The sequence below is a fragment of the Halarcobacter sp. genome, from assembly GCF_963676935.1.
Classification (GTDB): Bacteria; Campylobacterota; Campylobacteria; order Campylobacterales; family Arcobacteraceae; genus Halarcobacter.
In genome coordinates this window covers 1,556,440-1,614,110 of sequence record NZ_OY781470.1, presented here as the reverse complement: position 1 = coordinate 1,614,110, position 57,671 = coordinate 1,556,440, and the positions used below count along the sequence as shown (strand labels likewise).

Annotated in this window: 54 protein-coding genes and 1 tRNA gene (2 of these 55 only partly in view); 32 read left to right on the top strand and 23 right to left on the bottom strand. The window is 27.4% G+C overall.

The genetic code is table 11. The features are described 5' to 3' along the window. Positions 1-450 carry the 3' end of a low specificity L-threonine aldolase gene (locus ACKU4C_RS07870; protein WP_321311160.1) on the top strand. The gene continues 582 nt to the left of window position 1, outside the view, so the window shows 450 of its 1,032 coding nt (coding positions 583-1,032); its start codon lies off the left edge, out of view; the stop codon is at positions 448-450. A gap of 69 nt (positions 451-519) precedes the next feature. Here ACKU4C_RS07870 and ACKU4C_RS07865 read toward each other — a convergent pair whose 3' ends face one another. From ACKU4C_RS07865 to ACKU4C_RS07850, 4 genes are all read right to left on the bottom strand, one after another. Then, positions 520-1,083, bottom strand: coding sequence for a hypothetical protein (locus ACKU4C_RS07865; RefSeq protein ID WP_321311158.1), 564 nt, complete (start codon positions 1,081-1,083; stop codon positions 520-522). 92 nt (positions 1,084-1,175) lie between these two features. Then, a tRNA-Leu gene (locus ACKU4C_RS07860) sits at positions 1,176-1,262 on the bottom strand. Between the two features lie 111 nt (positions 1,263-1,373). Next, entirely contained in the window at positions 1,374-1,649 is a 276-nt protein-coding gene (locus ACKU4C_RS07855; RefSeq protein ID WP_320034201.1) for an HU family DNA-binding protein, read from the bottom strand. Between the two features lie 116 nt (positions 1,650-1,765). Further along, positions 1,766-2,347 (bottom strand): class II aldolase and adducin N-terminal domain-containing protein, encoded by a 582-nt coding sequence (locus ACKU4C_RS07850; RefSeq protein ID WP_321311155.1) that lies wholly within the window; start codon positions 2,345-2,347, stop codon positions 1,766-1,768. Between the two features lie 73 nt (positions 2,348-2,420). Here ACKU4C_RS07850 and rsmH point away from each other — a divergent pair, with 73 nt between their 5' ends. The 4 genes from rsmH to ACKU4C_RS07830 are packed head-to-tail and all read left to right on the top strand — an operon-like array spanning position 2,421 to position 7,402. Continuing rightward, a complete protein-coding gene (rsmH, locus tag ACKU4C_RS07845) occupies positions 2,421-3,323 on the top strand; it encodes a 16S rRNA (cytosine(1402)-N(4))-methyltransferase RsmH (RefSeq protein WP_321311153.1) in 903 nt (300 codons plus the stop codon). Then, positions 3,316-3,585 carry a hypothetical protein gene (locus ACKU4C_RS07840; protein ID WP_321311151.1) on the top strand — a complete coding sequence of 90 codons (270 nt, stop codon included), beginning with the start codon at positions 3,316-3,318 and terminating at the stop codon, positions 3,583-3,585. The genes rsmH and ACKU4C_RS07840 overlap by 8 nt, the downstream gene beginning before the upstream one ends. Then, positions 3,566-6,658, top strand: a complete 3,093-nt coding sequence (locus tag ACKU4C_RS07835) for an efflux RND transporter permease subunit (protein ID WP_321311150.1) — start codon at positions 3,566-3,568, stop codon at positions 6,656-6,658. The genes ACKU4C_RS07840 and ACKU4C_RS07835 overlap by 20 nt, the downstream gene beginning before the upstream one ends. Then, on the top strand, positions 6,659-7,402 hold the full coding sequence (locus ACKU4C_RS07830) for a hypothetical protein (protein ID WP_321311148.1): 744 nt from the start codon (positions 6,659-6,661) through the stop codon (positions 7,400-7,402). Here the strand turns inward: ACKU4C_RS07830 and ACKU4C_RS07825 are convergent. The 3 genes from ACKU4C_RS07825 to ACKU4C_RS07815 form a co-directional block, all read right to left on the bottom strand. Further along, entirely contained in the window at positions 7,377-8,798 is a 1,422-nt protein-coding gene (locus tag ACKU4C_RS07825) for an SDR family oxidoreductase (RefSeq protein ID WP_321311146.1), read from the bottom strand. The two genes, ACKU4C_RS07830 and ACKU4C_RS07825, sit on opposite strands and share 26 nt — an antisense overlap. A 70-nt stretch (positions 8,799-8,868) precedes the next feature. Beyond that, the gene (locus ACKU4C_RS07820) at positions 8,869-10,137 is read right to left on the bottom strand and encodes an SH3 domain-containing protein (protein WP_321311144.1); all 1,269 of its coding nucleotides are present in this window, start codon (positions 10,135-10,137) and stop codon (positions 8,869-8,871) included. Between the two features lie 23 nt (positions 10,138-10,160). Continuing rightward, the gene (locus ACKU4C_RS07815) at positions 10,161-11,132 is read right to left on the bottom strand and encodes a hypothetical protein (protein ID WP_321311142.1); all 972 of its coding nucleotides are present in this window, start codon (positions 11,130-11,132) and stop codon (positions 10,161-10,163) included. 115 nt (positions 11,133-11,247) lie between these two features. Between ACKU4C_RS07815 and rraA the strand changes: the two genes are divergently transcribed. The 5 genes from rraA (at position 11,248) to ACKU4C_RS07790 (ending at position 17,499) form a co-directional block, all read left to right on the top strand. Next, positions 11,248-11,727 (top strand): ribonuclease E activity regulator RraA, encoded by a 480-nt coding sequence (gene rraA / locus ACKU4C_RS07810; RefSeq protein WP_321311141.1) that lies wholly within the window; start codon positions 11,248-11,250, stop codon positions 11,725-11,727. A gap of 124 nt (positions 11,728-11,851) precedes the next feature. Continuing rightward, positions 11,852-12,919: an ADP-ribosylglycohydrolase family protein gene (locus ACKU4C_RS07805; RefSeq protein ID WP_321311139.1), complete on the top strand. Its 1,068-nt coding sequence runs from the start codon at positions 11,852-11,854 to the stop codon at positions 12,917-12,919. Between the two features lie 30 nt (positions 12,920-12,949). Beyond that, positions 12,950-15,049 carry a 5-histidylcysteine sulfoxide synthase gene (gene ovoA / locus ACKU4C_RS07800; RefSeq protein WP_321311137.1) on the top strand — a complete coding sequence of 700 codons (2,100 nt, stop codon included), beginning with the start codon at positions 12,950-12,952 and terminating at the stop codon, positions 15,047-15,049. A 32-nt stretch (positions 15,050-15,081) separates the two neighbouring features. Then, a complete protein-coding gene (locus ACKU4C_RS07795; RefSeq protein WP_321311135.1) occupies positions 15,082-16,320 on the top strand; it encodes a ComEC/Rec2 family competence protein in 1,239 nt (412 codons plus the stop codon). 117 nt (positions 16,321-16,437) lie between these two features. Further along, positions 16,438-17,499 carry a response regulator gene (locus ACKU4C_RS07790; protein ID WP_321311133.1) on the top strand — a complete coding sequence of 354 codons (1,062 nt, stop codon included), beginning with the start codon at positions 16,438-16,440 and terminating at the stop codon, positions 17,497-17,499. Here the strand turns inward: ACKU4C_RS07790 and ACKU4C_RS07785 are convergent. Further along, positions 17,496-18,644: a murein transglycosylase domain-containing protein gene (locus ACKU4C_RS07785; RefSeq protein WP_321311130.1), complete on the bottom strand. Its 1,149-nt coding sequence runs from the start codon at positions 18,642-18,644 to the stop codon at positions 17,496-17,498. The two genes, ACKU4C_RS07790 and ACKU4C_RS07785, sit on opposite strands and share 4 nt — an antisense overlap. A gap of 21 nt (positions 18,645-18,665) precedes the next feature. Continuing rightward, entirely contained in the window at positions 18,666-19,208 is a 543-nt protein-coding gene (locus ACKU4C_RS07780) for a hypothetical protein (RefSeq protein WP_321311128.1), read from the bottom strand. Between the two features lie 144 nt (positions 19,209-19,352). On the opposite strand from ACKU4C_RS07780, the gene ACKU4C_RS07775 reads away from it, so the two are divergent. Together ACKU4C_RS07775 and ACKU4C_RS07770 are read left to right on the top strand one after the other, a co-directional pair. Further along, the gene (locus ACKU4C_RS07775) at positions 19,353-19,679 is read left to right on the top strand and encodes a hypothetical protein (protein WP_321311126.1); all 327 of its coding nucleotides are present in this window, start codon (positions 19,353-19,355) and stop codon (positions 19,677-19,679) included. A 10-nt stretch (positions 19,680-19,689) separates the two neighbouring features. Then, a complete protein-coding gene (locus tag ACKU4C_RS07770; RefSeq protein WP_321315854.1) occupies positions 19,690-20,964 on the top strand; it encodes a DEAD/DEAH box helicase in 1,275 nt (424 codons plus the stop codon). Positions 20,965-20,979: 15 nt separating this feature from the next. On the opposite strand, the gene ACKU4C_RS07765 is transcribed toward ACKU4C_RS07770, so the two are convergent. From ACKU4C_RS07765 to tatB, 6 genes are all read right to left on the bottom strand, one after another. After that, positions 20,980-22,320 carry a sodium-dependent transporter gene (locus ACKU4C_RS07765; protein ID WP_321311124.1) on the bottom strand — a complete coding sequence of 447 codons (1,341 nt, stop codon included), beginning with the start codon at positions 22,318-22,320 and terminating at the stop codon, positions 20,980-20,982. Then, positions 22,321-23,655: a sodium-dependent transporter gene (locus ACKU4C_RS07760; protein ID WP_321311122.1), complete on the bottom strand. Its 1,335-nt coding sequence runs from the start codon at positions 23,653-23,655 to the stop codon at positions 22,321-22,323. A gap of 71 nt (positions 23,656-23,726) precedes the next feature. Next, entirely contained in the window at positions 23,727-24,464 is a 738-nt protein-coding gene (locus ACKU4C_RS07755) for a 3'-5' exonuclease (RefSeq protein ID WP_321311119.1), read from the bottom strand. A gap of 12 nt (positions 24,465-24,476) precedes the next feature. After that, entirely contained in the window at positions 24,477-25,514 is a 1,038-nt protein-coding gene (gene queA / locus ACKU4C_RS07750; RefSeq protein WP_407933733.1) for a tRNA preQ1(34) S-adenosylmethionine ribosyltransferase-isomerase QueA, read from the bottom strand. After that, the gene (gene tatC / locus ACKU4C_RS07745; RefSeq protein WP_321311116.1) at positions 25,504-26,238 is read right to left on the bottom strand and encodes a twin-arginine translocase subunit TatC; all 735 of its coding nucleotides are present in this window, start codon (positions 26,236-26,238) and stop codon (positions 25,504-25,506) included. The genes queA and tatC overlap by 11 nt, the downstream gene beginning before the upstream one ends. Further along, entirely contained in the window at positions 26,238-26,684 is a 447-nt protein-coding gene (tatB, locus tag ACKU4C_RS07740) for a Sec-independent protein translocase protein TatB (RefSeq protein ID WP_321311115.1), read from the bottom strand. Before tatB ends, tatC begins: the two co-directional genes overlap by 1 nt. 81 nt (positions 26,685-26,765) lie before the next feature. Here tatB and ACKU4C_RS07735 point away from each other — a divergent pair, with 81 nt between their 5' ends. From ACKU4C_RS07735 to ACKU4C_RS07710, 6 genes are all read left to right on the top strand, one after another. Beyond that, positions 26,766-27,521 carry a TerB family tellurite resistance protein gene (locus ACKU4C_RS07735; RefSeq protein WP_321311113.1) on the top strand — a complete coding sequence of 252 codons (756 nt, stop codon included), beginning with the start codon at positions 26,766-26,768 and terminating at the stop codon, positions 27,519-27,521. Next, positions 27,522-27,752, top strand: a complete 231-nt coding sequence (locus ACKU4C_RS07730; protein ID WP_321311111.1) for a (2Fe-2S)-binding protein — start codon at positions 27,522-27,524, stop codon at positions 27,750-27,752. Continuing rightward, the gene (locus ACKU4C_RS07725; protein ID WP_321311109.1) at positions 27,745-27,972 is read left to right on the top strand and encodes a (2Fe-2S)-binding protein; all 228 of its coding nucleotides are present in this window, start codon (positions 27,745-27,747) and stop codon (positions 27,970-27,972) included. The genes ACKU4C_RS07730 and ACKU4C_RS07725 overlap by 8 nt, the downstream gene beginning before the upstream one ends. Beyond that, complete coding sequence (locus ACKU4C_RS07720) at positions 27,973-28,182, top strand: hypothetical protein (RefSeq protein WP_321311107.1); 210 nt, start codon at positions 27,973-27,975, stop codon at positions 28,180-28,182. A gap of 144 nt (positions 28,183-28,326) precedes the next feature. After that, positions 28,327-29,463 (top strand): DegT/DnrJ/EryC1/StrS aminotransferase family protein, encoded by a 1,137-nt coding sequence (locus ACKU4C_RS07715; RefSeq protein WP_321311105.1) that lies wholly within the window; start codon positions 28,327-28,329, stop codon positions 29,461-29,463. 3 nt (positions 29,464-29,466) lie between these two features. Then, complete coding sequence (locus ACKU4C_RS07710) at positions 29,467-30,420, top strand: tetraacyldisaccharide 4'-kinase (protein WP_321311103.1); 954 nt, start codon at positions 29,467-29,469, stop codon at positions 30,418-30,420. Here ACKU4C_RS07710 and ACKU4C_RS07705 read toward each other — a convergent pair. The 3 genes from ACKU4C_RS07705 to ACKU4C_RS07695 form a co-directional block, all read right to left on the bottom strand. After that, the gene (locus ACKU4C_RS07705) at positions 30,410-31,063 is read right to left on the bottom strand and encodes a hypothetical protein (RefSeq protein WP_321311101.1); all 654 of its coding nucleotides are present in this window, start codon (positions 31,061-31,063) and stop codon (positions 30,410-30,412) included. The two genes, ACKU4C_RS07710 and ACKU4C_RS07705, sit on opposite strands and share 11 nt — an antisense overlap. Before the next feature lie 77 nt (positions 31,064-31,140). Next, positions 31,141-32,319, bottom strand: a complete 1,179-nt coding sequence (locus ACKU4C_RS07700; protein WP_321311099.1) for a glutathionylspermidine synthase family protein — start codon at positions 32,317-32,319, stop codon at positions 31,141-31,143. 3 nt (positions 32,320-32,322) lie between these two features. Continuing rightward, positions 32,323-32,943 (bottom strand): UPF0323 family lipoprotein, encoded by a 621-nt coding sequence (locus ACKU4C_RS07695; RefSeq protein WP_321311097.1) that lies wholly within the window; start codon positions 32,941-32,943, stop codon positions 32,323-32,325. A 217-nt stretch (positions 32,944-33,160) separates the two neighbouring features. Here ACKU4C_RS07695 and ACKU4C_RS07690 point away from each other — a divergent pair, with 217 nt between their 5' ends. The 8 genes from ACKU4C_RS07690 (at position 33,161) to ACKU4C_RS07655 (ending at position 47,713) form a co-directional block, all read left to right on the top strand. After that, on the top strand, positions 33,161-34,351 hold the full coding sequence (locus ACKU4C_RS07690) for an exonuclease SbcCD subunit D C-terminal domain-containing protein (protein ID WP_321311096.1): 1,191 nt from the start codon (positions 33,161-33,163) through the stop codon (positions 34,349-34,351). Then, a complete protein-coding gene (locus tag ACKU4C_RS07685) occupies positions 34,351-37,506 on the top strand; it encodes an SbcC/MukB-like Walker B domain-containing protein (RefSeq protein WP_321311094.1) in 3,156 nt (1,051 codons plus the stop codon). Before ACKU4C_RS07690 ends, ACKU4C_RS07685 begins: the two co-directional genes overlap by 1 nt. Before the next feature lie 15 nt (positions 37,507-37,521). Beyond that, on the top strand, positions 37,522-39,291 hold the full coding sequence (locus ACKU4C_RS07680) for an AAA family ATPase (RefSeq protein ID WP_321311091.1): 1,770 nt from the start codon (positions 37,522-37,524) through the stop codon (positions 39,289-39,291). 105 nt (positions 39,292-39,396) lie between these two features. Then, on the top strand, positions 39,397-42,759 hold the full coding sequence (locus ACKU4C_RS07675; RefSeq protein ID WP_321311090.1) for an AAA domain-containing protein: 3,363 nt from the start codon (positions 39,397-39,399) through the stop codon (positions 42,757-42,759). Continuing rightward, a complete protein-coding gene (locus ACKU4C_RS07670; protein WP_321311088.1) occupies positions 42,752-44,056 on the top strand; it encodes a hypothetical protein in 1,305 nt (434 codons plus the stop codon). Before ACKU4C_RS07675 ends, ACKU4C_RS07670 begins: the two co-directional genes overlap by 8 nt. Beyond that, positions 44,043-45,521, top strand: a complete 1,479-nt coding sequence (locus ACKU4C_RS07665) for a DUF2779 domain-containing protein (protein WP_321311087.1) — start codon at positions 44,043-44,045, stop codon at positions 45,519-45,521. The genes ACKU4C_RS07670 and ACKU4C_RS07665 overlap by 14 nt, the downstream gene beginning before the upstream one ends. Beyond that, positions 45,518-46,438 carry a nuclease-related domain-containing protein gene (locus ACKU4C_RS07660; RefSeq protein ID WP_321311084.1) on the top strand — a complete coding sequence of 307 codons (921 nt, stop codon included), beginning with the start codon at positions 45,518-45,520 and terminating at the stop codon, positions 46,436-46,438. Before ACKU4C_RS07665 ends, ACKU4C_RS07660 begins: the two co-directional genes overlap by 4 nt. A gap of 279 nt (positions 46,439-46,717) precedes the next feature. Beyond that, positions 46,718-47,713: an LLM class flavin-dependent oxidoreductase gene (locus ACKU4C_RS07655; protein ID WP_321311082.1), complete on the top strand. Its 996-nt coding sequence runs from the start codon at positions 46,718-46,720 to the stop codon at positions 47,711-47,713. A gap of 85 nt (positions 47,714-47,798) precedes the next feature. Here the strand turns inward: ACKU4C_RS07655 and ACKU4C_RS07650 are convergent, their stop codons facing one another. After that, on the bottom strand, positions 47,799-48,110 hold the full coding sequence (locus ACKU4C_RS07650) for a TM2 domain-containing protein (protein WP_321311080.1): 312 nt from the start codon (positions 48,108-48,110) through the stop codon (positions 47,799-47,801). 88 nt (positions 48,111-48,198) lie between these two features. Beyond that, entirely contained in the window at positions 48,199-49,248 is a 1,050-nt protein-coding gene (locus ACKU4C_RS07645; protein WP_321311078.1) for an AI-2E family transporter, read from the bottom strand. A gap of 147 nt (positions 49,249-49,395) precedes the next feature. On the opposite strand from ACKU4C_RS07645, the gene ACKU4C_RS07640 reads away from it, so the two are divergent. Together ACKU4C_RS07640 and ACKU4C_RS07635 are read left to right on the top strand one after the other, a co-directional pair. After that, positions 49,396-49,923 (top strand): 3'-5' exonuclease, encoded by a 528-nt coding sequence (locus ACKU4C_RS07640; protein WP_321311076.1) that lies wholly within the window; start codon positions 49,396-49,398, stop codon positions 49,921-49,923. Between the two features lie 110 nt (positions 49,924-50,033). Next, entirely contained in the window at positions 50,034-52,295 is a 2,262-nt protein-coding gene (locus tag ACKU4C_RS07635) for a diguanylate cyclase (protein WP_321311075.1), read from the top strand. Between the two features lie 2 nt (positions 52,296-52,297). On the opposite strand, the gene ACKU4C_RS07630 is transcribed toward ACKU4C_RS07635, so the two are convergent. Both ACKU4C_RS07630 and ACKU4C_RS07625 read right to left on the bottom strand, forming a co-directional pair. Beyond that, positions 52,298-52,507, bottom strand: a complete 210-nt coding sequence (locus tag ACKU4C_RS07630; RefSeq protein ID WP_321311073.1) for a hypothetical protein — start codon at positions 52,505-52,507, stop codon at positions 52,298-52,300. Further along, a complete protein-coding gene (locus ACKU4C_RS07625) occupies positions 52,504-53,067 on the bottom strand; it encodes a hypothetical protein (protein WP_321311071.1) in 564 nt (187 codons plus the stop codon). The genes ACKU4C_RS07630 and ACKU4C_RS07625 overlap by 4 nt, the downstream gene beginning before the upstream one ends. Before the next feature lie 112 nt (positions 53,068-53,179). Between ACKU4C_RS07625 and ACKU4C_RS07620 the strand changes: the two genes are divergently transcribed. Next, entirely contained in the window at positions 53,180-53,803 is a 624-nt protein-coding gene (locus tag ACKU4C_RS07620; protein ID WP_321311068.1) for a TetR/AcrR family transcriptional regulator, read from the top strand. On the opposite strand, the gene ACKU4C_RS07615 is transcribed toward ACKU4C_RS07620, so the two are convergent. Further along, a complete protein-coding gene (locus ACKU4C_RS07615; protein ID WP_321311067.1) occupies positions 53,800-54,600 on the bottom strand; it encodes a shikimate dehydrogenase in 801 nt (266 codons plus the stop codon). The genes ACKU4C_RS07620 and ACKU4C_RS07615 overlap by 4 nt on opposite strands. A gap of 96 nt (positions 54,601-54,696) precedes the next feature. Between ACKU4C_RS07615 and pgeF the strand changes: the two genes are divergently transcribed. From pgeF to purU, 3 genes are all read left to right on the top strand, one after another. After that, complete coding sequence (gene pgeF / locus ACKU4C_RS07610) at positions 54,697-55,368, top strand: peptidoglycan editing factor PgeF (RefSeq protein ID WP_321311064.1); 672 nt, start codon at positions 54,697-54,699, stop codon at positions 55,366-55,368. A 151-nt stretch (positions 55,369-55,519) separates the two neighbouring features. Beyond that, positions 55,520-56,779, top strand: coding sequence for a malic enzyme-like NAD(P)-binding protein (locus ACKU4C_RS07605; RefSeq protein ID WP_321311062.1), 1,260 nt, complete (start codon positions 55,520-55,522; stop codon positions 56,777-56,779). 59 nt (positions 56,780-56,838) lie between these two features. Continuing rightward, positions 56,839-57,671, top strand: partial view of a formyltetrahydrofolate deformylase gene (gene purU / locus ACKU4C_RS07600; protein ID WP_321311060.1) — the 5' portion only. The gene runs 1 nt beyond the window's last position; the window shows 833 of its 834 coding nt (coding positions 1-833); the start codon lies at positions 56,839-56,841; only part of the stop codon is in view: it crosses the right edge, with 2 bases visible at positions 57,670-57,671.

The following is a 57,671-nucleotide window of genomic DNA, read 5'->3' as shown; positions in this document are numbered from 1 at the left end:
TGGAAAGTTGGGATAGATGTTTTATGCTTTTCTGGAACAAAAAATGGTATGGCTATGGGAGAGGTTGTAATCTTTTTTAATAAAGATTTATCTGAAGACTTTGATTATAGATGTAAACAAGCAGGACAATTAGCTTCAAAGATGAGATTTATTTCTGCTCAATGGATTGGATTATTAGAAAATAGTCTATGGAGAAAAAATGCAGAACATGCCAATAGTATGGCTAAATATTTTGAAAAAAGAATAAATGAGATAGATAATATAAATATAAAGTTCCCAGTAGAGTCAAATAGCGTTTTTATAGAGATGTCTGAAGAGATTATAAATAAACTTAGATCTAAAAATTGGCTATTTTACAGTTTTATTGGTTTAGGTGGTGGTAGATTCGTATTTTCATGGAATACCACAAAAGAGAGAATTAATAAACTTATTGAAGATATATTAGAATAAGTTTTATTTTAGTTCAAATACTACAAACTATAAAAAGATACAAATTGGCAAAAGTGGTTAATGATACTATTAATTTAAATCTGTATCTTTCCAGTATTTAGTACCTTGAATTGTTGCTTGTAAAGCAAGACCATTTTTAGTCATCTTATAAAGTCTAATCCCTGGTGCTACAGTAATTGCAGCCCCAAAGGCACCACCTTTTTTCCCTGCTTTTGCAGCTGCATCTGCTTGGGCATTTGCTTCCCAACCATATTCAACAAAATTATCAAATACTTTTTTGTTTTCGAATAAAAATACTGCTCTAAAATCTTTAATTCCTAATCCAAATCCTACTCCACCTGAAGCCATATTCATATAAATATTTTTACCAGTTTGATTATTATGTGCTATCCCTGTACCACCTTCAGCTGATAATAAAACAAGATTAACCCCTACATTACTAAATACAGCATATCCATATGATTTTTTAATTATATTTTTTGCTTTTGAATCATATTTGTATAAGTCATTTAAAGTTTTCTGTGCCATTTTAATTCTATCTTGTCTTTGTTCTTCTTTAGAATCTCCAGACCAAAAACCAGAAAAAAGAATTATTATAGTTGTAATAATTGTAAAAAGTTTAATATATCTCATAAATTGCCTTTATATTTTTATTTATATTATCAATTATAATAAAAAAGTAAAGATATAATTTAATTAGTTGATATTTTTTAATTTATTTTAAGTGGTACCCGTGGTCGGACTCGAACCGACAAGACCGTGAAGTCATCGGATTTTGAATCCGACGTGTTTACCAGTTTCACCACACGGGCACTTTAAAAGAGGAAAGAATTATACTAAATAATTCTTAATAAGTTATTTAAATTAGAGTAAAAAAAAGGGAAACCCGAAGGTTTCCCTTTTAGAAAAATAAAAAGAAGTAATTATTTAGCAACTGCTTCTTTTAACGCTTTTCCAACTTTGAATTTTGCAACAGTTGTAGCTGGAACTTTAACAGTTTTATCTGTTCCAGGAACTTTTGCAGTTCTCTCAGCTCTATCAGCTGTACTAAAAGTACCGAATCCGATGAAACTTACAGTTTCTTTTTTTACTAAAGTCTCAGTAATTGTATCTAATACTGCATCAACTGCACCTTTAGCATCTTTTTTAGATAATCCAGCCTTTGCTGCAACTGCGTCAATAAATTCAGCTTTGTTCATAGAAGAACTCCTTGTGTAAGATTTAAAATATTTAAAAACTTTATAGTATTTAAGCTTTAAAATAGCTAAAAATGAGGCTCCTAAGTCAAATTATTACACAAAAATGTACATTTTTATTATTGATATGATGATTTTAGGCTCAAAAGTCTACAAGAGTTCTCTAAAATTGCTACTCTTTTTACTAAATTATTGATGTCTCTATCATAAACATATGTACCAATTCCTCTAATTACCATAATTCTTTCATTGCTTTCTTTTAGATATTTTGTAATTTCTAAAGCATTTCTATCATACCAAGTATTGAAATCTCCTGGATCGTAAATTGGAACTTTACCACCTAATGTTGTTTTTCCAAAAAAATCATCTAATACAATCTCATCATGTTCAAATGTATAAGCAGTTGTATAAATAGGTACACCAAAAGCGATATATTTTGCTTCATGGATATTTGTATATATAGTTGAATGAATATCTGATTCTATACTTGCAATTTTCCATCGATAATCTTTTTTTGTCATATTTAATTCACAAAAAGAGTTATCATTCATCTCATCAAAAATTGCATCAGCAGAGTTTATGATAAATGAATTATAATCGAGTTTTGCAGAGATTGCACCATGATATATACCAAAAAAGTTTTTTCTAAACATTGTTAATGATAGGTCACTTAAAAGCTTTACTATATTTGCGTCAATCATTTTAAAAAGCCTTAAATATTATTTTGGGTATTATAACCAATCACAAATAAAAGATTGTTATTAAGGATAGATTATGGAAGTTCCCCATATTCCAGTACTATATGAAGAGGTTCTAGAAGCATTTAAAGATATTGATAGTGGGTATATTATTGATTGTACTACTGGATATGCTGGTCACAGTTTAGGTTTATTGAAACAAAATGAAAATATTCAACTTATATGTAATGACCAAGATGAAGAAGCATTAATCTTTTCAAAAAAGAGATTGAAAGATTATAAAGAAAGAGTACTATTCAACCAAGGAAATTTTGAACATGTCATAGAAACTTTTAAAGGTTTTCAAGTAAGAGGTATTTTAGCTGATATTGGAGTTTCATCTTTACAATTAGATAAAAGTGAAAGAGGGTTTGGTTTTGATGGTGATACTCTTGATATGAGAATGGACCAAACAAAAAGTTTAGATGCTTCTGTAGTAGTAAACACTTATTCTCAAAATGAATTAGAAAGAGTATTTAAAGAGTATGGAGAAGTAAGAGAATATAAAAAAGTAGCTTCTTTAATAGTAAACAATAGACCTTTTAATTCTGCAAAAGAGTTAGCTGACTTTTTATCTAAGAATATGAGTAAAGGGAAAATTCATCCTGCTACACTTCCTTTTCAAGGTATTCGAATTGAAGTAAATGATGAATTAGGGGTTTTAGAAAGATTATTTGATTCCATTGAAGAATCAAAACCTAAAAACTGCATTATTGCTATAATCTCTTTTCACTCTTTAGAAGATAGAATAGTTAAAAACTATTTTAAAAAATGGAAAAAGTCTTGTATATGTCCCCCTGAATCTTTTAAATGTACTTGCGGGAATAATCATGCTTTAGGAAAAATTATTACAAAAAAACCAATTATTCCAACAAAAGAGGAAATCAAACAAAATCCAAGAAGTAGAAGTTCAAAGTTAAGGATTTTCAAATTTGATTAGACTTAATTCTAAAAACTCAATAATTATTGTTTTTTCAGCATTATTAGTTGTTTTAACTCTTTATTTTCCTAAAATCTATTTAGTAAATAATATTTACTATGTAAGTAAAGATATAAATAAACTTTATGCACACTATACATCATTAAAAGAAGAGAATAAATTTCTTGCCCAACAGTTAGAAGATATGAAGTTTAAAAATCAAATTGAAGATTCACTTATAATATTTAGTATAGAGGGAAAATATGATCCAAACAATAATTGAATTTGCTTTAAAGAAAAATATTCTTAATCATCTTTTTTTAGTTTTTATATTTATCCTTTCAGTATTTGCTTATTTAAAAATACCAAAAGAGATATTTCCTCCTTCATCAATGGATGCAGTTTTAATCTCGGGTTCTTATGCTGGGGCTAGTTCTGATATCTTGGATAAAATTGCAGTGGAAGAGATAGAAGATGAACTTTTAAGTGTAAGTGAAGTGGAAAAAATAACTTCAATTATAAAAAATGGAAGTTTTTCTATAACAGCAGAACTTAAAAGTGGAGAGGAATCAAACCTTGTAGTAGATGATATTAAAGATATTATTACTAAAGTAAAAACAAATCTCCCTTCAGATATGGATGATCCTACAGTAAAATCTGTAACCCAAAACTTCCCTTTGATAACGGTTGCTGTTTACTCAAAAACTGAAGCTACAAAAGAAGAGTTATTGGATATTGCAGATGATGTAAAATCTAGAATTCAACAACTAAAAGATCTAGAAAATGTAAGTGTACTAGGGAAAAGTGATAAAGAGTTACTTATATCTTTTAATGAGGATAAAATAGAAGCTTTTGGACTTTCCAATGTTCAAGTTGTTTCAGTGGTACAAAATCTAAGTTCTATTTTCCCTGTTGGGATTATAAAAGATACTTCAAGACACTATTATCTAAGTACTTTCAATGGTGAGAAAGATATTGAAGATATAAAAAATACAAAAATAAGAGTAGGGGATAAAACTTTATATCTAAAAGATATTGCAAATATAGAATACACTTTTGCCGATGTAAGTGATAAATCACATTTCAATGCTAAACCTAATGTTGCTATTAGTATTAGTAAAAGTGAAGAGGGTGATTCTATTGAGTTAGTTAAAAAGATTAAAGAGATAACAAAAGAGTTTGAAACAAAATACACAAATATTGATTTCGATACATATATTGATACATCTATTTGGATTAAAAATAGACTAAATACTGTTGTTTCAAATATCCTTTTTGGTTTGATGCTTCTATTTGTTGCTTTATTACTTTTCATAAATATGAGAATTGCATTAGTTATTGCTATAGGGATACCAACTTCCTTTATGATTGGTTTAATCTCAGCTGACGCCTTAGGGTACAGTTTAAATATGTTATCCCTTCTAGGGGCTTTAATTGCCCTTGGGATGTTAGTTGATGAGGCTATTGTTGTTGCTGAGAATATTTATCGTCATTTAGAGATGGGAAAAGATAAATTTGCTGCTGCAAGAGATGGAGCATTGGAGATGTATCCTGCTGTACTTACAGCAACAGCAACAACAATATTTGCTTTTTTACCAATTCTTATGATGAGTGGTGAAACAGGTAAGTTTATGAGAATTTTACCAATAATGATATCTATACTTCTTTTAAGTTCCTTACTTGAAGCTTTTTTCTTTTTACCTCTCCATGCAAAAGAGTTATTAAAAGTTAGTCATGAAGATAGAAAATCTCACAAGGTATGGGATTTTAATAAAAAATTGTATCACGATATTTTAAATTTCCTTCTAAAGGGTAAATATATCTCTTTAGCACTTTTAATTGGTTCTATTATATTTGGAACAATGGTTTTAATGAAATCATCCAAATTTAAATTTATACCTGATTTTGATTCTACACAAGTATATATTACAGGTTCGGTTGGAGTTGGAAAGAAGATTGAACAAACAGAACAAAGTGTTTTTGAATTAGAAAAATTAATTTTAAAAAAATTAGATTTTAAAAGTGAAATACAATCTATAAGTTCCGTAACAGGAATGAAACTAGATGGAAAAAATCAACCAGAATATGAAGAGTTTTATTTTCAAATATTTGTAAATCTATATGAAAGAGCACCTCAAAATATATTTGATAAATATATTAATCCCTATTTATCTCCTAAATATGATGATGAAAATATGATTAGAAATAGTAGTGCACAAGATATAGAAAATCAAATAAAACGTAGTTTTGATAAAGCAATAGATATGAAAAGTTTTGATGAATTAAAAGTTTTTGTACCAAAAGCAGGAATTGTAAAAAATGATATAGAACTATCTGTTTCAGGTGATACAAGAAATGTACAAAAAGCTGTAAATACTTTAAAAAGTCAATTAGCAAATATTAAAGGTGTTTCAAATATTTCTGATGATGCTTTAATTGGTAATTATGAGCTAAAATTTAAGGTTAATCCTTATGGTTATGATTTAGGTTTTAGTGAGGAACAGATTTTATCCCAACTTAGACCAATGTATTTAAAAGGTACATATTCTAAAATGTTTGATGATAAAGGTATTATTGATATTGTCTTTAAAAGTGAAAATAAAGATATTTTAGCTTCATTGGATAGTCTTGAAATTAGTGTACCAAATAGTGAACAAAAAGTTTTATTATCAAATGTAGTCGATTTTATAAAAATACCTGCGTATTCGCAAATATTTAAAGAAAATAATAAAAGAATCACAAGTGTAACTGCTTCTATAACAAATACCACATCAAATGAAGTTTTTGAAAAGTTAAAACCAACTCTTGATAGTTTAAAAACAAGTGTAACTATTGATATTAAAGGTGAACAAGAAGAGAATGAAAAGGTTCAAAGGGAGATGGGACAAGCAGCAGTGATGGCTGTTATTTTAATTTTTATTGCTCTTGTATGGATGTTTGATTCTATTGTTAAATCATTAATTATAATCTCAACAATACCTTTATCTATTTTTGGTGTTTACTTTGGACATTTTATCATGGGTGTAAATATCACTATGCCAAGTTTAATTGGAATGGTTGGACTTGCTGGTGTTATTGTAAATGATGGAATTATTATGATGGATTTTATTAAAAAGTCTAAAAATTTAGAAGAGTTAAAAGAGTATGCAGTTTTAAGATTGAGACCTATTTTATTAACCTCAATCACTACAGTTTTAGGTTTAAGTAGTTTGATATTTTTCCCTTCAGGACAAGCTTTGATTTTACAACCAATGGCATTGGCTTTAGGTTTTGGAATCCTTTGGGCTACTATATTAAATCTTTATTATGTACCAATGCTTTATAGAATTATATACTTAAGAAAAGTGGATAAATAATTGCAAAATAGGTATGCCGCTGATATTGGAGATTTTGGAAAGTTTCAACTTCTTCGATATCTTTTTTCAAACACTTCTTTTTCATTATCTCAACTTTGGTTTATGTATCCTGATGAAACACATAATAGTGATGGAAGACATATTAGTTATTTTGAAAAAGTAAAGGGCTTTGATAAAGACTTAGAAGAAAATTTTAGATATATTATTGAAAACAAACGAAGTGTTAAAGCTTTAGAAGATGCTAGCTTAATTAATAATATTAGCTATTTTAGAGATATATTAGAAAAAGATTGTAATCTTAAATATAGAAAAAATTGGTTTCAAAAAGCTTATGAGTTTTCAAAAAATAAACAAATAATACTAACTGATTCTGATAATGGTATAGCAACAAAATGTGATAAGACTAAAAAAGATATTGAGATTTTAGATTATAACTTTCTAGAAAAAAAATTAAAAAGTGGAAAATATATCTTTTTTGATGAGATAGAAATGCTTTTTGATATAAGTGAAACACTAATAGTTTATCATCATTTAAATAGATGTTTCTCCCATGATGAACAAATAGAAATTTTACTTGAAAACTTGAAAAATAGATTTAATAAAGTTTTAGCAATTAAACATAAACCATATTCTCCAAGAGTATATTTTTTTCTAATTAAAGAAGAGCTGCATTACAATATGTTTTTCTCAAGACTAAAAGAGTTTGAAAGTAAATATTCTATTCATTGGAAGCTCTTTTTATAATACCACCAATCATATCATTAAATACAAAATAGTGTAAAGGTACTAAACAATACCAGTATAATCGCCCAAATACACCTTTTGGATAAAAGTAAGCAGATTGAATAAGTTTGTTATCTTCTATTTTAAACTCTAACCAAGCAACACCTGGTAACTTCATTTGTGCATAAAGAAGAAGTCTTTCATCTTTTTGTACATCTACAACTCTCCAAAAATCTAAGCTTTCTCCAATTCTTAGTTTAAATGGATCCCTTCGTCCTCTTCTTAATCCCACTCCACCTAAAGCTTTATCGATAAAACCTCTTAGTTTCCATAGATAATCAAAGGCAAACCAACCATTATTTCCACCTATACTAATAAAAGTTTCATATACTTTTTTCTTTGATAAATGGCTTATATCTTTTATTCTTCTATCAACAAATACTGCATCAGCTAATTGTTCTGTATGATTTTTGTCCCAAATTTGTCCTGAATGGTCACTCCATCTACTAATAACTTGGTTTGTTTCTATCTCTTTAATGGCTTTTTTTACACTTGACATAAAATCTATTGCTTGAATATTTGGAAAATATTTTTTTGCATTTTCATTTTGTATTATTACCTCAGATTTTAGTCCCTCTATCAATGCTTTTGCTACATTAAAAGGAACGGGAGTAAATAGATTTAACCAATATGAGGATAGATTTATTGATAAAAAAGGAAGGGGAATTAGTATCCTTTTTAGACCTAAAGCTTTAGCTGTTTGAAGCATCATCTCTTTGTATTGTAATTGCTCTGATCCTATATCTACAATAAGATTTTCTTTTTCTTCTAAATAAAGTGAAGCTGTTAAATATTTTATTACATCTTCAACTGCAATTGGTTGGGCTTTTGTATTAACCCATTTAGGAGTTGTCATTATTGGAAGTTTTTCTATTAGATTTCTAATAATCTCAAAACTTGTACTTCCTGAGCCTATTATTACTCCTGCCCTTAACCAGATTGTTTGTACCTTTTTAGATGAACTAAGGATCTCACCTGTTTCTATTCTACTTAAAAGGTGCTCACTTGTATCCTCATTTTTCACCCCAAGACCACCTAAATATATAACTTTTTTTACATTGCACTCTTGGGCTATATCTATAAAGTTTTGAGCTGAAATTTTATCTAGGTTTTTATAATCTTCACTACTTAAAGAATGTATTAGATAATAAGCGATATCCACATCTTTTAAAGCTTTTTTCAAACTCTCTTTATCAAAAGTATTACCTTCAATAACTTCAATATCAGAAGATAGTTCTGTTGATAAAGTATTTTTATTTCTAACAAACAATCTTAATTTGATATTTTTATCTTCCAAAAGTTTTTGTTTGAGTCTTCTTCCTATGTATCCTGAAGAACCCGTAAGTAATACTCTCATGACTCTTCCTTTTTTTCTTATATTATCATGAATAAATGAAAATTAATAGGTGTTTTCTATGGGGTTAATCTTATTTTTCTAATATAACTATCCCTCTAATTTTACTTAATATAGTACTTTTTTTATCCACATTTCTTAGTTCTATTCCTGGTTCTAAAGAGGTGATTACAGTTTTTCCTACAATATTTCTTCCCCTTGAAAAAAGAGTATCCCAAGTTCTTATCCCCCACATATTATGCATAGCAAGTGGTTCTTTGTTTATATCTCCAATATATAGCATAATATGACCTCTTAGATAGATAAGCGTTAAAAAAGGTATTGCATTGTTTACAATAAACTCTTTTTTCTTTTTGTTTGACATCTTGTAAATATCTATATATTTGTAACCTTTTGTTTGAGCTTTTGAGTTTCTATTTAGATATATTGCAAAGGGGGTAAAGAAATCTTGGGTAAAACTAGAACAATCCCTATGGTTGTTTAATCCACCCCAACCATATGGTTCACCAATAAACTCTTGTAATAGTTTATTGATATTATTTGCAGAAAATTTTAAAGGAAAAGCCTCAATAGTATTTTCTTTAATCTTAACTTTTTTTATTCCCGAGTTTGTTGCTAAAAGGTATTTATCATCTATTTTTGGGAAAAATGTTCCAACTTTTAAGTTTTCAGTAGTATTTATATTAAAAGTTTGATATCCCTCTTTAACTATAACTTCTAAAGGATATTTTTTAAAATTTTTAATATCTTCATCATCTACAAAAAATAAACTATCTACTCTTACCCATCCTAAAACATAATGGGATTGAACTAAAGCCCAAGCCTTATCCTTTGAGAAGTGAGATACAAAAACAGGAGTATTAATTTTAACCCTTGAATTTTGGTTATAATCAAAAGGGAAACCTTCTCCAGCTTTTTTGGGATTATAAAATATAGCACTATTTGTAGGTAATACTCTAAAATCAACATTTTTTGTTGTTATAGCTTTTAATTTTGCTTTATTATACTCTTCATAATTTGCATTTGTTATTAGTTCTTTAAACCAATTTTGTTCTATTTTTCTATAGTTTTCTAAGTATACTGTTCTTTTAGAATAAACATTACCCCACATAGCCTCTTTTTTTGAGTAACTTGCTTTTTCTAAATCCCAAGGTGAAAAATACTTTTTTATATAAGATTGACTTAGCTTTTTAGTGTCAATACTATTTTGTTTTAAATTTTTTATATAAAAACTTGGATTTTGAGGATATTTTTTTACATCAGCAATTTTTATTTGTTTTACTGTACAACCTTGAAAAACAAGAAAAGATATAATTAATAATAAAAAATTTAATAGTTTCAAAATATAACCTTTTCTGTGATGTTTTATATGTTATCTAATTGAGCCTTAGTCTCATCTATATTTCTTAAGGTCATTTCTACTCTATCAATAGCATCATATATTAGTATTGAATCTTTATCATCATTGCATAACTTAGAGGCTTGTTCGTAGTAATATATAGCTTTGTGTAATCTGTTTTTATTTTCATTAATTAAGCCTAAATTGTATAATACTTCATAACTATTTGAATAAAGCTTATTATTTAGTTTTTCTAATTTATATTCAGCACTATCTATATTTTCTTTTTTTATTTCATTTATAATATCCTCAAACTCTTTTTTTATTACATTATTATTACTATTAATAGAATCAATCACATCAATTTTTAAAACTCTATAATGTGGGGCAATATCTTTTATAATATCTTTTGCTATCTCTCTTGCAAGTCTAGGGTTTATCCTTTGAACCTCTTGATTATAGTAGTGTGTATTGTATAAAAAAAGACTACTTAACGGTCTTGAATATCTATAACATTTATCTTCAATTTTAGATTTTGTATATATTTTAGAAAAAACAATTTCATGATTTGTATTTAAAATTTTAACTTGGGTTTTAACTCTAAAATCTTTTCTTTGACAAGGAATTCTTCTATATCTGTACTCCACACAACTTTTTATACCATTTGATACTTCATATCTAGCACATCTTGACGTAAGATCTTCATCATAATAGGTATAAAAATTAAATTTGGATTCTAACACTTCCCCTGAAATAACACCATCTATATCTTCAAAAGAGGGTTTTATTGTAAAAATTTTTTTATTATTCCATGTGGCATTAACAATTTCATCTTCAAGATAGTTTGTTTGATTTATATTATCATTTGTAAATTGTTCGAGAAAAATATTATGAATATTCTCTTTTGCTATATTTGATGTTTGTAAAGTTTTAACTTTTAGTTTAGTTGAGCACCCAATAAAAAGTAAGGGAACGATTAAAAATAGCCATTTTTTCATTTATTATCCTTTTATTATAATATTTTACAATTATTTTGTATAAAAAATGTGATAATAAGTCAATATTAAAACTTTTTTGAGATAATTACTAACTAATGAAATATAAGGATAGTAAATGGATTTTTTTACTGCTGATATCTGTGATGAACATCCAGATAAAGTTTATGTATTAGATGGAAGTTTTAAAAATTATGGTGCAAAAGAAAAAGTGCAAGGTACTGTATTAACTGTAAAGTTAGACAGAAATAATATTGAACTAATAAAGATACTAAGAGATGAAGATGGCACAGGGAAAATAGTTGTTGTTGATGCTGAAGATGAATATTTTGCTGTAGTTGGAGAAAATCTAATGAAATTTGCAGAAAAAAACAATTATGAAGCTATCATAGTTAATGGGTATGTTAGAGATACTGAACAAATAAAAGATATCTCTGTGGCACTATTTGCTAAGGGAACTTGTCCTAGAAAATATATTCCAATGACACAAGGTGAAAGGGGAATTGAACTCTCTTTTGGTGGTGTTAAGTTTTGTGAAGGGGATTATATATATGCAGACAATGATGGAATAATCCTTACAAAAGAGAAAATCATATAATTAAATAGAAAGCTTGTTCGTAATTTTTATATAAATTATTTAAACAAGTTTTTATTGACATTAGTACTAATTAGTACTATAATTCTAAATAAATATTACTAACTAGTATTAAAAGGAATAAGTTATGGATATGAAAGATAGAGCACAAGGGGCAATTGTAGGAGCTTTTATTGGTGATGCACTTGCTTTAGGACCTCATTGGTATTATGATTTAGATGAACAATATAAAGATTATGGTGAATGGATTACAACTTATAAAAATCCTAAAAAGGGTAGATATCATGAGCATGAAAAGGCTGGAAATCAATCCCAAGCTGGATATATTTTAAAACTTATGATTAAATCTATTCTTGATAACAATGGGTATAAACAAGAAGATTTTTGTAAAAAACTTGATGAGGACCTATTTAAAAAACTTGATGGAACTCCAACAAATGGTCCAGGCGGTTATACTTCACAATCAATAAGGGAAGTGTATAGACAAAGGGTAGAACAAAAACTTTCATGGGAGGAAGTTGGAAGTAGGGCTGATACTACAGAAGCTATAGAAAGAACTTTAGCTTTAGCTGTAAAATATGCATTAACTCCACAAAAATTGGCAAAAAGTATATCTTTCAATACATTTTTAACGCAAGTGGATGATGTTGTAGGGTCAATGAGTGTTGCTTATGGAGCTGTATTAGCCCAATTGATACAAGGGGAAAAGTTAGATAAAGATATTTCAAATAAGTTAATGAAACTTGTAAAAAATGGAGACTTACCTTTTCATGCAGTTACATCTGATAATTTACAGCCTCCAAAACCTGGTTCAAAAGATCCTTCAAATGTAGGTTTATTTGCATCACCAGATGCTTTGTTATCTCCCTCATATATGGCACAAGCTGCAAATGACAATGATATAAAAATTGAACCAGCATGGAAAGTATCTTTAGTTTATGGTATGCCTTGTGCTATTTATCATATTCTTCCTGCAAGTTATTATTTAGCAGCAAGATTTAAAGATGATTTTGAAAGTGGTATATTAAATGCTTTAAATGGTGGAGGACAAAATCAGGCAAGATCTATTCTAACAGGAGCATTAATTGGAGCTCAAGTTGGTTTAAAAAATATTCCTAAAAGGTTTATTGATGGATTAAATGAAAAAGATGAAATTTTAGAATTAACTAAAAAACTTTCAGATATTATTGAATAGAATATTATAAAAAATAAACTTGAGGTAACTATGAATTATATTAAAGAGACTATAAACTTAAGTGATGGAACAGTTGAAGAGAAACGAGAAGAGATAAAAAGGTACTTTCTACAAACTTATGAATTAGATGAAAAACTATTTGATTTGTTAGAAAAAAAAGATTTTTTGTATGAACAACCAAATAGACTAAGACACCCTTTGATTTTTTATTATGGACATACTGCTACTTTTTTTATCAACAAATTAAATGTTGCAAACATTATAAATAAAAGAATAAATAAGAGCTATGAATCAATATTTGCAATTGGTGTTGATGAGATGAGCTGGGATGATTTAAATGATGAAAATTATACTTGGCCTAGTTTCCAACAAACAAAAGCATATAGAGATGAAGTAAAAGAGTTGATTTTAAATTTAATTGATACTTTAGAGTTTACAATGCCAATTAATTGGGAGAGTCCTATGTGGATTATTCTTATGGGGATTGAACATGAAAATATTCATATTGAAACTTCATCTGTATTGTTAAGGGAATTAGATATAAAGTATTTAAAACAAGATGAACTTTTTGAATATACTAATGAATATAGTGATACTTATCCACAAAATGAGTTAGTTGATGTAAAAGGTGCAGATGTAGTATTAGAAAAAGATTACAAAGAGCCAGTATATTATGGTTGGGACAATGAGTTCTCTTTTCATAAAGCTACAATAAAAGATTTTAAGGCAAGTAAATATTTAGTTTCAAATGGAGAATTCTTAGAGTTTGTAAAAGAGGGTGGTTATTCAAAACTACACTATTTTACAAAAGATGGATTAAAGTGGTTAGATTTTAGTAAAGCTAAATATCCTACCTTTTGGATTAAAAAGGATGAAAAGTATTTCTTAAGAGAGATTAATAGAATAGTACCCCTTCCTCTAAACTATCCAGTTGATATAAATGTATATGAAGCAGAAGCTTTTTGTAAATATAAAAGTGAAAAATTAGGTTATGAAGTAAGATTACCAAGTGAAGATGAATATTATAGATTAAATGACTATGTAAATGCCCAAGCGTGTGAAGCAAATATTGGGTTAAAATATTTTAATCAAACACCAGTTGATAAATACAAAATGGGTGATTTTTATGATGTAGTTGGAAATGTATGGCAATGGAGTATAACTCCTACATACCCTTTTGATGGTTTTAAAACCCATCCAGCCTATGATGATTTTACAACACCAACTTTTGATGATAGACATGCTCTTATGAAAGGGGGTTCTTTTATAAGCTTAGGAAATGAGATTTTAAGAAGTGCAAGATATGCCTTTAGAAAACATTTTTTCCAACATGCAGGGTTTAGATATGTAAAAAGTGACAATGAATATAGAACTAAACTAAACAACAATGTTTATGAAACAGATGAACAAATATCACAATATTGTGAATTTCATTATGGTGATGAGTATTATGGAGTTAAAAATTTTCCAAAAAATTCTGTTGATGTATTAAAACCATATTTAGAAGGTATTGATACTAAAAAAGCTCTTGATTTAGGTTGTTCAGTAGGTAGAAGTACTTTTGAGTTGGCTAAAACATTTGATGAGGTTTTAGGTATAGATTTTAGTGCTAATTTTATTAATGTAGGTGTAAAACTTAAAAAGTATGATTCATTAACTTATAAATTAGCAACAGAAGGTGAACTATATGATGAAAAAAATGTATCTTTAGAACAATTAAATTTAGAAGAGATTAAAGAAAAAGTTGAATTTATGCAAGGTGATGCTTGTAATCTAAAAGATATATATACTGACTATGATTTGATTTTTTGTTCAAACTTAATTGATAGATTATATTATCCTCAAAAATTCTTAGATGATATACCAAATAGAGTAAATGAAAATGGATTATTAGTTTTACTTAGTCCTTATACTTGGCTTGAAGATTATACCCCAAAACAAAACTGGCTAGGTGGTTTTATTAGGGATAATAAAGAGGTGAAAACCCTAGATACTTTAAAAGAAAATTTAGAAGATAGATTTGAATTTGTTGATACAATCGATGTTCCTTTTGTAATAAAAGAAACAAATAGAAAATTTCAACACTCTATTTCACAAATGAGTATCTGGAAAAGAAAAGCAACTAAATAATATTTATAGTTATATTATAGTAAACTATTCGTATGGATAGTTTACAATTACTTTCAGACAAAAAAGATTTTTTCGTACTTTTTTTAATAATACTATTTATATTGATAACAAATCTTTCTTATGAGTATTTTAAATATTCAAAACTAAAACAAGAAGAGATATATGAAGATAGTTTTAGAATAATAAATATATATGACAAAAAAGATTTTTATGTATTAAAATTAAAAAATGATGATATTACTTTTTTTACATCAATAAACAAAAAACTAAAATTTGAAAAATTAGATTATATAAATATCGCTTTTGTAACTTTACAAATCAATTTTTTAACTTATCTAAAAGGTTTTTATGCAAAGTCAATATATGTGGAGCAAGAAAAAAGAGATGATGATCTAAAAAAGATTTTATATAAAAAAATAGTTTCTCAACATAAACAAATAGAATTAAAACAATTGTTTTCTGCCTTATTCTTAGCAATACCTATTTCAAAAGAGTATAGAGATATTTATACAGGTTTATCAATTAGTCATTTAATAGCTATATCGGGATTTCATTTATCTATTCTTTCTGGAATTATTTATGCTTTAGTTTTTTATCCGTATAAAATTATTCAGGAAAAATATTTTATATATAGAAATAGAAAGATGGATATTATGTTTATAATTATAATTATATTATTTTTTTATCTATTTCTAACTGATATGGTTCCTTCCCTATTAAGAAGTTTTGTTATGTTTGTTTTTGCTATATTCTTTCTTCGTTCAAATATTAAACTACTTTCTTATAATACATTATTAATCACTTGTCTATTTATAATTTCAGTATTTCCACAATATATATTTTCAATATCCTTATGGTTTTCATTAAGTGGAGTATTTTATATATTTTTATATTTACAATATTTTAAAGGTTTACCAACATTAATAAGTATAGTATTTTTTAATTTCTGGATATATTTTGCATTTAATCCAATAGTCCATTTTTTCTTTTTTGATACTTCTTATGAGCAACTTCTTTCCCCTGTTATTACTCTTATTTTTTCTATTTTTTATCCCTTTGAATTGTTTTTACATCTAATAAACTTTGGTAATTTATTAGATACTTATTTGATATATTTATTAAATTTTAGTTTAGATATTAAACAGTATGAAACTTCAAGCTATTTTTTTGTTGTTTATATAGTATTCAGTTTTTTAAGTATTTTTGGTAAAAAATATTTTATAATTTTAAATACATTATTAATGATATTTAGTATCAATATGTTTATTTAATGTTATTTTTATTAAAATAAACTAAAGAATAATAATTAATTAATATAAATAACTAAAATATATGCTATAATAAAAATTATTTTTATAAATTTAATATTATTAATATTAGGAAAAATTATGTCAAATTTACAAGAATGTTCATTTAATAAAGATTATTTATCTGTCTCAACAATTTTATTTGTAGAAAATGATGAAAATGTAAGAATTCAAAACTATGAAATATTTTCTGCACTTTTTAAAAAAGTTATTGTTGCACAAGATATTCAAGATGCAATAAAACTTTACCGTGAAAATAGAACAGTTATTGATATTGTATTAACTGATATGGATTTTCCAAACTATAAGGGTATAGAAATCTTATCAGAAATCAGGAAACTCGATTGGGAGATACCTATTTTGATTACAACTACTTTTTCAGATATGAATCTTTTAGTAAAAGCTATAAAATTTAATTTAACAAATTATATAGTTAAACCAATTCAATTAAATACAACTTTAAAAATCATCTCAGAAGTAATAAAAAGAAAACATCAAAAGAAAGAATTAGCAACTAAAAATAATGAATTAAGACAGTTTATGGCTATTTTGGATTCTTGTAATATTGTATGTGAAATAGATTTAAATTTTAAAATTACATCAGTTAACGATTCTTTCCTAATAAACTCAGGTTTTGAAATAGATGAATTAATAGGCTTAGATTTTAATGACAAATTGATTTCATATAATTGTGAAATACCTCAGGAAAAAATAATAGAGCTATTAAAAAGTGGTAAGACCTGGACAGGACTTTGCAAGAAGATAAATAAAAAAGGTGCACTTTATTATACTCACTCAACAATTCTTCCAATCTTTTTTAATGATGGTAGAATTAAAAAATTTATTGAGTTTTCTACATTGATTTCTAAATATGAAAATGAAATTTTATCTCTTAGAAAACATATATTTTTATTAAAGAGTGAAAATTTAAAAACAAACTCTGAATTAAAAAAGGAGAAAGAGTATTATTCTAAACTTGCAAAAAGTCTCCAAGAACAAGTTGATGAAAATGTAAATAATGCCCAAAAGCTTTTATTTGAACTTTATGAAGTTAAAAAACAGAATAACATCTTAAGAGAAAAACTAAAAACACAAGAAGATAGAGTTGAAGAGATTCAAATAAGTTTACTAAGTGGAAATTAAATATTTACAAACTCTTTTTTATAAGTAATCACTTTATTTAGATATCTTCTTGTTTCTTTATAGGGTAGATTATTTTTGAGAGTATTATAAACTTCTAAAGCAGATTTTTTATTTATAATATTTATTGCACTATTTCTATTTTTTGAAAAGGTTTTTAAAACATTTCCACTACCTGTATTATAAGCACTTATTACACAATACTCTTTTGAAATTTTATTATTGATTCCTTTTAAATATTTTGAATTTAGTATATCAATATAGGCACTACCAAGTTCAATATTGTTTTGTGCATTAAATAGATAAGAGGAAGAGGGTTTATGATTTTTTCCTTTTACATATTTATAAGCATCTTGTCCTGCACTACTTGGTACTATTTGCATAAGACCAAAGGCTCCTGCACTACTAACAGCAAATTGGTTAAAATTACTTTCTGTTTTAATTATTGCATAAACTAGATTTTTACTTAAATTATATCTTCTAGCAAATTTCTCTACAAAAGGTTTAAATTTTTTTACTCTTACTGAGGCATGATCTTTTATCATAGGTATAGTTACATAGGTAACTTTTAGATTTTTATTTCCATCTTTAATATTTTTTTCTTTTAATCTACTTTTAATAAGTATATCAGCATATCTATTTGCTCTCCATTGATATCTTATATCTTTATTTTGGTCGTCTTTCACCTCTCCTAAAAGATAAGGAGTATCTCCGAGTTTTATTTTTTTTGCTCCAAAAAGGTCTGCTGCTCGTGGATCATCAGGTAGAAGTAGGGTTGTTACAATTGCATTTTTTAAACTCTCTTTTGTATCAAGTGTTTCTACAGTTACTAAACCATTATCAAAATCTATCAAGGCTCTACTTTTATAATTTTGAAGATACTTTACATACTCTTTTTGTTTTGGTATTTTTACATTATCTTTTCCCCAACTTTCTGTTATTTTATTAACAAATGAACTTAGAAAACTTAAATCTTTTGATAGTTTATTAGGGTTTTGTGCATAAGAGATAGCTTTTGATTTCGCTAAAGATTTAAGAGCTAGTGAAGGGTCTTTACTAATAGCAGCCCTTGAAATTGAATAAACATCATTTACAGTACATCCAGTAAATAAAAAAAGAGTTGAAAAAATTATTAGTTTAAATTTCATAAAGTTATTTTATCATAAAAACTAAATATCAAGTTTAATATTCTGAAACTTTTTTAACTCCTCATCAATATCTACTCTTTTATAATTGTTTATAGGTGCATATTGATTATTTGATTGTTTGTCTTCTTCAGTTTGAGAAAATATATCTTTAAGTTTGTTTTTAATATCTATATTATCTATGATATTTCCACTAAAATTTTTTGTTTGTTCTTCCATTAGGCTTTGTATTTGAGATAAAAGATTTTCTATTTTTTTTACTGAATCACTATTTTTAGAAGAATTATTTATGGTGTTTTCTACCTCTTTTAATAAATTATCAATTTTTTCTTTGATTGCTGGATTCAATCCTGAATTAACTATCTCACGAATTTTATTTAATAGTTCCTGTATTAACTTTTTTTCAGCCTCTTTATCTTCATTTTTAGAGATTTTATTTTTTGTTTGTATCTCCTCTAAACTTTTTTCAAAATCGTTTTCAGCTTTTGATTCTTTTTTATCTTTATCTGTAGTATAGTTTGCATTTACAAAATTTTGAGTTTGGTTTTCATCTATTAAAACTGACATAATTATCCTTTACTAAAAATATTATCATCAAAATACTTTAAAAAATATAAAAATATATTATATATTATTTTCAAAACTCGAAAAACAATATTTAATCAAAATCTTGCTATTATTGCGCATTACAAAGGTTCAAGGTTTTTATAAATGGAAATGATTTTAAATGAAAATGATATAGTAGTTGGTGCAAAATTTGATAATGGAACTATTCAAGATTATGTTGATGAAGCAAAAACTTATGGTTTGATTAGAGTTGAAGATACTACTGCTAATTGGTTTTTATATAATGATATGGATTCACCTGAAGAGATGAAAGCTTTTTATAAAAAAGTTAAAAATGAAGAACATTTTATAAAAAATGATTTTGGAGAAGAGATTGTACTTTTCAATAAAAAAGGTACAATATCATTTGAAGACTTAACAAAAAAAATTGATTCATACTTAGATGATGAAGTAATGTCTAGTATATACTAAAGGATAAGTTATAAATAATAAATTTGCTGAATTAAATTTAAACCCATCTATTTTAAAAGCAATAGAGTTACAAGATTATGATAACCCAACTAAGGTTCAAAAAAAAGTAATTCCTATTGTTAATAAAGGGATTGATGTAATTGCTGCTTCTAAATCAGGTACAGGAAAAACAGCTTCATATGTACTTCCAATGTTAAATAAAATAAACTCTAATTTAAATTTTAATAATAGAGTTTTAAGGGGACTAATATTAGTCCCAACAAGAGAGTTAGTAGAACAAGTTTCAAAATCTTTATCTGATTATGGAAAGTTTTTAAAAGTGAAACATACAAAAGTTATGGGTGGTGCAAGTAGAACAAAGCAAACTCAAGTTATATCAACTGGTGTGGATATTGTAGTTGCAACAGCAGGTAGACTTTTAGATTTAGTTAGAGAAGAGATTCTTGATTTAAGTTCTGTTAATTTTATTGTTTTAGATGAAGCAGATACTATGCTTGAAATGGGATTTTTAGAAGAGATTGAAGAGATATTTGCAATGTGTTCACCAAGAAGACAAATTGTTATGTGTTCTGCAACAATTTCACAAAATATTAATAAACTTGCAAAAGAGTTTTTAAAAGAACCTGTTACTGTTCAAGTACATGATAGAAGAGATAAAGTTAATCTAATAAAACACCGTGCATTTAAAATTGATAAAAAGAAAAAGAAAGAATTAGTTACAAAACTTATTAAAGATTCTACTTATGAGCAAATATTACTTTTTGTAAATAAAAAAGATGCAGCTGATGCTGCAATTGAACATTTTAGTTCACATGGAGTAAAAGCAGCAGCTATACATGGGGATATTGAATATAAACAAAGAGTTCAATCAATAAAAGACTTTAAAAATAAAAAAGTACAAGTTTTAATTGCTACTGATATTGCAGGAAGAGGTTTAGATATAGAAAAACTTCCTTTAGTTATAAATTACAACTTACCTGAATATACAGATGATTTTACACATAGAGTAGGGAGAACAGGAAGAGCTGGAAATAAAGGTGAAGTGATCTCAATCCTTACAACTGAGGATTATAATCATTTTACAAAAATAGAAAGAAATTTAAGATTAAATGTTAAAAGAGAAGTTCATGAAGAGTTTCCTTTAAAAGATAGACAACCAAGACAAAAAGTTCAAACTAAAAAGAAATTAAGTGAGAAAAAGGGTAGAAAAGCCCCTGTAAAAAAAGAACCTGTAAAATCTAAGAAAACTACAAAAAGAGATTCTAATAGAAGTTTTAGAAGATAGGTCTTAACCTATCTTCTAACCAATAACTCCAAGTTTATTTAAAAATAGTAAAACAATTGCAACTGGAACAATAAATCTTACTAAAATCAACCAGATATTAAATACTGTTAGGGGAACATATTTTGTAAATATTTGTTTTAATTTATTTGTATCAGTAAAGAAACCTAAGAAAATACAAGTTATAAAACCAGATATTGGCATAGCTATAGAAGAAGTCAAATAATCTAACCAATCAAATAAACTTTTATCAAAAAATGTTAATAAAGTACCATAATCTTTGCTCATTGATAATAAAGCAAAAATACCTAGAATATAAAAAAATGAACCAGCAATTACAGTTGCTTTTTTTCTTGTTATTTTATATTTTTCCATTAAATACATTAGTGGTGGTTCCAATAATGATACAGCTGAAGTGATTCCAGCAAATAATAAAGCTACAAAAAAAGCTAAGGCAACAATTTGTCCAAATATTCCCCATCCACCAAATATTAGAGGTAATGATATAAATACAAGACCTGGTCCTGCTGTACTTTCTGCACCTGCTGCAAATAGGAAAGAAAATATGATTACTCCAGCAACTAATGCAACAGCAGTATCAACTATAGCAACCATAATAGATGATTTTATAAAGTTTCCATCTTTTGCCATAGAAGCAGAGTAGGTAATAATAATAGCCATACCAAGAGACAATGTAAAAAATGCTTGTCCAACAGCTGCTAATATTGCATTTTCATTTATTTTAGACCAATCTGGCAAAAACATAAACTCTAAAGCTTGTGAAAAAGAATCCAGTGTAAAAGAGTATGCTAATAAACCAAAAAGGATAATTGCAAGTAGAGGCATTAGAATTAAGTTTAATTTCTCAATACCATTTTTTACACCTTTTAAGATAATAAAAACTACAGTTGCTGTTACAATAGTATGAAATAAAATTTGTAAACCTATCTTTTCTGTAATTAATGTTGTAAATACAGTTTGGGCTTCTTTTAAAGTAGTTGGAAGTCCTGTAAAAGATATAATAATATAGTTTAAAATCCAACCTATAATAAAAGCATAAAAAGATAATATTACAATTCCAGAAAATATTTGAAATCCTGCCCATCTCCAGTTTTTGTTTTTTGATTTTGAAACAATCTGATAAGCAGCAGCTGCATTTGCTCTTGATTCTCTACCTATATATGATTCAGCAATAAAAATTGTAAGTCCAATAAAAGCAATTGCTAATAAATATATAAGAACAAAAGCTCCACCACCATTTTCTCCAGTTACATAAGGAAATTTCCATATATTACCAAGTCCAACAGCAGACCCAGCTGCTGCTAAGATAAATCCAATTCTTGAAAATCCTACTTTCATTTATATGGCTCCCAATTTATTTAATAATAAAATTGTAATAGCAATAGGAACAACAAATCTAATTAAAAAGTACCAAGAATTAAATACATTTTTTGAAGTATGTGCTAAGAACTTCTCTTCTAATAGTTTTTTATCAACAAAGTATCCTAAAAATACACAAGTTAAAATTGCTGCAAGTGGCATCATAACTGAAGAAGTCATAAAATCCATTATATCAAAGGCATTTTTTCCAAAAAACGTAAGTTCTGAACTATAACTTTTTGACATAGAAAGTAAAGCAACAATACCTAAAATATAAAATATTGAGCCACAAATTATAGTAGCTTTTGTTCTTGTTATTTTAAATCTTTCAATAAAAAATCTAAGTGAAGGCTCAATCATTGAAACAGCAGAAGTGATTCCTGCAAAAATTAAAGCAATAAAAAATGATACAGCAATTATATGACCTAAAACTCCCCAACCTGAGAAGATAACAGGAAGAGAAATAAATACTAACCCAGGACCTGCTGCACTTTGTGCTCCTGCTTCAAAAAGAAAAGAAAAGATGATTAATCCAGCTACAATAGCTATTAATGTATCTACTGCTGCAACATAAAAAGAAGACTTTACAAAATTGGTTTCTTTTGGTAAAGATGCAGAATAAGTTAAAATTGTACCAACTCCAAGTGATAGAGTAAAAAAGGCTTGTCCCAATGCTGCTAATAAAGCATTTCCATCTATTTTACTAAAATCGGGTCTAAACATAAAAGATACTGCTTGTGAAAAAGAATCAAGAGTCAAAGCATAAATTAAAAGTCCTATTAAAATTAATCCTAATAAGGGCATTAATATTAAATTGATTTTTTCAATTCCCTCTTTTATCCCTTTTAAAACAATAAAAATAACAGAAGCTGCAATTAAAGTATGATAAGTTAAAAGTAAACCAATATCATTTGAAATAAGACTTTCAAATTTTGCACCTGCTACTTCAGGTTTTGTAGGTAAACTACTAAATGAAGAGATCACATAATCTAAAATCCAACCAAGAACCACAGAATAAAAAGAAAGTATAATTAATCCTGTTGCCACCATAAACCCCGCAATTTTCCAATTAGGGTTTTTTGATTTAGCTATGTTTACAAATGATGTAGATACATCTGCTTGCCCATTTTGCCCAATTACAGCTTCTGCTAAAAAAACTGTAAGTCCTATAAATAAAATGGCGATAAGGTAAACTAAAACAAAAGCACCTCCACCATATTCTCCTGTAATATAAGGAAATTTCCAAATATTACCCAGTCCAACAGCTGAACCAGCTGCTGCTAAGATAAATCCAATCCGTGAAAATTTATTCAATGCCAAACCTTTTTATAAATTTATGGAATTATAGTGGAATTTAAATGAAACTTTTATGTAACTAGGTTTGATTATCCTAAAACTTTGTCAAGAGTATATTTTAAATCTTCATCTAAATCTAAATTTGTTCTCATCCAGTTTAAATATCCTGTATCTTCTTGGGCAACTTCAGCTATATCTCTACCTTTGTATTTACCAAATCTAAAGGTTTTTATAAGTACTGGAGTTTTTGTTAAGTCAACTAATTTTTCCATTGGGTTATAGTCAGGATAAATCTCTCTACATTTTCCAACTAATTTTGATAAAAAAAGTTTCATAACTAATACATCACCAATTGCATCGTGAGCTTTAATAGTTATGTTATATTTAGCAGCTTCTTGTTCCTCTTTTTTGTATAATTCTAAGGCATATCTTAAGTATTGTAATCTATGGTATGGCATTTCAGGAAATAAATGTTTTGCACATCTTAAAGTATCAATAGTTTGATAAGAGTTAATAAACCCTTCCTTTTCAATCATTCCCATATCAAAGTTAATATTATGTGCTATTAGATAATTCTCATTTGAGTTCAACTCTTCTAATCTTTTGTAAAAAGTTGTTTCTGTTGCTTTTGGTTTTCCTTCAAGTAGATTAGGAGTTATATTATGTACTTCCATTGCTTCAAGTTTTATTTCAACATCAGTAGAACATAATTCATCGTGTGCTTCAACTTTTCCTTGTTGATCAACAATCATAGCACCAAATTGAATCACTCTATCTTCTTCTTGGTTTCCTGTTGTTTCTGTATCAAATAATACGTAATATGGCATATGTTCTCCTTTTTATATAATTAACATTCCATCACCATACGAATAAAATCTATATTTGTTTTTAATAGCTTCTTCATAAACTTCTAATGTCTTTTCAAGACCTATAAATGATGCTATTAGCATAATTAAAGTAGATTTTGGTAGATGAAAATTTGTTAGTAGATGATCTACTTTTATTGGTTTATTTAGTGGATTTAAAAAAAGGTCACACTCACCTTGTATTTTATTTGTTCTAGCATAATACTCAGTTGTTCTAGTAACAGTTGTACCAATTGCTAAAACTTTTTTTGATTCATCTAAAGCTTTTTTTGCCTTTGCATCTATTTCAAAGTATTCACTATGCATAGGATGAGAAAGTATATCTTCCACATCTACAGGTTTAAACGTACCTGCTCCAACATGTAAAGTTAAATAGTTTACTGGAAATTTTTTATTTATATTTTCCAATAATTCTTCTGTAAAATGTAGTGATGCAGTAGGTGCTGCAACTGCACCATATTTTTTAGCAAATAGTGTTTGATAGTCTTGATTATCTTTCTCTTCATCTTCTCTATTCATATAAGGTGGAAGAGGAAGGTGTCCTATTTTATTTAAAATATCAACTAAAGATAAAAAATCAAGTTTTTTATCCCCTTTAAAAAAGTTTACAACTCTACTTCCATCTTCGTTTACTTCTAAAACTTCTGCACTTAAGTCTTCATCAAAAAATAGTTTATTTCCAACTTTTACTTTTCCTCTTATCATCACTAGAAATCTGTCCATAAATAAAGGTTTATTAAATAGAAGTTCTACTTTGCCACCTGATTCTTTATTTCCAAAAATTCTTGCTTTTATAACTTTTGTATCGTTTAAAAAAATAGATGTTTCTTCAGGGATAAATTGCATTAAATCTTTAAAAGTAGTGTGAATGATTTTATCTTCATTTCTATTGAAAACTAGAAGTTTTGCACTATCAGCTGGATAAACAGGATGAGTAGCTATGAGTTCTTTTGGTAAAGTATAATCATAGCTAGAAGTTTTTAGTGGATCAAGCTCCATTTTACTCTTCATCATCTTCATCAATCACTGTTGCAGGATTAAATATTTTTGCAATATATATTGAAACAATATATAGTAGAATAAGTGGTCCAGCCATTAAAAATTGCGTTAAAACATCAGGTGGAGTTAAAAGTGCTGCAAATATGAAAATTAATACAACTGCATATTTGAAGAAATCTTTTAACATTCTGTCATCAACTAGTCCAATTTTAGCTAAGAAAAATGTTATTACTGGAAGTTCAAATGCAACTCCAAAACCAAATAAAAGCTTTGTGAAAAATCCAACATATTTACCAATACTTGGTAATACAGTTACAACAGCAGAACCAAAGTTAATTAAAAACTCAAAACCAAATGGCACAACTACCCAATAAGCAAATGCCGCTCCACTTAAAAACATAAGTGTTGCAAAAAATACAAAAGGGATAACTAGTTTTTTCTCATGGTCATAAAGTCCTGGAGCTAAAAATAGCCACATTTGCCAGAATATAACTGGTAATGAAAGAATAAAACCACCAAAAAAAGCAACTTTTAATGCTGTGAAAAATGTTTCTTGTATCTCAACTGCAACCATTTGTGAGTTTGGAGGAAGTACTGCTTCTACAGGAACCATCATCCACGTTAATATAGGTTCATAAAAAGTAAAACAAGCAAAAAATGCAATAAATAAACAAATAGCAGAATTAATAAGTCTTTTTCTAAGGTCTGCTATATGTGGTTTTAAATCTTCAAACATTATTTAACTTCCTCTTTATTATCATAATCTTCAAGTTTAACTTTAAATTTGTCAGCTTCATTTTCCACTTCAATAGCCTCTTCTTTATTTTTTTTCTTAGGCTCTTTTAATGAAACTTTTTCTTTATTATCTTCTTTTTCTTTTGATTTTTTAGGCTTCTCATCATCTTCATTGATAATATCATTTAGCCCTAAATTTAAATTTTCTTTTACATTTAATGTAGATTTTGCATCTTCAATTTGTGCTTTATATCTAGCAGCTTCTTCTTTCATCTCAGATATGTTTAATTCATTATCTAAAGTAGATTTTGCATCTTCAACACCTGATTTAAATTTTTTCAAAAACTTTGCAATCTCTACCATTGCTGTAGGTAGTTTTTCAGGTCCTAATGCAATAATAGCAATTATTGCAATTAGAAGTATTTCCATAAACCCCATTCCAAACATATACTTCTCCAAATTGGTTTTAAAAGTAGAGATTTTACCTAATTTTTGTTAAAATCTTTCCATTAATTTAAAAGGACTATGATGAAACTTATTGTTTTACTGATAATTGGAGTTATACTTTATTTTATTGCAAGAGGGTATAAAACTGAAAAATTTGAGAATATTAAATTAGATATAAAAGAGAGATTTAATGGTGATTTAATGAACCATGAAGCAGGTCTTCTTGTTGCACTTATGGCAAAAGTTGCTAAAGCAGATGGGCAAGTTAGTGAACTTGAAGCGGAGATGTTAAAGCACACTTTTACAGACATTTCTAGACATTTTGAAAACTCTGAAGAAGTGAGAGAAAAACTAAAAGATATCTATAAAACAGAAAAAGAAAGCTTTGATAATACTATTAATATATGTGAGAAATTATATAAAATAACAAGACATGACTACCAAAAACGTGTTAAAATATTAGAATATCTTTTAAATCTTGCATTTATTGATAAAGAGTTTTCACAAACTGAATTTATGATAACTGAAGATATATCAAATGCTTTACAGATAAAAAAAGTAGATTTTGAAAACCTAGTAAATAGATTTGAAAATTTCTATAGAAATCAAAAAGAGAATGAAACAATATCTTTAGAAAAAGCATATGAAGTTTTAGAAGCTAATAAAGATGATGATGATAATACTTTGAAGAAAAAATATAGAACTTTGGTTAAAAAACATCACCCTGATATTGTTGCTGGACAGGGGGCTTCAGAAGATATTATCAATCAAGCTACTAAAAAGCTTCAAGAGATAAATGAGGCTTATGAACTTATCAAAAAAAGTAGAGGCATATAATTGATAGAAAATTTTAAACATGATTATGAAGTTTGCAATTGTAAAAAAGTAACTTTAGGTGAACTTATAACTTCTATCAATACAAATAAAATCAAGACTTTAGGTCAAATACAAGATTTTACAACAGCTGGTACAGATTGTAGGCATTGTATTTTTCCTGAAACAGATTTTGGAAAAATAAAAAAAGAGATATATTTAAAAGATATCTTAAAAGAGGTAATAGATGGCTAAGAGTTTTCCTCATTCTTTTGAAGTTTGCAAATGTAGAGGTGTAACATTGGGAGAGATAATCTTTTCAATAAAAGAGAATGGTGCTGATTCAATTGAAAAAATTGGAGAGTTAACAGATGCTGGCACATGTTGTAAATGTTGTCAAAGTTCAGATAAAGACATTGGTGTAGAAAAAATGGAACTTTATTTAGAACAAATAGTAAATAAGTTTGTAAAGTAAATGGAAAAAAAAGAGATTATAGAAGATATAAAAAGTTTGATTTCAACCACTGGTGAAGATTCAATTGAGATTAATCCAAATTATTTAGAGTATTTTCAGTTAGATGAGTTAATTTCAATAAAAGAGCAACTTTTGTTACAAAAAAGCAAAATAAAAGAAACTACTTCGTTATTTTTAGATGAAATTTATGAAAAAACAAAGGAAGATTAAATTATAATAAGATGGTTTAGCCCAATAATAAGATAAATTTATTAATATTTGGGGAAAATTAAAAGAAAAAATTATGGCATAAATGCTAATTATATAGAAAAAAGCAAAATTAACTGTAATTGCAAATATAAAGTGGAGTTAATAATGAAAGATATATCTTTTTATCAATCATCAATAGGTGAAGAAGAGTTAAGTCAGATTAAGTCAGTATTAGAGCTGAACAAAGATAATAACAAAGTTGTTGAGTTTGAAGACAATATTGCTAACTTTGTAGGTGCAAAATATGCTGTAGCTACTTGTAATGCTACTGCTGCAATCCATTTAGCTTTGAGTGCAATAAAACTTAAAAGAGGGGACAAGATTTTAATGTCTGTTAACTCTTTTGTAAATGTACCTGAAGTTGTTAGACATTTTGATGCAGAGCCAATTTTTATAGATATCAATACAGAAGATATGAATATTGATGTTAATAAGTTTGAAAAAGCACTTGCAGAAAATAAAACAAAAAAATTAAGAGGTGCAATAATTACTTTCGTTGCAGGACAAACTCCTGATCTAGATAGAATTTATGATATTGCAGAAAAATATGGAATCATACTTATAGAAGATGCAACTTGTGCTTTAGGTGTAACTTATAATGATGAAACTGTAGGAAGCTTAAGAGCTGATATGACAATCTTCTCTACAAATCCATCAAATGGTAAATACTCAGTAAGTAGATCTGGTGTTATTGTTACAAACAATGAAGAGATAGCAGAACGAGCAAAACTACTTAGAACACATGCTATTACTACTACATATGATGATTTTGGTAACTTAGATTATATCTATGATGTAGTTGATATTGGTCATAAATATGATATTTCAGAGTTAGATGCTGCATTTTCACTAGCTCAACTTAAAAAAACAAACAAGTTTATCAAAAGAAGAAAAGAGATTGCAAAAATCTATAAAGATAGATTAACTGGAATTAAACATGTAACTATACCATCACACAAAGATGAGCATATTTTTACACACTTTATAATCAAAATCTCTAGAAACAGAGATGCTTTTGCTAGAGCTTTAAGAGAAAGAGGAATTGCAACAGGATTAAACTATATTCCACTTCATCTTTTATCTTATTATAAACACAAATATTCTATTAAAATTACTGAATTTAGTTCAGCATTAACTTCATATCAACAAATATTATCGATACCTATGTATCCAGGTTTAACAGATGAAGAGGTTAATTATATTTGCGATCAAATTATTGAAATAGCTACTGATTGGGTATAACCTTTGAATCAAAAGTTTTTTTTATGGGTTGAAGAATATCTCTTCTTCCCTAACTTCTTTCAACGAATCATCTCTTTTATTTTACTTCCTTTAACTTTTATTTATATGCTTATTATCGCTTTTAAACGAGCTAGTGCAAAAACTATTGACTTTGGTATTCCTATTATCTCTATTGGAAATATTATTGTTGGTGGAAGTGGCAAAACTCCTATGACTATAGAATTAGCTGGAAAATATGATGATGTAGCTGTTATCTTAAGGGGTTATGGAAGAGAATCAAAAGGTTTATTTGTTGTATCAAATAGAGGTAAAATATTAGAAGATGTTAAAACTAGTGGTGATGAAGCAATGTTACTTTCAAACTCCTTGCCAAATGCTACAGTTATTGTAAGTGAAGATAGAAAAAAAGCTATTTTAAAGGCCAAAGAACTGGGTTGTAAAATAGTATTTTTAGATGATGGTTTTTCTAAATATGATATTAAAAAGTTTGATGTATTGATTAGACCAAAAGAGGAACCTACAAATATATTTTGTCTTCCAAGTGGAGGATATAGAGAGCCAAAAATGGCTTATTCTTTTGCTGATTTGGAGATAAAAGAAGGGGTTAATTTTAAAAGAGTGGTTACTTTTGTAAGAGATGGTGCTATTTTAAATGTTTTACCTCTAAAATTACTTTTTTTAACTGCAATATCTAAACCAAAAAGAGTTTTAGAATTTTTACCAAAGGGTACTAAAATGGAAGCTTTTGAAGACCATCATGATTTTACTTTGGAAGAATTGAACACTATTAAAGATAAATATGAGGGATACACTATAGTTACTACTTCAAAAGATTTTGTAAAGTTAGAAAAGTTTAATATGGAAGATATAATTCTGATGGATTTAAAATTGGAGTTTATAAATAGTGCAAACTTTAAACTAATCGATGAATATATTAATCAATATCTTAAACCTTAAATTTTTCAAATAGTTCTGTTTTGTCTTTATCTATTTCAATCTCATTGAAAATCACTCTTCTTTTAAACTTCTCAAAAAGTCTAAATTGGAATAAAATTCCAACAATCCCCAACATAGCTAAATAAATCAAAAGATATTTTAACTCTTTTGTAAAATAGTCAAAGAGCATAGCACTTAAACTTCCTGTTACTATTGCTAAAGATATCATAAAAGAACGCAACATTAAATAATCTTTTAACTCTATTTTTTCATCTTGCATAAAATCAACTGTATGAACTCTTGCAATCTCAAAGGTTATAGCTTGAATTGTAAATATAACTAGTATTAGGTAAGTAAAAAATAAAATAGAATATGAAAAGAAAAAGTAGCTTCCTATTTGAATGATATCCAATAAAATTGTAAATAAATAGATGTTATATATTTTTATATTTTTAAAAAGTGGTTGTATAAATCCATCTAAAGCCCCAACTAACATAAAAAAACTAATCATAAATACAGGTAAATAAGTACCTTCAAGTTTTGTAACAAAAGGGATCAAAGTCCAATCAATATATGTTGTAATAAAAAGTGCGATTGACTGTAACTTCAAAAAGTTACTTGTTTTTATCTCTTTAAATATTGGTAAATAATGTCTGTGTGCCATCTCATAATCTTGTAGTAAAATAAAACGGCGAAGTATACTACAAAATTATGATTTTGCATCAAAATTAAAAGAATATTTTATTTTATAATATGTCCTACAAATTTTGACATATTGTTAAGGATTTTTCCACCTCTTCTAAAGCCTAAACCACAAGCTTCATAGGCATAAAAAACACCTGCTTGATAAGAGTTTCCTTCACTATCTGTTGGAAGTTCTACATACTCTTGATAAATAGCTTTATGACCTTCATAAACACCTTGTGTCTCAACATCAATAGAACCATCTGCATTTATGATTTTAGTATTTGCACCCTCTCGTCCAAAACATCTTTTTTCAACTTGCTTTTTACCCTCTAAAGGCTCAAATGAAGTTTCTAAAAGTAGGGGATGATTTGGGTATAAATCCCATAAGATTTTCATAAAACCTTTTGATTGGAACATCAAAGTATATGCAGGGTTAAAAATGATTGCTTTTTTCTCTTTTACAATTTCTGTTAAAAGTAGTGCAAGTTCATTTTCATCTATAGCTATATCTTCCCAAGGGATAAGTTTAAACCAAAATTCAAAGCTTTCTTCATCTTTGAAAATACCTTCATCACTAAATTGTACATTTTCAATATATTCAAAGTCTGTATTAAATCCAGCTTCAGATGCTATATGTTGAAGAAGTTTAGTTGTATTTATATCTTCACTAGAACTAGAAATAGAAGAGAATAAAATCTTCCAATTTAGTTTTGAGTAATACTCTTCAAATTTTTTTATCTCTGTATCTAAAGTGATGATTCTTTTGAAGTTGTCTTTTAGTCCCTCATATAGATTGTTGAATTGACTAGCTTCTTCATAATTGTTTGCTTTTAACATAGCCCATTGAATAATAGCTGTTTCAAAAAGTGAGGTTGGAGTATCTGCATTAAACTCAATAAGTTTGATAGGTTTTCCATCAATTCCACCAGCTAAATCAAATCTAGAATAAAGATGCCAATGAACATCATTTTCCCAAGATTCTTTTATAACTTCTACAAGGTTAAAAGGTATATTTATATCATGAAATAGATTGTTTTCAATTACATATTCACCAGCTTCACAAAACATATCATATAGCTCATTTACAGCTTCATAATAGGTGTTTGCTTCCTCTTCACTGATTTGTACAATTTCATCAACAACATATGAAGAATTGTCCTCATCTGTATGCCAGACAAAACCTATTGATTCTAAATATTCATCAGTTAGTGGTTGTAGTTTTTCTAGTTTCATTTATCACCCACCAAAGAAAGAACCAGATTTTGAACTACCTGATCTACTTCCAAAAAATCCACTTTTTTTTGTGCTACTAGATGTTGTAGCTGCTTTTTTAAATGAACTTTGAGATTTACTATAAGTTTGTGGTGATTTATATTGTGCTTTTCTTTGATTTTGATAGTTTTGATTACCAAATAGTTTATTACCAATCCAAGAACCAAGCATAGCACCAGCAATAGAAGATAAAAGAACTCCACCAAGACCCATTCCTTCACTCATTTGTGGATTTGTAAGACCTGAAGTTCCTGCATCTATTTTTGCAGCTTCCTCTTTTACTAAAGCATCTATTTCTTCTTGAGAAAGTATTCTTTCTGTTCCATCAGGATTTCTTAAAACAATTGTTGTTTTAGATGCAGGAAATTCATCTGCAATAGAATAAGTGCCATCTGGTGCTTTTTCAATAATCACAAAAGCATTTTGTTTTTGAGTCGCATCAGAAACAGAACCACCTTGCCCTTGATTTTGACCAGATACACCTTTGTTGTCACAACCTGTAAGACCTGTGATTAAAAAAGCACCTAATCCACCGACAAGTGCATAGTTTGATAGTTTTTTAATATGTTTATTTTTATTAGCCAATTTTAAAACCCTTTATATATATTAAAATTAAAAGATTTATCTTACTAAATTGTTTAATAAACTTTGATGAAAGATTTTATTTATTTTTGTAAAAATGGATTTTGTGACATAAACTGTGACGTATTTAATAAAATTATTATTTTTTATAACTTTCTCTTATACTATTTAATGATATTCTTTATATAATAGTTGTTAAAATATATTTGGTTGGGTTATTTTGAAATTATTACACACTTCTGACTGGCACTTAGGTCAAAACTTCATGGGAAAAAGCAGAATTGAAGAGCATCAAGCTTTTTTATCTTGGCTTTTAAATACAATAAAAGAAAATAATATAGATGTATTACTTGTATCAGGAGATATTTTTGATACAGGAACACCACCAAACTATGCACTTGAACTTTACTACAACTTTTTAAAACAACTATCACAAGTAAATAGTTTAAATACTACAATCATCACTGCTGGAAATCATGACTCTGTCTCAACTTTAAAAGCACCAAAGCAACTACTTGAAGCACTAAATGTACATGTAATAGTAAATGGTGATGAAAATGAAAACATAATCATCCCTATAAAAGAGGGCGATACTACTAAAGCGGTAGTTTGTGCAGTACCATTTTTAAGAGATAGCGTCATAAGACAATCACTTGGCGGTGAGACAGTAAGTGACAAAGAAAAATTAGCAAACAATGGTATCAAAGCTTACTATGAAAAAGCCTACAACAAAGCAAAAGAATTAGACTCAAATACACCTATTATAGCTATGGGACACTTGACTACAGTTGGTAGTAGAAGTAGTGAAAGTGAAAGAGATATTTATATAGGTGGAACACTTGATATTGGTGGGGATTATTTAGCTAGTATGTTTGACTATGTAGCTTTAGGACACTTACATATCAATCAAACTGTAGGAAATGAACATGTAAGATATTCTGGCTCTCCAATACCACTTAGTTTTTCTGAATCAAAAAACACTCAAAAGGTAAATCTAGTAACTATAGGGAAAAATGTAGAAGTAGAAGAATTAGAAATCCCTTTAAAAAGAAAGCTTCAAGTTATCAAAGGTGATTTGGAAACTATAAAAAAAGAGCTAAAAGCTATCGAAGATAAAACAACATGGATAGAAGTTCATATAAAAGATGACAACCCAATGTTTGCAAATACTAAGATAAGAGAGTTAGCCACAAAACTAGAGCTAACAATCCTAGCTGTTAAAATAGAAAAAAGCGAAAAGCAATTAAGAGCAAAAGAGTTAAAAGCTATAAGCCTAGATGAACTAAGTGTGCAAGAGGTCTTTGAAAAAAGATTAGAGTTAGAAGAGATAGAAAATAAAGAGTTTAAAGAACAGTTATCTCAAACTTTTAAAGAAGTAGTCTCAAATCTTCATCAAGAGGAACAAATCTAATGAAGATACTAAAAGTAAGACTACAAAATATAAACTCCCTAAAAGGTGAGTTTGAAATAGACTTTCAAGAGTTTCTAAAAGATGAATCTCTTTTTGCCATAACAGGACCAACTGGAGCAGGGAAAAGTACAATCCTAGATGTAATCACTTGTGCTTTATATGGAAGAACAGCCAGACTAACAAACCCAAATGACCTGATGAGCAGACACACAGGCGAGTGTTTATGTGAAGTGGAGTTTGAAATCAAAGGCAAAGTCTATAGAAGTTCTTGGGCGCAAAAAAGAGCAAGAAAAAATCCAAATGGAAATTTCCAATCTGCAAAGATGGAGATAGTTGAACTAGACACAAATAAAATACTAGAATCGTACCTTTCAAAAGTACCAAAGGTAGTAGAAGAAATCTCAGGGCTTGATTTTGATAGATTTGTTCAATCTATGATGTTAGCCCAAGGAAGTTTTGATGCCTTTTTAAAAGCTAAAGAAAACGAACGTTCAAATCTTTTAGAAAAAATCACTGGAACATATATCTACAAACAGATCTCACAAAGTATCTATGAAACATACTCACACAAGAAAAAAGAGATAGAAGCAGATGAGATAGCATTAGGAAGTATAGAATTACTAGAGCCAAACATAGTAGAAGAAAAAACAAAACAACTAGAAACAAACAAAAAAGAAAAACAAGAACTAGATAAAAAAGAAACCGAACTAAAAAAACTATCAAATTATCTAGAAACACTTGATAAACTAGAAGTTGATAGTCTAAAATACAACCAAGAGTTCGAGCAAATAAGCAAAGAAAAAGAGAACAATAAAGAGCAATTTACAAAGCTTGAATTAGCAAACAAAGCCATAAGAATACAAGCACTAAACCAAGAGAAAAACCAACTAATAAATACAATCACAAATGATAAACAAAGCTTAGAATCTTTGCAAAAAGAAGACAAAGAGTTAAAAGAACAAATCCAAACAAAAGAGCAAGAGTTCAAACTCTCAAAACAAAGCCTTGAAAAAGAGCAAACAACATACAATGAAAACTATAAAAAACTAAAAGAACTAAGAACTATAAAAACACAAAGTGATGGTAAAAACCAACTTTTCATAGAAAAAAGCAAAAAAATCTCACAACACCTACAAGAGTTAGCAAAGCATTTTGAGATAGCTTTTGAAACACTTTTAAATGACGAATCACAAATAGACAATCTATACAAAAACTTCTCATCAAATCTAGACACAAAAAAAGAGCAGTTAGAAACTCTAATAGAACAATACAAAGCACTAGAAACCAAAACAAAAGATATAAACCAAAAAGAGCAAAACACAAGAGCCAAATTAAAAGAGATAGAGGTACTTCTAAAAGCCCTAAGTGATTATGAAACACTACAAGAGCAAATCACACAAGAACAAAACAAGATAAAAGAATACAACGTTCAAATAGAATCACAAACAAAACTAAACCAAGAAAAAACAAAACTAATAAACCAAATAAACGAAACTCTAAACTCACTAAAACAAACAAGAGAAAAAGAGCTTCTTATCAAAAACTACGAGCAAGATAGAGCTAAACTAAAAGATGGGCAAGAGTGCTTTTTATGTGGCTCAAAAGAGCATCCATATATAAACCACTCTTTAAATATTGACATAGACAAAACGACAGCTAAAATAAAAGAGCAAGAAAGTTATCTACAAGAGCAAAACAGTGAACTAAACAACGCTCAAATAAACCTAGCAAAACTTAGCTCAAAACTTGAAAGCTCAAACCTAGAAATACAAAAACAACAAACTACAAAAGAGCAAATAGAAGAGTTTTTTAAAACAAACGATTTCAAAGTACAAGAAGACTCAAAAGCCACACTACAAGAGCAAATGCAATTTTGCGAAAACGAGCTAAAAGAGTATGTTGCTTTAAGAGAGCAAAAAGAGTCTTTACAAGTAAAAAAAGAGTCTCTACAAGCATCTTTAAATAAAGAGCTACAAAAACAACAGCAGATAAATACAAGTATAAACACTATAAAAGAGTTAAAAGAGGAACAATCAAAACTAAAAGAAGAGATAACAAAGCTTCAAATCCAAAGCAAAAATATCTTAGACATAGAAGATTTAGACTTTTTTGAGAAAAATATCCAAGAGAGTTTAGACACTGTTTCAAAACAATATAACAGTTTACAAAACCATCTTTCAAGCCTAAAATCAAAAGATGAATCTCTATCAAAACAGATAATTCAACTAAACAAAAAACAAGAAGATGATAAACAAAACCTTGTAATCATAAAAGAGAAGTTTGAAAAAGCTTTAGTAGAGTATGGCTTCAATTCACAAGACGAGTTTGAAAAAGCAAACTTACCAAAAGAGGAGTTTGAAACCCTAACAAATCTATGCAAAACCATAGAAGAGAAATACACACAAATACAAACTCTAAAAACAGATACAAACAAAAAACTAAAGGAACACAAACTCTTAGAAAAAGAGATAAACCCTACAAATCAAAATAAAGATGATATAAACAAAGAGTTACAAAACCTACAAAGCACAATAGATCAACTACAAGAAACCATAGGAAGTATCTCAAAAGAGTTAGAGATAAATACCCAAAATATAAAAAAATCAGAAGACAAAATAAAACAACTTGAAAAGAAAAAACAAGCCTTCCAAGTATGGGTAAAACTAAATGAAATGATAGGCTCAAGCCAAGGGGATAAATTCGCCAAATTTGCCCAAGGTATAACCCTAGACCAACTAATCTACCTAGCAAACAAACACCTAGAAATACTAAGCCCAAGATATGAACTCCAAAGAAACACAGAATCAAACAAACTCTTAGATATAGAGATAATTGACGGCTTCCAAGGAGATGTGGTAAGAGGTGTAAACACACTCTCAGGGGGAGAAAGCTTCATAGTAAGTCTATCTTTAGCCTTAGGACTATCAAGCCTAGCAAGCCAAAAGATAAGTATAGATTCACTTTTCCTAGATGAGGGGTTTGGAACACTAGATAGCGATAGTTTAGAACTAGCACTAAATGCACTAAATCAACTACAAAGTAGTGGAAAAATGGTAGGTGTGATTTCCCATGTGGAAGCACTAAAAGAGAGAATTCCATTGCAGATAAAGGTTGAGCCTAAAGGTGATGGGACGAGTGTGTTGAATATAAATTAGAATATAAGGATTTAAATGAAAATATTAGAATTTGGTGTAAATAACTTTAGAGGCATATCAGGTGGAATAGAAAATAATTTAATTGATTTTAATAATACAAACACAATTTTTTTATTTGGACAAAATAATGTTGGTAAGTCAACATTTTTAAAATCTTATGAATTTTTCTTTTCAAACCAAAAACCTACCATTGATGACTTTTTTAAAAAATTAGAAGGAACTAAAATTGAATTTGTTTTTATGTTTGAACTTGATGAACTTGATTTTAGTAGAATTGAAAGTAATGCTCCGGGAAAATCTAAATCTTTAAAAGATAAATGGCTAAAGAATAATTGTCTTAAAATAAGAAGGATATATGAGTTGTCATTACAAGGTAAAATTGAGAATGTAAAAAATTATACTTTAAATAATGATAATGAAAATTGGGAATATCCAGAGGAAAATGATTGGAAAGAAAAAAATTATGGAGGAATAGGTTTAGATGGTGTATTTCAATCATTATTGCCACGACCAATTTTTATTAAAGCAATGCCTTCTGAAACAGAAGTTGAAGATATAATAAATTCTATACTTGCAGATAAATTAACAAAAGGTTTAAAGGATTCTGAAAGAGAAGAATTAAAAAAAGCACAGCAAACAATTAAAGATTTACAAGATAAATTGTATAACCCAAAAGCAATAAAAAAATATAAAAAAGATGTTAATGAACATTTTGCAGATTTATTTCCGAATATTAAAATTGAATTAACTGAAAAAGATAAAGTAGTTTGGTCAGAAAGTAAGTTTGGTAAAAAATTTAGTATACATTTTAATAAATTAAAAGAAGATGGAAAACTAGATTCATCAGTTCCTAATAGTTATGATAAAGTAGGTCATGGTGCTATAAGAACTGCAATATTTACACTATTATTAATGAGAGATATCGCTGAAGAATTCAAAAGAGAAGAAAATAGAAAAGATTATCTAGTTCTATTTGAGGAGCCTGAACTATTTTTACATCCAAGATTAATGAAAGAACTAAGAACTTTAATTTATAAAGTTACAGAAGATAAATTTCCATATCAAGTTTTATGTGCATCTCATTCCCCTCAAATGATAGATATTTCAAAACCAAAATCTTCATTAATAAGAATGATAAATAATGAATTAGGTACTAAACTATTTCAAATTAATGATAAATATTTGTCAGATGTAAAAGAGATTTCAGTATCACAACTAAAAGATGAAATGAATGAAGTTTTAAGATTTAATCCTTTTATTTGTGAATCTTTTTATGCTGATGAAGTAATTTTAATTGAAGGTCCTACAGAAGAAATTATTCTAAGAGGTTATTTTTCTGAAGTAGATTGTAAAAAAGATATTTTTATTGTAAATTGTGGAACAGTTAATAATATTCCATTTTACCAAAAAGTTTTTTCTAAATTTAATATTAAATATCATGTTATTTGTGATACAGACTCTAGTGTACAAGAAGGTGTTGATCAATATTCTAATCCTATATTTACATCAGGAATTCAAAAAACTATTTATGAACAAATAAAATTAGATTCAGACAATACAGACTTAAATGTAGGTATCTTAAGAGTCCATAATACTACCTTTGAACCTGCTCATCAAGATAATTCTGTTGAAGAGTTATTAAGATTACCAAGATATACAGGTTCACATGGAAAACCGTATTTTGCTAATAAATACTGGAAAGAAATATTAAGTTGTAATTTAGAACATGATAGTATAGATACTGTTCCAATACTTAAATACTTAAAAGAAATTAGTGAACATTAATATGAATATCTCTAAATCCCTCTACACAAAAGGTATCCAATGCTCCAAAGCACTTTAGCTTAAAAAATATAAGCCAAGAATAGAAAATAATATAAGGATAAAAATTTGTTAAAAAGTTACGAATTAATTGAAAAAATAAAAAATAATGTATTATTAGTAAAAAATCTTAAGGATGAAAAGTTAATAGTAAAAGTATATCCAAAAAATAGTAATGAATATTCTACAATTTATCTTCATGAGATAAAAGCTTTAGAAAAGCTAGTTCATAAAAATGTAGTGAAAATTGAAAGTTCAGAGGAAGATGAAGCTTATTATTATTTATTATTTAAGTATATTCAAGGTGAAACTATTTCTTCTGCATTTAGGAATTTAAATAATGATAGAAAAAAATATAGTTTTTTAAAAACTATAAATAAAATATTGGATGCATTAAATTATATTCATTTGAATAATTACACTCATAATGATTTAAAGCCAAATAATATTATAGTAAATTACAACAAAGAACCTTTTTTATTAGATTTTGGGACAGCAACTATTTCAAATACTATCACTAAATCAGTAAGTGAATTATCATTATGGTATGCGAGTCCTGAACAGAAGAATAATCTAGATGTAGATTTACGTTCAGATTTTTATTCTTTGGGTGTTACAATAATTGAAACTTTAGTAGAAGAACAATTATTTGATAAATTCATTGAAAAGAAAATATCTCTAGATGAGTTAATAAATAGTATAGATTTTTTTGCAGATGGTAAAAATGAAGAATTAATAAATATTCTAAAACAAATGACTTATGAAGATAGAAGCTATAGGTTTGACAATGCTAAAGAAATTATCACTCGTATAAACAATATTTTGAGTTTCTTTAATTTTGAAAATGAATATGAGTTAAACCTTAGTGAAACAGTAAAAAGTCAATTAATTGAAGACTATAATAAATCTCCTTGGGATATATTAGAATTTATAAATGAGAAACTTAATAATGAAATCAAATATGTAGAATATGGTAAAGATCAAGAAGACAGGGATCAAGTAAAAATTTGTACTAATGATTTAGTATTTTATTGTGGCATTAAAAGTAATGATCACTTTTATGTTTTTAGATATTCTCAAAGAGTACCAGATTCGATTAAACAAAATGGACATATATTAGAAGATAAATTTATATTATCAGAAGGACGTCCTTTATCTAAATATAATTCAACTGATGAATTAATTGATAAGCTAATTAGATTAGATAAAAAAGAAACAAGAGAAAAAGAAGAAAGAAAAGAAAAAAAAGATTTTTTAACAAAAACAGAACAGCAGTTAAAAATTGAAAGAGCAATTCTAGATAAAAAGAATATTTCATTATATGCATATACCAAAAACATAAAGAAGGCAAAAAAAGAGTTTACAGCAAAAGTCATTAATCAATCAAATATTAAGATTAAAAAAGAGCATTTAAAAAGTACAATAGAAGAAAAATTTGTACATAAACTATTTGATGATGGTTTTATTGATGATCCTAATAATCAAGATTTACTGGAGTTATTAAATAGTTTGATTGAAAACTTCTTTTTTGAAAATAATAAAAATGATATAGCAAAAAAACTTTCAATCATTCAAAAAAAAGAACAAAAAGTTGTAAAGAATATATTAATTTCAAGATATGAAGAAATTAAAAGTAATATGAAAAAACTTGAATTTAATGCAAGTTTATTATTCTTTATGTATCCAGAGTATTTAATTAAGCAAAAAGAAGAGGATGATTTTTTTGAACAAAATGATGATGTAATAGTTGAGGGAGTAAATAAAAAAAATAAGTTTAATTCACAATGTTATGTACAAAACACAAATGTTATAAAAAAAGAAATAAATTTAAAACATGATAAAGAAATATCAAAAATACCAGATGAAATAAAAATATCTTTTGATTATGCTCGTAGTAGTGGAGTATTAAATAAGCAAGAATATTCAATAAAGGATTTAAAAAGCAATAATACGATTATTGATAACTTACTGGGTAAGATTTCTAATCCAAACTCTCTTGCACCCAAAAGAGAAATTCCTAAAATAGATAGAGAGTTTCTAATTAATAAAAGATTAGATGAAAATCAAAAAGAAGCAGTTGAAAAGGCTCTTAGTTTAGAAATGGGTGAATACCTTGTTATTCAAGGACCTCCAGGAACAGGTAAAACTACAGTAATAACAGAAATAATTCAACAAATTTTGAAAAGAAATAAGTTAGCTAAAATTTTGGTTACTTCACAATCTAATCAAGCAGTAGATAATGTATTGGAAAAAATATGTAAAGATGAAAATAAAATTGTTAGATTTGGTAATGATAAAAGTAAATTTTCTGATACAGCACTAAAATATCATGAAGAATCAGTTTTTTATAGTTATTTACAAGAAATTAAAAAAAGGTTGGAAAGTGATAATACAAATTACTTTTTAAAAGGAGAAAAATTAGACTCTATTCATAAAAGATGGAAAAGTACTATACTTCAAGGTGATGATGAGTTAAAAACACTTTTATTTAAAAAAATAAGAGTAATTTTTGGAACTTTAGTTGGAATAAGTAGTTGGCAAGATTTTAGAAGTATAGAGTTTGATTATATTATTGTTGATGAAGCAGGTAGAGCAACTTTGCCTGAGTTGATGATACCACTTAGAAAAGCAAAAAAATTTATTTTAGTAGGAGATCATAATCAATTGCCACCAATTGTTGATGATACTGTTCTATCAAAAATGACTGATTACAATAAAAAAGATTTAGAAACAACACTATTTGAAGAATTATATGAAAAAATAGAGCATAATGATTTTAAACATTTTTTAAAATATAATTATCGTTCACATTCAAGTATTGCTAAATTGTACAGTGAAGTATTCTATTCTGGAAATATTGAAACTAAAGATGATTTAGTTAGAGAACATCAGCTAGGCTTTGAAAAGAAAGTTTATTTATATAATACTTCAAATATTGAAGATAGATTTGATAAACAAAGAGGTACGGGGAAAATTAATGATGCAAATAAAAAAGTTATTATAAAAATTTTAGAAGAACTTCAATTAAATGCAACAAAATATGATAAATATAAATCTGTAGGAATTATTACACCTTATTTGGTTCAACGGGATAATTTACGAACTTCTATTGGACAATTAAAATCAAAATTTGATAAATTAGACATTGCCATTAACTCAGTAGATGCATTTCAAGGAAGTGATAGGGATATAATTATTTATGATATGGTACGAAGTCAATCTGACTCAAGAGTAAATATAGAGTTTATTGCTGATGAGAAGAGGTTAAATGTTGCCCTTTCAAGAACAAAAGAGTTATTGTTTTTAGTTGGAGATGCAAATTTTATTTATAGTTGTAATTTAAAAGAAGGCGATAATCCATTTAAAAAAATTATTGAATTGATTAATCAAAATAAAGATTACTATGAAATTAAAGAGGTGACGGATGAATAATATACAAAATACTATAGAGTATAAGGAAATACTTGCAAGAAAATATTATGAGTATTATCTTGATGAAAAATATGAACTGTATGATATTCAAGAGTTTTATTATCCTTATTTTAAAATCACGTGTAATTGTATTTTTAGAGAAAAAACAAAATTATCAATAATAGAAGAGATTTTTTTAAGTGCTATAAAAGAGGGTATAAATGATTTAAATGAACTTGAGAGTTTTTTAGCTCTAGACAAAGAAGTCTTTGAAGAATTAGCTGCACGCTTACATATCGATAAACTATTTGTAGAAACACCTATTTTAACTTTAACAGATGCAGGTATTAAAGTACTAAATGATAGTGGAATACTTACAACTCAAGAAGATGATAAATATGTACTTTTAGATGCTATTTTAGGTACTCCTATTTCTATAGATATGACAGACGAACGAAAAAAAGATAAATCTAAAAATAAAAATAATTTAAGAGTACAAATCCCATATCCCAAAACTGAAACATTGGATAAAAATGTTAATAATAAAGCATTGCAGACAGTATTATTTGAAAGTATAAAAAGTACAAATAATAAAGAGAAAGAGATATATGAAATAAAAGAAATATTAGATACATATAAATTTCATAAAAAATATTATGCACTTTTTTTTAAGAATGAAAATAATCCTAAAAAAGTATTGATTTTAAATAATGGTGAACCTAATGATGAACTAACTAATATAGTTAGTGATTTTGAACAAAAAGGAAAGAATTTATTTGATTTATCAAAACTTGCTAAGGAAGAACATAACGAACTATTAAACGATAAAACTATAAAAGAGTATTCTGAAATAGATAACTTAGATAATGGTACTCAATTAAGTACATATGAACATCCTAAGTTCTTTGATTATGCATTTAAGTATTCAAAAAAAGAAGTTGTAATAGTTTCTCCTTGGATTAGGTGGGAAGTTATAAAAGAAAAAAAAGTATTTATAGAAAATGCTTTAAGAAGAAATGTAAAAATTACTTTTAATTATGGTATGGGTAAAAGAGAAGATTTAGATTTAAAATCAAAAAATTTTTTTGATGAAATGAGAAGTAAATATAATAATTTACTGGTTTATACTACACGTAATGAAAAAGATCATTCCAAAATATTAATTTGTGATAGAGATTGGATGATTACAACAAGTTTTAATTGGACATCCTTTAAAGGAGATATAAATCGAGAAGAAAGGAAAGAAAAAGGTACATTTTTAAATGATAGAAGTGAAATTTTAAAAAATATTGAAGAATATTCAAATGAACCTATCTAAATCCCTATACACAAAAGGCATCCAATGCCCCAAAGCACTTTGGCTTAAAAAATACAAGCCAAGTGTCTTAACACCACCAGATGAACAAGCACAGGCTATATTTGAAACTGGAAATGTAGTAGGAGACTTAGCTTGCCAACTTTTCCCTGATGGTAGAGAAGTGCCATACACTACAAAGTATGATGAGATGATAACTACTACAAAAGAGTGGATGGAAGAGGGTGTATCAAATATCTACGAAGCTACTTTTAACTATGAGGGCATACTTATCATGGTTGATATTTTAACTGTAGAAAGTGATGCTGTATCTATCTATGAGGTTAAAAGCTCAACTGAAGTAAAAGATATATATCTTCATGATGTATCTATTCAGTATTATGTTTTAGAAAACTTAGGCTTTAGTATAAAAAGTGCAAATGTAGTACATATAAACAACGAATATGTAAGAGGTGAGTCTTTAGAGTTAGAGAAGCTTTTTAAGATAGTTGATGTCACAAGTGAAGTGCAAAGTTTACAGTCAAATATCCCAAGCATATTAAAAGAGTTTGAAACTTATCTAGAAGATAAACTAAATGAGCCAGATATAGATATAGGAAAACATTGTAACAAACCTTATGAGTGTGATGCTAAAAACTATTGTTGGAAGTGTCAGCGAGATATACCTGAGTATTCTATCTTTAATATTTTCAATCTAGGAAGTAAAAAGCAAGTAGAATTATACAATCAAGGTATCATAGATATAGAAGATATTCCAGAAGATTTTGATATGACTGCAAATCAAGCTCAAGCAGTAGAAAACTACAAATCAAAAGCAAGCTATATAGACAAAGAAAATATCAAAGCCTTTTTAGAAAACCTCACATACCCAATCTATCACTTAGACTTTGAAACCTACCAACAAGCCATACCACAATACAAAGGAATAAAACCCTTCGAGCAAATCCCTTTTCAATATTCACTTCATATTGAGTATGAAGATGGAACTTTAGAGCATAAAGAGTATTTGAGCAAGGATAGCGTAGATAGTAGATATGAGTTAGCATTAAAACTATGTAAAGATATCCCAAGTGATGTTACAGTATTAGCTTACAATATGAGTTTTGAAAAAGGTGTGATAAAAAGACTAGCAAACCTTTTCCCTGACTTAAGCTCACACCTACTAGCCATAAATGAAAATATGCAAGACCTAATGGTACCTTTCCAAAAGAAATGGTACGTAACACCAAGTATGCAAGGAAGTTACTCTATAAAGTATGTACTTCCAGCACTTGTACCAGAATTTGAAAAAGCTTACAAAGAGTTAGATGGTGTACAAAATGGAAGCCAAGCTATGAATACCTTTGCAAATCTTAGTAAACTTGATGAGGTAAGTAAAGAGAAAATGAGAACTTCACTTTTAGAGTATTGTAATCTTGATACTTTGGCTATGGTGAAGATATTGGAAAAGTTAAAGGGTATAAAGTGATATTAAAAGAGATTGATAAACAAAAAGAAGAAGATATTAAACTTTTAAAAGAAAAGCTAAATTTATCAAAAAATGAAAAGCAAAAATATTTAATAAAACAAGAACTATCCAAATTAGAAACTGGTTTAATTGGAGAAAAAGAGACAGCTTATTTTATAGATTTTAATTTAAAAGATAGTGAAAATTATATAATTATTCATGATTTAAGACTTGAAATAGATGGTTTAACTGCACAAATAGACCATTTGCTTATAAATAAAGCAATAGGAATAATACTACTTGAAACTAAAAATACAAAAGCAGAAGTTACTATAAATGACGATGGAACTATGTTATATAAATATGGAAAAAATAAGAGTTATAATCAAGCAAATCCTTTAGAACAATCTAAAAGACATGAGCTAGTTTTAGAAAAGATCCTAGATAAATACAACATGAAGTTAAATATTTTATCTTATGTAGTATTTTTACCAAATGTAATTATAAAAAATAAAACTCTTCCAAAAAACTTTTTAAGATCAGATACTTTTTATGATTCTATTTATAATGAATTTGCACATAGTCCTAAAAAGGTATTAACAGTTGCCGCAAAAATAATTATAAACAAAATACCATCAACAAAAGAGATTAAAAATATAGGGAATATTTTAGTATCAGAACATAAACCTGTAAATATTGATTATAACACTAAGTATAAAATAAAAAATGATATAGAAGAAAAAGTAGAAGAAGTTATTATTGAAAATAGTATTTACAATGAAAAAAATATGAAAAAATTTAAAAATATTAAAAACTCAAAAAAATATATGGGAAATGAAATGTTAAGTTTTGTTTGTATTAGTTGTGGAAAAGAACAACGAAAAGGATTGAAAACTTTTAGTGAGAAAGAGGTTTTTTGTAATCATTGTAAAATGTAATATATTAAAATAAAAATATTTTTTAATATCATTATTATTGATGATTTTTTAGGTATAAAAAACCAAGCTTAAACTCAATAGTCTTATATTGATTAATTAACTTTATAAAGTGCTTTATCGTCAAGATATTTAAAAAGTTGAAAAGTGTATAAGTATTATATATCCTAAGATACTATAATTAAAATAACTGAAATTTTCAACTTACATTTTTAGGTAATGTTTTTATAATCTTGTTTTACTATAGTGCAAATATTATATTATGCTTTATATGGAGAAAATATGAATGATAAAAAAATACCATTATCAGTATTAGATTTAATTCCAGTAGGTGAGGGCTTCACCATACCTCAAGCTATTGAAAACAGCACAAAACTTGCCCAAGGGGTTGAGGAGTTTGGATTTACTCGTTATTGGGTGGCTGAACATCACAATTTCCCAGGAATAGCCAGTGCTGCTACTTCTGTTATCTTAAGTTATATTGGGTCACAAACTAAGAATATAAGAATAGGTTCGGGTGGGATTATGTTACCTAATCATTCCCCTTTAGTTATTGCAGAGCAATTTGGTACCTTAGAGTCTTTATATCCAAATAGAATAGATTTAGGACTAGGTAGAGCTCCTGGTACTGATAGACAAACAATGATGGCATTAAGACGAGATATTAATAATGACGATTTTCCTTCGATGCTTCAATACTTACAATACTATTTATCTGACGAAGCAGGAAAAAAAGGGATAAAAGCAATACCTGGATTCGGATTAGATATTCCTATTTGGTTACTTGGTTCTAGCACCTTTAGTGCACAATTAGCTGCCCAAAAAGGTTTACCTTTTGTTTTTGCTTCGCATTTCGCACCTGATTTGATGGATGATGCTATAAGAATATATAATGAAAACTTTAAACCATCTGCTCAACTAAAAGAGCCTTATGTAATGGTTTGTATCAATATTGTATGTGCCAATACAAATGAAGAAGCTCAATATTTAGCTACAACAGAACTTCAAAAATTTCTTTATCTTCATAGAGGAGACAATAAACAATTACCACAACCGACAGAAGATATGAATAGCTTATGGGAAGAGTGGGAAGAACGAGGTATAAGACACAAGACAAGAGAATCTATCTGGGGAACACAAGAATATGTTAAAGAAAGAATTGAACGTCTTATTGAAAGAACTGGTGCAAATGAAATCATGGTAAACTCAATGATACATGATCCAGACAAAAGAATAAAATCATATGAACTTATCTCAAAAGTTTGGTTTTCTAAATGAAGACAATATTGAATTAACAGTAGAAGAAATAAAAAAGAGATTTATCTAATAGATGAAGCTAAACATAAAATAGGAAAATCCTATTTTATGACATTGGAGTTTGTATTGTTTTTTCGTAGTTTTCTATAACCTCTAAGTTTTGAAGTTGAATTACTTTATGTAGATTAACCGCATCTATAACCCACCAGATAAATAATCCCAATAAAATAATATACCCTATAAGTATAAAAACAGTAATAGCCCCAATTAATCCTAGAACTGGGTATAACCACCATTTTTCCATCCCAGCATATAATCTGTGAATACCTAACCAACCAAGAAACCACCAAAGTAAATAAGCTAGAACAACACTTTTTTGTTCTGTTTTTGCTTTTTCTAATCCAAAGTCTGTTGCCACTATTATCATCCTTTTTTTTTAATAAATTAAATTATAAATTATAAAGATTATATCAAATTATTTATTAGATTCTTTTGCTTGATTAATTTTATTTAAAACTCTTTTTATATATATTTAAAACTGTATCTAAAAGTGCAGCTATTACTGGACCTAAGATAATACCTACAGGACCAAAGGTTATTATTCCACCAAGTATTGATACAAGTATCACTAGATCAGGTAGTTTCGCATCATTTCCAACAATCCAAGGTCTTAGAAGATTATCTACTAAGCCCACTACTATTATTCCCCATATAGCAAGAGCAATTCCCCATCCAATACTACCTGTTATCAATAAGTAGATTACAGCAGGTAACCAAACTATAGGTGCACCCAATCCTGGAACAGCAGAAAGAAGAAAAACTACACTTCCCCAAAATACTGGTCCATTAAGTCCTATAACCCAGAAACTTAAAGAAATCAATAGACCTTGAATAAATCCAATTATAATTATACCTTTTAGTGATGCCTTAGTTACCATAAGTCCACGATTCATAAGTTCTTCATAATCATTTTTTGAAAGAGGCACTAAAGAAGAGAGAGAATCTAGCAGTTTTTGTCCATTTATTAAAAAATAAAATATTGCATAAAACATAATAAATAAACTCATAAGAAATCCCGCAGTTCCTTTTGTTGCACTAGATAAACTTGATACTAGCCAACTTCCTATTGTACTAGTTGCATCAGAAGCTTTTTTAAGAAGAGTCTCATTTATAGAATCAAACTTATCTTGTAATGGTATCCAACTAGGTAATTGTTCACTTAGTGAGAACTTCTCATCTAAAATCTCTTTTACTATAGGAGTTGTTTTTTCACTAAATTGTATCGCTTCATTTGTTACCATGCCTGTAAGTATTGTCAATGGTAAACCTACAGCCAAAATTGATATTATTAGTACAGTAGATGCTGCCAAAGCAGATTTGTTTTTCACATATAAAAGAATTTTGTTATAAAAAGGATACAATATACCTGCAAAGATTGCAGCAAGTACAAGAGCTATTAGAAACTCTTTAATCATTCCAATAAAACCCATAAGAACTGTAAACAACAATATTAATATAAAAGCTTGTTGAAATTTATTGTGTTTTTTGCCTTTCATTATTAGGCTCCTTAGGTATTGTATAACTGTTATAAAAAATAAATATACCTATTTTCTAATTAAATTTTGTAATAAAAATCATTTAATTTTTTATATAATAACTTTTCAAGACTTTTAAATAAATTTAAAAATTGATATAATCCCTCTATGATTATTTTAGATTTTGAAACAAATACAATGAATCCTCAAGATGTGATAGAAGCTGCTGCTGTAAAACTAGAGTTTATAGATGGTGATTATAAAGTTACAGACAAATTTCATAGATATTATCTTTCACGATATCCTGTTAATCCTTACTCTTATGAGGTTCATAGACTTACACCTGAAAAGATTATTGCACATAGAGATGGGGCTAGTTATAGTTCATATTTTAACGAAGATGAAGAGTTTATTGAGTTTTGTTATGGTGTTAAAACTCTCATAGCTCACAATATAAACTTTGAGCTTAGACATCTTGATAGACTTGTTAAGTTTGAAAATCATTTTTGTACGATGAAAGAAAACAAACATATAGTAAAAGCTTTAAATAAAAATGGCAATATCAAAAATCCAAAACTGGATGAGACTTGTATCTTTTATGGAATTGAGTTTGACCCATTTTCTTATCATAGTGCTACTTATGATGTAAGTAAAACTTACGAGATACTTAAGTGTATGGATAAAAAAGTTTCCTAAAAAATAATTATTCTCTATATAAAGCCCAATAAACCGAACTTCTTAGAAAAAATTAAATAACTATAAAGTACAAAAGTTGTAAAATTAAGTAACTAAAAAGAAAGGTTCTTTTGGAAAAAAAAGACTTATTAAATAGAGTATTTCTTGTTGTTGTTTTTATTATTTTTGAATTGGTACTTTTATATGAAATAGGGGTTTTCTATGATGATGAAAGTAACAAAATTTTAAAACAAAGTTTAAAAAAAGTAGAAACTCAATATAAAACTATAAATAAGTCACTTAACAATTTAGCTGATAGTACTTTTATTGGTTTTATTGATAGACCTGATATAAAAGAAGCTTTTAAAGATAGAGATAGAGAAAAGTTATTTAATTTATTAAATGACACCTACAAATATCTTTCATCTTTAGGATTTAAGCAAGTTCATTTTCATCTACCAGATAATACTTCATTTTTAAGAATGCACAAACCAGAAAAGTATGGAGACAATCTTAGTTCTTTTAGATATTCAGTTGAATATGTTAATAGATTTAAAAAAAGTATTCATGGTCTTGAGACAGGAAGAGTACTCCCTGGTATGAGAAATGTTTATCCAATATTTTTAAATGAAAATTATATTGGAAGTGTAGAGATGTCTTTTGGTATAGAAAAAGTTGAAAATGAAATTGAGAAAATATATACTGATATTTATACACACTTTTTAATAAAAAAGGACAAGTTTGATAAAACAGTATTTGATGAATATAAAGTTTATTATAAAGACAGTATTGAAAATCAAGAATATGTACAATTAAAAAGAGTAGCCAATAAAGATTTTTTTGAAGCTATTAATTTCAACAAACAGTTTTTAGAAAATATTCAATTAAATATGAAAGAAAAAGTTGCTTTCAATCTAGACCTTGCTTTGGGTCATTCTTATAAAGAGCAGATAAAACATAAACATTATGTGGTTTCATTTTTACCAATATTAAATGTAAAAGAAGACAACACTATGTATTTTGTCTTTTATGAATATAACAATAGTTTGAAAGTAATAGAAAGTCATAGATTAAACAAAAAAATACTATTTTCAATTTTATTAATTGGAATATTTTTATTTATTTATCAAATGATGAGAAATAGAGAAATCACATTAAAAGCAAAAAGATATATTGAAAAAGAGAAAGCAAAATATAAAGATTTGATGAGTATAGCATCAGATGGTATACATATTATGGATACCAATGGGAATGTTTATGAGGCAAATAAATCTTTTGCTAAGATGCTAGGTTATAATTCAAAAGAGATTTTAAGTCTAAATGTACGAGATTTTGAAGCTAAATTTACTGAGGAAGAAATACCTAAAAAAATAAATAAACTACTAGAAATGCCACAAACTTTCAACACTGAACATAGAAGAAAAGATGGTACAGTTTTTGATGTTCAAGTAAGTGCAAAGAAAGTAGAGATTGATGGAGAAATATATTTATATGCTTCAACAAGAGATATTACAGAAGAGAGAAATGAGTATAAAAAATTAGAAAAATTTATTGAATTACAAGATAATATTGTAATCATAACAAACTCAAAACAATTAAGTTTTGCAAATAAAAAATTCTTTCAGTTTACAGGTTTTAAAACTTTAGATAATTTTAATAAAAACTTTCAATGTATATGTGATTTATTTGTTGAAAACGATAGGTTTTTTCATCTTGGAAAATTAAAAGAAAATGAAAATTGGATTGAACATATTGAAAAACTTCCACACTCAAAAAGAGTAGTGGGAATATTGATGTATGATTACAACCTTCATGCATTTGCTGTAACTGTAAATAAATTTGAAGATAATCTATATATTTTAAGTTTTACAGATATTACACAAACAATGTTAAATCATATAGAATTAGAAGATAAAACTATTCATGATAAATTAACAAGTGCATACAATAGAGAGTATTTTGAACAACACACTCCTGATATCATAAAATCATTTGTTGTTGATGGGTTTTCATTGGGAATTGCCTTTTTAGACATCGATCATTTTAAAAGAGTTAATGATACATTTGGGCATGATGTTGGAGATGAAGTTTTAATTCATTTTGTAAAAACAATACAAAAATATTCAAGAGAAAATGATATTTTGATTAGATGGGGTGGAGAAGAGTTTATTTTGTTTCTTAGAGTTAACTCAAAAGAGGGGCTTGAAAAAGCTTTAGAACATTTAAGAAAAGTTATTGAGTTAGAGATATTTCCTGTTATTGAAAATATTACTTGTTCTATAGGTGCCTCAGTTTATAAAGAAGATGAAGATATTTACCAAACTATCAAAAGAGCAGATGAAGCTGTTTATGTAGCAAAAAACAATGGAAGAAATAGAGTAGAGATAAATTAACTCTACTCTGTTTGAAAAACATTTTTAGGATAAAACATTCTAAATAATATAACTGCTAAAAAAATTAATAAATATATTTTTATTGATAATTCAAAGTTAAATATAAAACAAACAGCTAAATAAATTATTGCAGTTAAACTCATCCAAAAAACAATTAATGATATAAAGATAAAACCTATAATAAACAGTGTACCTATAGTATTTTTACTCATTTTAATTCCTTTATGATAGCTTGTATCTGTCTTCTGTGAATAAAGGTATGCATAAACATAAATACACTCCAATCATAATTGTTAAAATTTATAAACCACGGATGTCTTTTTTTCATTTTAGATTGTTTTTTAGGAAGTTGTTTTATAAAATCTAAATAAGTATTGTAAAATATTTCAAACTCTGTATATTCATCTACAATGTTTTTACTTGGCTTTACATTCTCTATTTTTACATCTTCTATGAAGTTTTCTTCTTTTGATAGAGTTTCAATGATACTTTTTACTAAACTTCCGGCAATAACTAAATGTTCTAAAACCATATTAATTGAAAACTGTCTAGTATGGTCTTCAATAGCGAAAACTCTATCAATAATCACCTTTTGAGTAAGTTTTTCTTTTTCTACATTTGATACTATCTTTTTTATAATATTCAATTCTCTTTTTAATAAAAAAGTGGACATATTCCAAGTTAAAAGTATTCTTATACTTGGTACTAAAATACTTCTTATAAAAAGTCTTTCTATTTGGGGAAGACCAGCTCCTGGTTTTTGTAATTTCATTTTTAATCCTTAATCATTGAAATTTTATAACTATATAAATAAAATATAGCTTAAAATTAGAGTAATTACTCTAATAATATATTTAGAAGTTCAAAATTTGTATAATCTTTTTATGAAAAAAGAATCATTGACAAAAAGAAAGATAAAAGAAGCTGCTTTATTTTTATTTAACGAAGAAGGTACACTTCCTACAACTACAAATCATATTGCAAAGTATGCTAAAATATCTACAGGAAACCTTTATTATCACTATAAAAACAAAGAACAAATAATAGAAGATATTTATATAAAGATGTCAGAAGAGTTTGATCAATTAAATAGTTTTGATAAATTGTTAAATAGTGAAAACCCTATAATAGAATTATCAAATGCTTATGATAGATTTGGTGAACTTTTTTATAAATATAGATTTATGATGAGAGATAGTTCTGTATTGATTGCACTTTATGAAAATATAAAAGATATATTTCTAGAAAGGGAGAGACTAAGAATTTCACAAATTGAAAATTTGATAGAGTTTTTTATACAAAAAGATATATTTATTCCTTTAAGTCAAGAGGAAATAAAATTAAATGCAAAACTAAATTGGTTTATTTCAACTTATTGGCAAAATTTTATAACTATAGATTCAAAAATCACAAAAGAGACGATAAAAGAGATGAAAGAGGTAGTTTTTAAAACAAATATTATCCCTCTTTTAACAAAAAAAGGGAAAATATTGTTTGAAGAGATTTAAGCTTTTAAACCTTTTCTCATAGCTTCAACTAGTTCTTCATTTGCTTTTGTGTTTGTAAAGTATTCAAAAGCTAATACACCTTGATAAAGAAGCATATCTTCCCCATCTTTAATCTCAAGGCCATTTTCTTTTGCTAAAGCTAAAAATGGTGTAACTTTTCCATAAACACAATCAAAAGCATATTTTGCTGTTTTAAATACTTTTTCAAGTAACTCTTTATCACAAGGAAGATATTCATCTTTTAGTCCTGCACTTGTTGAGTTTACAACTAAGTCATACTCTTTTACTTGGAAGGTTTTCCAAGAATAACACTTTATATTGTGTTCTTTAAAGAAGTCTAGTTTTCCTTCACTTCTATTTAAAACAGTTACTTCTATGCCATTTTCCTGTAAAGCAAGACTAATAGCTTTTGCTGTTCCTCCTGCACCTAAAAGAAGTACAGATTTAATCTCTCCAAAGCTTTCAATAGCTTTTAAAAATCCTGGTGCATCTGTGTTATATGCTATAACTTTTCCATTTTCATTTATATATGTGTTTACAGCTTTTATTTTTTGTGCTAAACCTCTTACTTCATCTGCATTTTTATATGCAAACTCTTTATGTGGAACAGTTATATTAACACCTTTGTATGCTTTATCTAAAAATATATCTTTTACTTTATTACCATCTTCTATTAGGTGTTTTACATATTCACCTTTGTAGTTTATATTATCAAATCCTGCATTGTGCATTTGTGGTGATTTTGAGTGTTCAACTGGGTTTCCAAATATTGCAAAAAGTTCTTTATTATCTGACATTGTTTTCCTTTTAAAGAAGTGATTTTATCTAATTATCAATAAGAATATATTAAATATTTAATTGTACAATAATCACTTATCGAAAGGAGTTACAATATGCATGATATTTTTTATACTTTCACAAATAAAGATGAAGGAAATCTAGCTTACCATGTACCTGATAAAAAAGAAAATGTAGATAAAAATAGGTTAGCATTATCAAAAAAATTTAATTTTGACATAAAAAACCTTATCTCTATGAATCAAGTTCATGGTGCTTGTGTAACTGTTGTAGGAAAAGATTCACCTAGAGTAATAGATGAATGTGATGCAATAATAACAAAAGATAAAGACTTAACTCTTATGGTTATGGTTGCCGATTGTATTCCTATTCTTATGTTTGATAAGTTTAAGGGTGTTGTTGGAGCAGTACATGCCGGTCGTAATTCAACTTTTCAAAATATTTCAAGAAAAACAGCTTTGAAGATGAACGAGGAGTTTGGATGTAAATTTGAAGATATTGAAGTTATTATGGGACCATCCATTCAAAAATGTTGTTATGAAGTTGATGAAAAACTTTCAAATATTGTAAAAATAAATTTTGGAATTGAATTTGAAAAAAATAGATATTTAGATTTACAAGGAATAAATAAAAAACAATTAGAAGAGCTAGGAGTTAGAAATATAACTATAAATGATAGATGTACAATGTGCTCAGGAGCAGACTATTTTTCATATAGAGTTGATAAAACATGTGGTAGATTTGCAGGCTTGATCTCTATCCTATAGTAATTATGTAGTAGTTATGTAAGTTTGATGTATAAAAAATGTAAATCAGATTTAATTAATATATTTATAAGTTTAAATTATCATTTTTCCATTTTTTGTAAGTAAATATAAGATAAAATTTAGTTGCAATTTAAACTAGAGGAAGAGTGAAATGAGTAAACAAGTAACTAAAGAAGAAGCTTTAGAATATCATCAGTTTCCAAATCCAGGGAAACTAGCAATTGAAACAACGACAGAATTAAAAACGCAAAGAGATTTATCTTTAGCATATACTCCTGGGGTTGCATTTCCTTGTCTTGAGATTGAAGAAGACCCGGAAAATGCATTTAAATATACTACAAAAAGAAATCTTGTAGCAGTAATCTCAAATGGTACAGCTGTACTAGGCCTTGGTAATATTGGTGCATTAGCATCTAAGCCAGTTATGGAAGGTAAATCTGTACTATTTAAAAAGTTTTCTGCTATTGATTCATTTGATATTGAAGTTGACGAAGTAGAAGTAGATAAGTTTGTAAATGTATGTAAAGCTATCTCACCTACATTCGGGGGAATCAACTTAGAGGATATAAAATCACCAGAATGTTTTGAGATTGAAAGAAGATTAATTGATGAACTAAATATTCCTGTAATGCATGATGACCAACATGGTACTGCAATCATCACAACAGCAGGTTTAATCAACGCTTGTGATATTATCAAAAAAGAGTTATCTGATTTAAAAGTTGTAGTTGTTGGAGCTGGAGCAGCAGCTATTTCTTGTAGTAGAATGTATAAAGCTGTTGGTGTTGAAAATATTATTATGTGTGATTCTAAAGGTGTTATTCATGATGGTAGAGATGATTTAAATAAATATAAAAAAGAGTTTTCTATCTCTGAACCATTGACAGTACTTGATGCTTTTAGAGAAGCTGATGTTGTATTAGGACTTTCTAGACCAGGTACTTTCACACAAGAACATATTGCAGTTATGGCAGATGAGCCTATTGTATTTACACTTGCAAATCCTACACCTGAATTATTTCCTGATGAGATTTTAGCTATTAGAGATAAAGCAATTGTTGGAACAGGAAGAAGTGATTTTAATAACCAAGTAAACAATGTAATTGGGTTTCCTTTTATTTTTAGAGGTGCTTTAGATGTACAGGCTAAGAAAATAAATATGGCTATGAAAAAAGCTGCTGCACAAGCAATTGCTGATTTAGCTAAAAAACCAGTAACAGAAGATATTAAAGAGATTTTTGGAGACCATTTAGTATATTCAAAAGAGTATATCCTTCCAAAACCATTTGATAAAAGACTTATTGTAGAAGTTTCAGCTGCAGTTGCACAAGCTGCTGTTGATTCAGGTGTTGCAAGAGTTAAAAATTTTGATATTGAAGAGTACAAAAACAAACTATCTAAAATGATTTAAATCTAATAAATGGTATTATTTCAAACTTTTTGAAATAATACTGTTTATATAGGAAAAAAATGAAAGAATATATACTTCTTATTGATACTATCGATGAAAAAGGTCTTGTTTACAATGTATCTAAGATTCTTTTTGCAAACCACTTAAATATAGAACAAAATGCAGAGTTCGTTGACAAAGATACAAATAAATTTTTTATGAGGTCTGTAATCTCTGGTGATTTAAATCCAAATATACTTTTAAAAGAATTAAAAGAGGTTTTACCTAAAGATTCCACTGTTAAGTTAAATTTGAAATCTAAAAAAGATATTGTAATTTTAGCAACAAAAGAATCTCATGTTTTAGGAGATTTACTTATTAGATATATAGATGGTGAACTTGATGCAAATATTAAAGCTGTTATTGCAAACCATGATTATCTTAAAGATTTAGTTGAAAAATTTGATATTCCATTTCATTGCATTAGTGCAGAAGATATGGATAGAGAAGCTCATGAGGATTTAGTTATTGAACAAATCAAAGAGTATGAACCAGAATTAATCGTATTAGCCAAATATATGAGAATATTAACACCTAAATTTGTTAATAGTTTCCCTCAACAAGTACTTAATATACACCATTCGTTTTTACCAGCATTTATAGGAGCCAATCCATATAAACAAGCACACCATAGAGGTGTTAAGATTATAGGAGCAACAGCTCATTATGTAACTGATGATTTAGATGAAGGGCCAATTATTGCACAAGATGTTGTAAGAGTTGATCATACTTATTCTTGGCAAGATATGAGAAGAGCAGGGCGAAATGTAGAAAAAGTTGTATTATCTACTGCACTTCAACATCTTTTAGAAGACAAAGTTTTTGTTTTCGGAAATAAAACAGTAATTTTATA

What these genes read in the sequence shown, in the direction of transcription:
- ACKU4C_RS07725 (WP_321311109.1), top strand. Translation starts at nt 27,745, where the DNA reads ATGGCTAAGAGTTTTCCTCATTCTTTTGAAGTTTGCAAATGTAGAGGT.
- ACKU4C_RS07855 (WP_320034201.1), bottom strand. Translation starts at nt 1,649, where the DNA reads ATGAACAAAGCTGAATTTATTGACGCAGTTGCAGCAAAGGCTGGATTA.
- ACKU4C_RS07705 (WP_321311101.1), bottom strand. Translation starts at nt 31,063, where the DNA reads ATGGCACACAGACATTATTTACCAATATTTAAAGAGATAAAAACAAGT.
- ACKU4C_RS07775 (WP_321311126.1), top strand. Translation starts at nt 19,353, where the DNA reads ATGGAAATGATTTTAAATGAAAATGATATAGTAGTTGGTGCAAAATTT.
- ACKU4C_RS07615 (WP_321311067.1), bottom strand. Translation starts at nt 54,600, where the DNA reads ATGTCAGATAATAAAGAACTTTTTGCAATATTTGGAAACCCAGTTGAA.
- ACKU4C_RS07670 (WP_321311088.1), top strand. Translation starts at nt 42,752, where the DNA reads ATGAATAATATACAAAATACTATAGAGTATAAGGAAATACTTGCAAGA.
- ACKU4C_RS07825 (WP_321311146.1), bottom strand. Translation starts at nt 8,798, where the DNA reads ATGAGAGTATTACTTACGGGTTCTTCAGGATACATAGGAAGAAGACTC.
- rsmH (WP_321311153.1), top strand. Translation starts at nt 2,421, where the DNA reads ATGGAAGTTCCCCATATTCCAGTACTATATGAAGAGGTTCTAGAAGCA.
- ACKU4C_RS07790 (WP_321311133.1), top strand. Translation starts at nt 16,438, where the DNA reads ATGTCAAATTTACAAGAATGTTCATTTAATAAAGATTATTTATCTGTC.
- ACKU4C_RS07780 (WP_321311128.1), bottom strand. Translation starts at nt 19,208, where the DNA reads ATGTCAGTTTTAATAGATGAAAACCAAACTCAAAATTTTGTAAATGCA.
- ACKU4C_RS07865 (WP_321311158.1), bottom strand. Translation starts at nt 1,083, where the DNA reads ATGAGATATATTAAACTTTTTACAATTATTACAACTATAATAATTCTT.
- ACKU4C_RS07835 (WP_321311150.1), top strand. Translation starts at nt 3,566, where the DNA reads ATGATCCAAACAATAATTGAATTTGCTTTAAAGAAAAATATTCTTAAT.
- tatB (WP_321311115.1), bottom strand. Translation starts at nt 26,684, where the DNA reads ATGTTTGGAATGGGGTTTATGGAAATACTTCTAATTGCAATAATTGCT.
- queA (WP_407933733.1), bottom strand. Translation starts at nt 25,514, where the DNA reads ATGAAGAGTAAAATGGAGCTTGATCCACTAAAAACTTCTAGCTATGAT.
- ACKU4C_RS07850 (WP_321311155.1), bottom strand. Translation starts at nt 2,347, where the DNA reads ATGATTGACGCAAATATAGTAAAGCTTTTAAGTGACCTATCATTAACA.
- ACKU4C_RS07765 (WP_321311124.1), bottom strand. Translation starts at nt 22,320, where the DNA reads ATGAAAGTAGGATTTTCAAGAATTGGATTTATCTTAGCAGCAGCTGGG.
- ACKU4C_RS07785 (WP_321311130.1), bottom strand. Translation starts at nt 18,644, where the DNA reads ATGAAATTTAAACTAATAATTTTTTCAACTCTTTTTTTATTTACTGGA.
- tatC (WP_321311116.1), bottom strand. Translation starts at nt 26,238, where the DNA reads ATGTTTGAAGATTTAAAACCACATATAGCAGACCTTAGAAAAAGACTT.
- ACKU4C_RS07605 (WP_321311062.1), top strand. Translation starts at nt 55,520, where the DNA reads ATGAGTAAACAAGTAACTAAAGAAGAAGCTTTAGAATATCATCAGTTT.
- ACKU4C_RS07640 (WP_321311076.1), top strand. Translation starts at nt 49,396, where the DNA reads ATGATTATTTTAGATTTTGAAACAAATACAATGAATCCTCAAGATGTG.
- ACKU4C_RS07755 (WP_321311119.1), bottom strand. Translation starts at nt 24,464, where the DNA reads ATGCCATATTACGTATTATTTGATACAGAAACAACAGGAAACCAAGAA.
- pgeF (WP_321311064.1), top strand. Translation starts at nt 54,697, where the DNA reads ATGCATGATATTTTTTATACTTTCACAAATAAAGATGAAGGAAATCTA.
- ACKU4C_RS07700 (WP_321311099.1), bottom strand. Translation starts at nt 32,319, where the DNA reads ATGAAACTAGAAAAACTACAACCACTAACTGATGAATATTTAGAATCA.
- ACKU4C_RS07720 (WP_321311107.1), top strand. Translation starts at nt 27,973, where the DNA reads ATGGAAAAAAAAGAGATTATAGAAGATATAAAAAGTTTGATTTCAACC.
- ACKU4C_RS07665 (WP_321311087.1), top strand. Translation starts at nt 44,043, where the DNA reads ATGAACCTATCTAAATCCCTATACACAAAAGGCATCCAATGCCCCAAA.
- ACKU4C_RS07795 (WP_321311135.1), top strand. Translation starts at nt 15,082, where the DNA reads ATGGATAGTTTACAATTACTTTCAGACAAAAAAGATTTTTTCGTACTT.
- ACKU4C_RS07815 (WP_321311142.1), bottom strand. Translation starts at nt 11,132, where the DNA reads ATGAAAAAATGGCTATTTTTAATCGTTCCCTTACTTTTTATTGGGTGC.
- ovoA (WP_321311137.1), top strand. Translation starts at nt 12,950, where the DNA reads ATGAATTATATTAAAGAGACTATAAACTTAAGTGATGGAACAGTTGAA.
- ACKU4C_RS07735 (WP_321311113.1), top strand. Translation starts at nt 26,766, where the DNA reads ATGAAACTTATTGTTTTACTGATAATTGGAGTTATACTTTATTTTATT.
- ACKU4C_RS07685 (WP_321311094.1), top strand. Translation starts at nt 34,351, where the DNA reads ATGAAGATACTAAAAGTAAGACTACAAAATATAAACTCCCTAAAAGGT.
- ACKU4C_RS07655 (WP_321311082.1), top strand. Translation starts at nt 46,718, where the DNA reads ATGAATGATAAAAAAATACCATTATCAGTATTAGATTTAATTCCAGTA.
- ACKU4C_RS07680 (WP_321311091.1), top strand. Translation starts at nt 37,522, where the DNA reads ATGAAAATATTAGAATTTGGTGTAAATAACTTTAGAGGCATATCAGGT.
- ACKU4C_RS07630 (WP_321311073.1), bottom strand. Translation starts at nt 52,507, where the DNA reads ATGAGTAAAAATACTATAGGTACACTGTTTATTATAGGTTTTATCTTT.
- ACKU4C_RS07625 (WP_321311071.1), bottom strand. Translation starts at nt 53,067, where the DNA reads ATGAAATTACAAAAACCAGGAGCTGGTCTTCCCCAAATAGAAAGACTT.
- rraA (WP_321311141.1), top strand. Translation starts at nt 11,248, where the DNA reads ATGGATTTTTTTACTGCTGATATCTGTGATGAACATCCAGATAAAGTT.
- ACKU4C_RS07715 (WP_321311105.1), top strand. Translation starts at nt 28,327, where the DNA reads ATGAAAGATATATCTTTTTATCAATCATCAATAGGTGAAGAAGAGTTA.
- ACKU4C_RS07620 (WP_321311068.1), top strand. Translation starts at nt 53,180, where the DNA reads ATGAAAAAAGAATCATTGACAAAAAGAAAGATAAAAGAAGCTGCTTTA.
- ACKU4C_RS07645 (WP_321311078.1), bottom strand. Translation starts at nt 49,248, where the DNA reads ATGAAAGGCAAAAAACACAATAAATTTCAACAAGCTTTTATATTAATA.
- ACKU4C_RS07805 (WP_321311139.1), top strand. Translation starts at nt 11,852, where the DNA reads ATGGATATGAAAGATAGAGCACAAGGGGCAATTGTAGGAGCTTTTATT.